This is a genomic window from Nocardia crassostreae (genome assembly GCF_001613405.1).
Taxonomy (GTDB): Bacteria; Actinomycetota; Actinomycetes; order Mycobacteriales; family Mycobacteriaceae; genus Nocardia; species Nocardia crassostreae.
The window spans coordinates 57,672-108,485 of record NZ_BDCH01000044.1; the positions used below are offsets into that span (position 1 = coordinate 57,672).

35 protein-coding genes and 2 pseudogenes (1 of these 37 cut by a window edge) are annotated in these 50,814 nt (G+C 68.5%); 15 read left to right on the plus strand and 22 right to left on the minus strand.

Features of this window, described 5'->3' with window-relative positions; all coding sequences use genetic code 11:
- On the plus strand, positions 1-650 hold the 3' portion of the coding sequence (locus NC4_RS37025) for a phosphotransferase family protein (RefSeq protein ID WP_281186574.1). The gene continues 175 nt to the left of window position 1, outside the view; 650 of the gene's 825 nt are visible here — the last part of the coding sequence; the start codon falls outside the window, past its left edge; its stop codon occupies positions 648-650.
- A gap of 11 nt (positions 651-661) precedes the next feature.
- Positions 662-1,762, plus strand: coding sequence for an Rv3169 family protein (locus NC4_RS37030; RefSeq protein ID WP_067548701.1), 1,101 nt, complete (start codon positions 662-664; stop codon positions 1,760-1,762).
- A 96-nt stretch (positions 1,763-1,858) separates the two neighbouring features.
- Here the strand turns inward: NC4_RS37030 and NC4_RS37035 are convergent, their stop codons facing one another.
- From NC4_RS37035 to mqo, 7 genes and pseudogenes are all read right to left on the minus strand, one after another.
- Positions 1,859-2,239: a cobalamin biosynthesis protein gene (locus NC4_RS37035; RefSeq protein ID WP_245722192.1), complete on the minus strand. Its 381-nt coding sequence runs from the start codon at positions 2,237-2,239 to the stop codon at positions 1,859-1,861.
- A gap of 175 nt (positions 2,240-2,414) precedes the next feature.
- Positions 2,415-3,884: a cobyrinic acid a,c-diamide synthase CobB gene (locus NC4_RS37040; RefSeq protein ID WP_067548704.1), complete on the minus strand. Its 1,470-nt coding sequence runs from the start codon at positions 3,882-3,884 to the stop codon at positions 2,415-2,417.
- Positions 3,878-4,498 (minus strand): cob(I)yrinic acid a,c-diamide adenosyltransferase, encoded by a 621-nt coding sequence (cobO, locus tag NC4_RS37045; protein WP_067548707.1) that lies wholly within the window; start codon positions 4,496-4,498, stop codon positions 3,878-3,880. Before cobO ends, NC4_RS37040 begins: the two co-directional genes overlap by 7 nt.
- Before the next feature lie 619 nt (positions 4,499-5,117).
- Positions 5,118-5,420 (minus strand): DUF4333 domain-containing protein, encoded by a 303-nt coding sequence (locus NC4_RS37050; RefSeq protein WP_067548711.1) that lies wholly within the window; start codon positions 5,418-5,420, stop codon positions 5,118-5,120.
- Between the two features lie 85 nt (positions 5,421-5,505).
- Positions 5,506-7,644: a magnesium chelatase subunit D family protein gene (locus NC4_RS37055; protein ID WP_157555456.1), complete on the minus strand. Its 2,139-nt coding sequence runs from the start codon at positions 7,642-7,644 to the stop codon at positions 5,506-5,508.
- A gap of 306 nt (positions 7,645-7,950) precedes the next feature.
- Positions 7,951-8,401, minus strand: a pseudogene (locus NC4_RS37060) (GNAT family N-acetyltransferase).
- Positions 8,402-8,419: 18 nt separating this feature from the next.
- The gene (gene mqo, locus NC4_RS37065; protein WP_084530148.1) at positions 8,420-9,943 is read right to left on the minus strand and encodes a malate dehydrogenase (quinone); all 1,524 of its coding nucleotides are present in this window, start codon (positions 9,941-9,943) and stop codon (positions 8,420-8,422) included.
- Between the two features lie 173 nt (positions 9,944-10,116).
- Here mqo and NC4_RS37070 point away from each other — a divergent pair, with 173 nt between their 5' ends.
- A complete protein-coding gene (locus NC4_RS37070; RefSeq protein ID WP_067548717.1) occupies positions 10,117-11,178 on the plus strand; it encodes an alpha/beta hydrolase in 1,062 nt (353 codons plus the stop codon).
- Here the strand turns inward: NC4_RS37070 and NC4_RS37075 are convergent.
- The 4 genes from NC4_RS37075 to NC4_RS37090 form a co-directional block, all read right to left on the minus strand.
- On the minus strand, positions 11,158-11,721 hold the full coding sequence (locus NC4_RS37075; protein WP_067548720.1) for an alpha/beta fold hydrolase: 564 nt from the start codon (positions 11,719-11,721) through the stop codon (positions 11,158-11,160). The two genes, NC4_RS37070 and NC4_RS37075, sit on opposite strands and share 21 nt — an antisense overlap.
- Before the next feature lie 66 nt (positions 11,722-11,787).
- Entirely contained in the window at positions 11,788-13,302 is a 1,515-nt protein-coding gene (locus NC4_RS37080) for a cobyric acid synthase (RefSeq protein WP_084530149.1), read from the minus strand.
- A gap of 122 nt (positions 13,303-13,424) precedes the next feature.
- Positions 13,425-14,288, minus strand: coding sequence for a type I methionyl aminopeptidase (gene map, locus NC4_RS37085; protein WP_067548727.1), 864 nt, complete (start codon positions 14,286-14,288; stop codon positions 13,425-13,427).
- A 9-nt stretch (positions 14,289-14,297) separates the two neighbouring features.
- On the minus strand, positions 14,298-14,957 hold the full coding sequence (locus tag NC4_RS37090; RefSeq protein WP_067548730.1) for a TetR/AcrR family transcriptional regulator: 660 nt from the start codon (positions 14,955-14,957) through the stop codon (positions 14,298-14,300).
- 127 nt (positions 14,958-15,084) lie between these two features.
- On the opposite strand from NC4_RS37090, the gene NC4_RS42000 reads away from it, so the two are divergent.
- The gene (locus NC4_RS42000; RefSeq protein WP_067548733.1) at positions 15,085-17,670 is read left to right on the plus strand and encodes an MFS transporter; all 2,586 of its coding nucleotides are present in this window, start codon (positions 15,085-15,087) and stop codon (positions 17,668-17,670) included.
- 45 nt (positions 17,671-17,715) lie between these two features.
- Positions 17,716-18,718: pseudogene (locus NC4_RS39755) on the plus strand (LLM class flavin-dependent oxidoreductase); the annotation flags it as partial.
- Positions 18,719-18,870: 152 nt separating this feature from the next.
- On the opposite strand, the gene NC4_RS37100 reads toward NC4_RS39755, so the two are convergent.
- The 6 genes from NC4_RS37100 to NC4_RS37125 form a co-directional block, all read right to left on the minus strand.
- A complete protein-coding gene (locus NC4_RS37100) occupies positions 18,871-19,668 on the minus strand; it encodes an ABC transporter permease (RefSeq protein WP_067548736.1) in 798 nt (265 codons plus the stop codon).
- A gap of 2 nt (positions 19,669-19,670) precedes the next feature.
- Positions 19,671-20,567, minus strand: coding sequence for a 2-aminoethylphosphonate ABC transporter permease subunit (locus tag NC4_RS37105; protein WP_067548739.1), 897 nt, complete (start codon positions 20,565-20,567; stop codon positions 19,671-19,673).
- 247 nt (positions 20,568-20,814) lie between these two features.
- Positions 20,815-21,999 carry an ABC transporter ATP-binding protein gene (locus NC4_RS37110; RefSeq protein ID WP_067548742.1) on the minus strand — a complete coding sequence of 395 codons (1,185 nt, stop codon included), beginning with the start codon at positions 21,997-21,999 and terminating at the stop codon, positions 20,815-20,817.
- 22 nt (positions 22,000-22,021) lie between these two features.
- Positions 22,022-23,089 carry a 2-aminoethylphosphonate ABC transporter substrate-binding protein gene (locus NC4_RS37115; protein ID WP_067548745.1) on the minus strand — a complete coding sequence of 356 codons (1,068 nt, stop codon included), beginning with the start codon at positions 23,087-23,089 and terminating at the stop codon, positions 22,022-22,024.
- A gap of 92 nt (positions 23,090-23,181) precedes the next feature.
- Entirely contained in the window at positions 23,182-23,868 is a 687-nt protein-coding gene (locus tag NC4_RS37120) for a phosphonatase-like hydrolase (protein ID WP_084530151.1), read from the minus strand.
- A 10-nt stretch (positions 23,869-23,878) separates the two neighbouring features.
- Positions 23,879-24,994, minus strand: a complete 1,116-nt coding sequence (locus NC4_RS37125) for a TIGR03364 family FAD-dependent oxidoreductase (RefSeq protein ID WP_067548748.1) — start codon at positions 24,992-24,994, stop codon at positions 23,879-23,881.
- A gap of 97 nt (positions 24,995-25,091) precedes the next feature.
- On the opposite strand from NC4_RS37125, the gene NC4_RS37130 reads away from it, so the two are divergent.
- Together NC4_RS37130 and NC4_RS37135 are read left to right on the plus strand one after the other, a co-directional pair.
- Positions 25,092-25,805, plus strand: a complete 714-nt coding sequence (locus tag NC4_RS37130) for a GntR family transcriptional regulator (RefSeq protein ID WP_067548751.1) — start codon at positions 25,092-25,094, stop codon at positions 25,803-25,805.
- Positions 25,806-25,884: 79 nt separating this feature from the next.
- On the plus strand, positions 25,885-26,559 hold the full coding sequence (locus NC4_RS37135; protein WP_067548754.1) for a class I SAM-dependent methyltransferase: 675 nt from the start codon (positions 25,885-25,887) through the stop codon (positions 26,557-26,559).
- Positions 26,560-26,875: 316 nt separating this feature from the next.
- On the opposite strand, the gene NC4_RS37140 is transcribed toward NC4_RS37135, so the two are convergent.
- Together NC4_RS37140 and NC4_RS37145 are read right to left on the minus strand one after the other, a co-directional pair.
- Complete coding sequence (locus NC4_RS37140) at positions 26,876-27,232, minus strand: hypothetical protein (RefSeq protein WP_067548757.1); 357 nt, start codon at positions 27,230-27,232, stop codon at positions 26,876-26,878.
- A 262-nt stretch (positions 27,233-27,494) separates the two neighbouring features.
- Positions 27,495-27,854: a DUF4254 domain-containing protein gene (locus NC4_RS37145; protein WP_067548763.1), complete on the minus strand. Its 360-nt coding sequence runs from the start codon at positions 27,852-27,854 to the stop codon at positions 27,495-27,497.
- A gap of 262 nt (positions 27,855-28,116) precedes the next feature.
- Between NC4_RS37145 and NC4_RS37150 the strand changes: the two genes are divergently transcribed.
- The 8 genes from NC4_RS37150 (at position 28,117) to NC4_RS37185 (ending at position 46,537) form a co-directional block, all read left to right on the plus strand.
- A complete protein-coding gene (locus tag NC4_RS37150) occupies positions 28,117-28,875 on the plus strand; it encodes a helix-turn-helix domain-containing protein (RefSeq protein ID WP_067548766.1) in 759 nt (252 codons plus the stop codon).
- Between the two features lie 167 nt (positions 28,876-29,042).
- Positions 29,043-29,507 (plus strand): AMP-binding protein, encoded by a 465-nt coding sequence (locus NC4_RS37155; RefSeq protein WP_067548769.1) that lies wholly within the window; start codon positions 29,043-29,045, stop codon positions 29,505-29,507.
- A gap of 33 nt (positions 29,508-29,540) precedes the next feature.
- A complete protein-coding gene (locus NC4_RS37160; RefSeq protein WP_067548773.1) occupies positions 29,541-42,818 on the plus strand; it encodes a non-ribosomal peptide synthetase in 13,278 nt (4,425 codons plus the stop codon).
- On the plus strand, positions 42,815-43,807 hold the full coding sequence (locus NC4_RS37165) for an ATP-binding cassette domain-containing protein (RefSeq protein WP_245722193.1): 993 nt from the start codon (positions 42,815-42,817) through the stop codon (positions 43,805-43,807). Before NC4_RS37160 ends, NC4_RS37165 begins: the two co-directional genes overlap by 4 nt.
- The gene (locus NC4_RS37170) at positions 43,804-44,640 is read left to right on the plus strand and encodes an ABC-2 transporter permease (protein WP_067548776.1); all 837 of its coding nucleotides are present in this window, start codon (positions 43,804-43,806) and stop codon (positions 44,638-44,640) included. The genes NC4_RS37165 and NC4_RS37170 overlap by 4 nt, the downstream gene beginning before the upstream one ends.
- 1 nt (position 44,641) lies before the next feature.
- Positions 44,642-45,466 carry an ABC transporter permease gene (locus NC4_RS37175; protein WP_067548779.1) on the plus strand — a complete coding sequence of 275 codons (825 nt, stop codon included), beginning with the start codon at positions 44,642-44,644 and terminating at the stop codon, positions 45,464-45,466.
- A gap of 106 nt (positions 45,467-45,572) precedes the next feature.
- Positions 45,573-46,076: a peroxynitrite isomerase gene (locus NC4_RS37180; protein ID WP_067548782.1), complete on the plus strand. Its 504-nt coding sequence runs from the start codon at positions 45,573-45,575 to the stop codon at positions 46,074-46,076.
- A 248-nt stretch (positions 46,077-46,324) separates the two neighbouring features.
- Positions 46,325-46,537 (plus strand): hypothetical protein, encoded by a 213-nt coding sequence (locus NC4_RS37185; protein ID WP_157555455.1) that lies wholly within the window; start codon positions 46,325-46,327, stop codon positions 46,535-46,537.
- Positions 46,538-46,556: 19 nt separating this feature from the next.
- Here NC4_RS37185 and NC4_RS37190 read toward each other — a convergent pair whose 3' ends face one another.
- From NC4_RS37190 to ispG, 3 genes are all read right to left on the minus strand, one after another.
- Positions 46,557-48,344, minus strand: a complete 1,788-nt coding sequence (locus NC4_RS37190; protein WP_067548788.1) for a penicillin-binding transpeptidase domain-containing protein — start codon at positions 48,342-48,344, stop codon at positions 46,557-46,559.
- 86 nt (positions 48,345-48,430) lie between these two features.
- Entirely contained in the window at positions 48,431-49,309 is an 879-nt protein-coding gene (locus NC4_RS37195; protein ID WP_084530160.1) for a GNAT family N-acetyltransferase, read from the minus strand.
- 90 nt (positions 49,310-49,399) lie between these two features.
- Entirely contained in the window at positions 49,400-50,533 is a 1,134-nt protein-coding gene (gene ispG, locus NC4_RS37200; RefSeq protein ID WP_067548791.1) for a flavodoxin-dependent (E)-4-hydroxy-3-methylbut-2-enyl-diphosphate synthase, read from the minus strand.
- Between the last annotated feature and the right edge of the window lie 281 nt (positions 50,534-50,814).

A 50,814-nucleotide genomic window follows, 5' to 3' on the forward strand; every position in this document is an offset into this window, starting at 1 on the left:
AGCGGTACGAGCTGACCCGCAATACCGTCGAGATTCTCGGCAAGATCCACGCCATAGAGAATCCGCTCGGGAAGTTCCCGATGCTGGACAGCGAAGGATCGGCGCTGCGCCGTCATTTCGAGGCGCAGAAGGCGTGGTACGACTGGGCGCTGGCGCGCGACGGTTTCCGTATTCCATTGCTGGAGCGGGCCTTCGACTATCTGGAAGCCAACTGGCCCGCCGAAACCGAGACGGTGCTGAGCTGGGGTGACGCCCGTCCGGGCAATATCATCTTCGACGGCTACGAACCGGCGGCCGTGCTGGACTGGGAGATGGCCGCCCTGGGCCCGCGCGAACTCGATATCGCCTGGACCATTCTCATCCACCGGTTCTTCCAGGACATCGCCACCCGCTTCGACCAGACCGGACTGCCCGATTACATGCGCCGCAGTCACGTCGAAGCGCTGTACGAGGAATTCACCGGCCACGCGCCCGTGGACCTGGACTGGTATCTGCTCTACGCGGCCCTGCGCCACGGCATCGTCATGGGCCGCGTCAAGCGCCGCATGATCCACTTCGGCGAGGACACCGACACCGCCGACCGCGACGACTACGTCATGCACCGCCCACTGCTGGAAGCCCTGCTCGACGGCACCTACGCCTGGGATTGAGAGAACTGACCATGATCGGTCCACTGGACGAATACCCCATCCACCAGACCCCGCTGCCCATGGCGCGGGTCGGCACCAGCGATCGGAACTTCTACGACCGCAGCTATTTCAACGCCTCCGACCGCGACGGCGGCACCTTCCTGGTCACCGGTTTCGGCGTCTACCCGAACCTCGGCGTGATCGACGCCTTCGCCACCGTCCGCCGCGGCGATCAGCAGCGCGCCGTGCGGTTCTCCGACGCGCTCACCGAACGCAGCCTCGACACCAAGGTCGGCGGCTACCGCATCGAGATCGTCGAGCCGCTGCGGAAGCTGCGCGTGGTCTGCGAGCACGAGGACCTGTCCTTCGACATGACCTGGGAGGGCGCCTTCCCGGTCGTGCAGGAGGAGCCGCACACCATCATCACCGGCCTGAACCGGCCGATCATCGACGCGCAACGCTTCGCCCAGGTCGGTTCCTGGTCGGGCACGCTCGCCGTCGACGGCGCCGACTTCACCGTCGACCCGGCCGTCTGGACCGGCACCCGCGACCGCTCCTGGGGCATCCGCCCGGTCGGCGACGGCGACCCGGCGGGCCGCGTGGCCGACGAGCCCTCCGAAGGCTTCTGGTGGCTCTACGTCCCGCTGCGCTTCGACGATTTCTCCATCATCGTCATCGTCCAGGAGGAGCCCAACGGCTTCCGCACGCTCAATGACGCCACCCGCATCTGGAAAGACGGCCGCATCGAGCAATTGGGCTGGCCCCGCGTCCATCTCACCTACAAGTCCGGCACCCGCATCCCCACCGCGCTGCGCCTGGAACTGACCACCCCGGACGGCAAACCCCTCGAGGTGGAGGTCGAAGCGGGCACCTTCGTGGCCTTGAACGTCGGCTGCGGCTACGGCGGCGATCCGGACTGGCTGCACGGCCAGTGGAAGGGCCGCGGCTGGTCCGAGAGCCGCCTCTACGACCTCACCGACCCGGCGCTGTCCGGCCGCATCCCCTTCGGCGTCATCGACCACGTCGGCAAGGCCCGCTGCAACGGCGCCGAAGGCTGGGGCCTCTTCGAACACGGCAGCCTGGGCCGCCACGACCCCACCGGCTTCGCCGACTGGGGCTCGGTCGCCCCCTGACCCCCCGAAGCGGCGAATCACGTCCCTTGCACCAGTGATTCGCCACCCCGCCGCACCCACCGACCCCAACCAGTCGGCGAGTGCGGCGGCCCGGTTCTAGGAGCCTTCGCCGCGGCCCCGAATCACGGCTGCCGCGACCGTGATCCCGCCGACCGCACGTTTGCGCACCGCCAGCCGATCACTCCGCGCGGCCAGTAGCGCGGCGGCTTCCGCCACACTGGGCGTGCCGATCGCGGCGGCGGTGCGCGCCGAGGGTGTGGGCACCGATACCGCCGCCAGCTCTCCGGGTGAGAACACCACCACGGGCACGCCGAGGTACTCCGCCGCCGCGGCCAACCCGGGCTCGCGGCCCCGCCTGTCCACCGAGGCCAGGCATCGAATCCGCTTGTCCCCTACGACTTCTCGAACAGCCGCCACGATAGCCTCGGGCGTTGCGCCGACCCGCATGCCGACACCGACCGCAAGCTCCGACCCCACCCGCTCCCCTGCCGCTCCTTCTCGCACAGATCGAGTGTGCCGCGACATTCCGCAATCGCGCCGCAACCCCGCCGGGGCAGCTCGGGTTCACACCCGTTGTCGGTGGTTCACACCTGATATAGGTGGGCAATTGGGGGTGTGGACCGAAGGTAATGGGTGTGAACCGGTGGGTGGGTCAGGGGGTTGCGGCGGATTGGGTGTAGGTGGTTGCGGTAGTTACGAATCGGGTTATGGCGGTGGGGTTTCCGGCGGGGTGGGTGTGGAGGTAGGAGGCGTGGACTTGGTGGGGGTTTGCGCCCTCGCGGATTGTTTCGCCGGTGGGGGAGCACCAGGCCCAGGCGGGTGGGGTGGGTGTGGGGGTGGTTAGGCGGGTGCGGTGGAATTCGTGGCCTCGGACTCGTTCGCCTGTTTGCCAGAGGGGGGAGTTGGTGAGGGCTACGGCGTCTCGGTAGCCGAGGGTCAGCCGGGGGCCGAATTCGGCGTCGGCGTCGATGACGGAGGCCATGCGGTGACCATCCAGTGAACGGGTCAGGTAGAGGAGGCCCGCGCATTCGGCGTGGATGGGCATGCCGGTGGCGGCGCGGGTGGCGATCGCTTCCAGGAGGGGGGTGTTGGCCGCGAGGTCGGCGGCGTGTTCTTCGGGGAAGCCGCCGGGGAGGACCAATCCCGCTGTGCCGGAGGGGAGTTCATCGCGTAGCGGATCGAAGGCGACTACGTGTGCGCCCGCGGCTTCGAGGAATTCGCGGTGTTCGGTGTAGCCGAAGGTGAAGGCTGCGCCGCCCGCGATGGCGAGGATCGGGCCGTCGGGTGGCGGCGTGACCGACTGTGCGGGGCGTTCGACCGAACCCGAGGTGGCGCGGTGGTTCGAGGTGGCGGGAGAGCTCGCGGCGGCAGCGTCGCGGAGCGCTTCGGCCGGATCCCACAGGGGGCCGGTGGTATTGGAAGCGGCGAGGGCTACGACGGCGGGGAGGTCGATGTGGGCGGCGACCAGATCGGTCATGGCGTCGGTGGCGGCCTGGGCTGCTGTGCCGTGTTCGATGGCGGGGATCAAGCCGAGATGGCGTGAGGGGACGGATAATTCGGCCATGCGCGGGAGGGCGCCGAGGACGGGGAGGCCGACTCGGGCGCAGGCGGCGCGGAGGACCTGTTCGTGGCGTTCGCCGCCGACTCGGTTGAGAATGACTCCGCCCAGGCGGATTCCGGTGTCGAAGGTGGCGAAACCGTGCAGGAGGGCGGCGAGGCTTTGGCTGTGGCCTCGGGCGTCCACCACCAGAATGACGGGGGCGCCGAGCATGGCGGCGATCTGGGCGGTGGAGCCCTCGGCGACGGGGGCGGTGTTGTGCTCGTCGATGCGGCCGTCGAACAGGCCCATGACGCCTTCGACGACGGCGATATCGCAGCCTTGGCTGCCGTGCCGGTACAGGGGGACCACGCGATCGGGGCCGACCAGGACCGGATCCAGATTCCGGCCGGGGCGACCGGCGGCGAGGCCGTGATAACCGGGGTCGATGTAGTCGGGACCGACCTTGAACGGGGCGACCCGATGCCCGGCCCGGCGCAGTGCGCCGATCAAGCCGGTGGCGAGGGTGGTTTTGCCGCTGCCCGAGGCGGGGGCGGCGATCACCACCGCGGGGACACTCACCATTCGATGCCTCGCTGGCCTTTGCGGCCCGCGTCCATGGGGTGTTTCACCTTGGTCATTTCGGTGACCAGGTCGGCGGCGTCGATGAGTGGCTGGGGGGCGTCGCGACCCGTGATTACGACGTGCTGGTTGCCGGGCCGCTCGCGGAGTGTCGTCACGACGTCGTCCACGTCGACCCAGCCCCACTTCAGCGGATAGGTGAATTCGTCGAGGACGTAGAAGCGGTGTTGCTCGGCGGCGATTCGCCGCTTGATCTCCAGCCAGCCTGCCAGCGCGGCAGCCGCGTGGTCTTCATCGCTGCCCTGCTTGCGAGTCCACGACCAGCCCTCCCCCATCTTGTGCCATTCGACGGGGGCGCCCACGCCCTTCTCGTCGTGCAGCTGGCCGAGGGTTCGGAATGCGGCTTCCTCCCCCACTTTCCACTTGGCGCTCTTGACGAACTGGAACACGGCGATATCGAAGCCCTGGTTCCATGCCCGCAACGCCATGCCGAACGCGGCCGTCGACTTGCCCTTGCCCGGGCCGGTATGCACCGCCAGCACAGGGAGATTGCGGCGCTGGCGAGTCGTGAGCCCGTCGTCGGGAATGGATTCCGGCAGCGGAACACCCTTGGGCATCGAACGAGCTCCTTTCGCGGCGGGGCCGCCTCCGGCCTCCGACCCCCAACGGTGCCATACCGAGCCTGCGGGTCCGCCGCCGGGCGCGCCGCACCGGGCGGCGCGGATCCTCAGTTCAGTGCGTGCACGATCGCTGAGAAGACCCGCCCGATTCCGGCGGCGTCGGCGGGCGGGGGGTCAGGTCAGGGATTGGGCGAGGGCGGAGGAGAGGCGGACCATTGCTGTGGCGGCTGCGTGTAGGAGGGTGGGGGCTCATGGTGGTTTTACGGATGAGGTGGGTGGGGAGTTCCACTCAGGATCGCTCGTGCTGTGTTTAATTTGCCCTCCGCTTCGCTCCGGGCGGGGTTTGGGCCCCTAAGTCTCGATTTTTCCCTCCCTCCGCGCACGCCGGAGCTCCTCCGCTTCGCTCCCCCGCTCCGACGCACGCTCCACTCAGTCCAAAATCGAGACGGCCCAAACCCACACAGAACTGCCCGAAAAGAATTCCCTACACCAAGACGAACTGGCTTCATACGCGACCCGGAATGCACCAACAGTCGTTGACAGTTCGCCTGCGGCGGATATTTCAGGAAGAGGTGGGGGTGTGGAAGTTGTTAGTACAGGATCTGCGTGGGGGGGGTTAATTGCGATCGACCTCGACGTCGTAGGCGATCTTTCCGTCGTTGACGCCGGTGACCTGCACGGTGAGGCCGATCTGCGATCCGCCGGAGGACAGCGTGCAGCGCATGGTGGTGCCGACCGTTCCGGTGAGATCCCCTGGGCAGTCGATCGATTCGGGTCGCTGGCCCACCTGCTCGGTGAGGGTCTGCTGGACGGACCGTTCCAGGTCGGCTTCCTCGACACGGGGATCACCGGCGGATGCCGTGCATCCCGCCGCCACGGTGACGAACAACGACAGTGCAATCACGCGAAGGGATTTCATGAGCCGAAGCTAGGCCCGCCCACTTGCCGCCGAATTGCGTCCCACTTGCGGTGCGGGCCGCCGGGCCTGGAGGGATGGGCGTTGGTCAGGCGGCTCTGCTCGCGCGGACGATTCCCGCGACCGAATCGCCGGTGAGGTCGGTCAATTGCAGGTAGCCGCCGCGGAGGTCGCGGGCCAGGTCGCGGGCGAGGCCGAGGCGGATCATGCCGCGTTCGCAGTCCACGACCATGGCGGTGACGGCGTCGGCGGCGAGGAGGCGGGCGGCGGCTCGGGCTCGGGGAACCGGATCGGGGCCACCGGTGGCGCGGCCGTCGGTGAGCATTACCAGGAGGGTGCGGCGGTGGGGGTCGCGGACACGTTCTCGGCGGAGGACCTCGCGAGCCTTCAGGAGGCCTTGGGCGAGAGGGGTTTTGCCGCCGGTGCGCATATCGGCGAGGCGGCGCACCGCGATATCGACCGAGGAGGTCGGGGGAAGCACGAGTTCCGCGTCCTGGCCTCGCACGGTGATTACGGCGACCTTGTCGCGGCTCTGGTAGGCGTCCCGCAGCAGGGCGACGACCGCACCGGTGACTGCTGAGAGGCGGTCGCGGGAAGCCATGGAACCCGAGGCGTCCACGACGAAGACGACCAGATTGCCTTCGCGGCCTTCGCGATACGCGCCGCGCAGGTCGGTGGGGGCGAATGCCAGGGGGCCGGTGGCGCGGCCGCGGGCGTGCTGGTGCGGGGCGGCAGCGAAGATGGTGCCCAAGAGGTGCAGGCCCGCAGTCGTTTCGGGGATGGCGCGTACTACGCGGCCGTTGCGGGTGCGGGCGCGCGAACGGCGGCCGGGGGCGCCTTCCCCGATGCCGGGCACCTCCCAGCGCGGAGGCTTGGGCATGGACCCGGCCGGTGCGGTGGCTCGTCCCTCCCTGCCGGGGCGACCTCCTTGCCCGTCGCCGGTGGAATTCCGCCCCTGGTCGGACGAGTCCTGGTTCTTGCCGTGCGAATCCCGGTTCGGGTCGGCCAAATCCTGAGGCTGGTCGGCAGGATTCGATGCCGATGGTAATACGTCGCCTGGACTCGGCGGCTGCGAATCGGGTCCGAGGGATTCCCCCTCGGCCGAATCCGCGCCGCCCCCGGGCGAATCCGGCCCGCCGTCCGGATCGTCCTCCGGCCCCGGCGAGTCGTCCTCGGTCAGATCCTGCGGCCCCGCATCGTCCTGCGCGGCCGCTTCACCTTTTCCCAGGTCGTCGGCACCGCCGTCCCGCTGCTCGGCCTGGGCGGCTGCCTCCGCCGCCTGCCGCATGGCGTCGTCGAGCTGTTCTTCGCTGATTCCGGGCTCGTCGAACGGATCTCGGCGGCGGCGGTGCGGTAGTGCCAGCTCGGCGGCGATGCGGACATCGTCCTCGGTCACCTCGCGGCCGCCCCGCCAGGCGGCGTGTGCGGTGGCGGTGCGGGCGACCACCAGGTCGGCGCGCATACCATCGACGTCGAAGGCGGCGCACAGGGCGGCGATACGGCGCAGCTCGACATTGTCGAGCTCGACTTCCTGCAGCCGGTCTCGGGCGGTCAGAATGCGTTCCGCGACATCGCGATCGGCGGCGGCATAGCGAGTGGCGAATCCGGCCGGGTCGGCCTCGTAGTCCAGGCGACGGCGGACAACAGCCATACGCACATCCACGTCGCGGGAGGCGACCACATCGACGGTGAGACCGAAGCGGTCGAGCAGCTGCGGGCGAAGCTCGCCCTCTTCGGGGTTCATCGTGCCGACGAGCACGAATCGTGCTGGGTGCGAATGGGATACACCGTCACGCTCGATGTGCACACGCCCCATGGCGGCGGCGTCGAGCAATACATCGACCAGATGGTCGTGCAGCAGATTGACTTCGTCCACGTACAGCACACCGTGATGGGCGGCGGCCAGCAGCCCAGGCTTGAACGCCTGCTCCCCATCGCGCAACACGCGCTCCAGATCCAGCGACCCCACCACGCGATCCTCGGTAGCGCCCACCGGCAACTCCACCAGCCGCGCAGGCCGCGCCCCGCTCTCGTCCACCACCGGCGGCAGCAACTGTGCCAACGCCCGCACCACGGTCGACTTGGCCGTCCCCTTCTCCCCGCGCACCAGCACCCCGCCGATCCCCGGATGCACCGCACACAAAATCAAAGCCAACTGCAACCGCTCCTGCCCGACCACCGCCGAGAACGGAAACCCGGCCTCACCGGAGGACCCACCCGCACGCACGGATTCGGAATACGGAGTCACAGAGGAAACGGACACGCCCCAACTCTAAGCGCGCCACCCCACACCACCCCGACCAACCCCAGCCATCCCTGCCCCCTCCCCCTGGTTCACACCCTCTATCGCCGGTCCACACCCCTACCGGGCGGCAATATCGGGTGTGAACCAGGCACTGTGGGTGTGAACCACTTCCGACACGGGCTTGCGGCGGCCCGGCTCAGTGGGGGTCGGCGGCGGGGGATCCGGCGGGAGTGGTTGGAAGACGCGCGCCCGCTGCGGGTATCCGCAGCGGGCGCGACACAGTGTGGTTCAGCCTCGGCGCATGGGGACGTGGGGGATGCCGTCGTCCATGAATTCTGGGCCGTCGATCTTGAAGCCGTGTTTGGTGTACATGTCGACCAGGTAGGACTGGGCGTGCAGGCGGACGGTTGCGGAACCGGCTTCGGCCAGGGCCGCTTGGAGGACGCGGTTGGAGTAGCCGTGGCCGCGGGCGGAGGGGGTGGTGCAGACGCGGCCTATGCGGAAGGACTTCACGACGTTCTCGTGTTCCTCGAGCAGGCGGGAGGGTGCAGACTATGTCACCCTCGTCGTCGAGCCAGAAGTGGCGGGTTTCCGGGAGCAGGTCGAAGCCGTCGAGTTCCGGGTAGGCGCATTTCTGCTCGACGACGAAGACCTCGACGCGCAGTTTCAACAGCTTGTACAGCGTCGTGGTGTCGAGATCTTCGGCCCACGACCTTTTGAGAGCAACCGTTGACATCATCGATTGTTGCTATCACAACTAAGCGTGAGAAGGAACCCCGGCGTGCTTCGGCGTGTTGGTGCTGTCCAGGTGCAGCGCCTTGTTGGACCAGTCCCAGACCTCCTGGAACAGGGCCTGGTTCTCCGAGAGCTTCACACCCATCGAAGGCACCATCTGCTTGAGTTTCGGCTCCCAGCCGTCGAATTCGCGCGGGAAGCACTTGCGCATGACGTCCAGCATGGCGCTCACACAGGTGGACGCGCCGGGGGACGCACCGAGCAGACCGGCAATGGTGCCGTCCTCGGCCGCGACGACCGCGGTGCCCAGCTCCAGCACGCCGCCCGCACCCTTGCGGCGGATGACCTGCACGCGCTGACCGGCGATGATCAGATCCCAGTCGGCGCCGTCGGCGCGCGGGATGAATTCCTCCATCACGCCCACGCGACCGGCCTGCGACTTGAGCAGTTCGGACACCAGGTAGTTGACCAGGCCCATCTCGGTGACGCCCACGCCGAGCATGGAGAACAGGTTGTTCGGCTTCACCGACTTGATGAGGTCGGTCAGCTTGCCGTCCTTGAGGAATTTCGGCGTCCATCCGGCGTACGGGCCGAAGAGCAGGCCGCGCTCACCATTGATGACGCGAGTGTCCAAGTGCGGCACCGACATCGGCGGCGCGCCGACCGAAGCCTGGCCGTACACCTTGGCCTCGTGCTGGGCGATGAGATCCGGGTTGGTGCAGCGCAGGAACAGACCCGACACCGGGAAGCCGCCGAAACCGGAGATCTCCTTGATGCCCGACTTCTGCAGCAGCGGCAGCGCGCCGCCGCCCGCGCCGACGAACACGAACTTGGACTTGATGACTCGCACCTTGCCATTGCGCAGGTTGCGGACCTTCACCATCCAGGAGCCGTCGGACTGCTTGGTCAGATCCTTGACCTCGTGCCCGAAGGCGATATCGGCACCGGTCGCGCCCAGGTAGGCCAGCAGTTCCTTGGTGAGCTCGCCGAAGTCGATATCGGTGCCGGATTCGGTCCAGTTCAGCGAGACCGGATCGGAGAAGTCGCGGCCCTTGGCCATGAGCGGTAGTCGCCGCGTGAACTCGTCGGCGTCGTCGATGAACTCCATGCCCTGGAACAGCGGGTGCCGCGACAGCGCCTCGTAGCGCTTGCGCAGGTACTCCACGCCGTCCGTGCCGTGGGTGAAGCTTACGTGCGGAATCGGGTTGATGAAGTTCGACGGGTTGGCCAGCACGCCGTTCTCGACCGCGTAGGACCAGAACTGGCGCGACACCTGGAAGCGCTCGTTGATGTCGACGGCCTTGGTGATCTCGACCTCGCCCTTGGCGTTCTGCGGCGTGTAGTTCAGCTCGCAGAGCGCGGAGTGGCCGGTACCGGCATTGTTCCAGGGGTCGCTGGACTCGGCGGCGGCCGCGTCGAGCCGCTCGAAGAGGGTGATCGACCAATCGGGCTGCACCTGTCGAAGCAGTGCGCCGAGGGTGGCACTCATGATGCCGACACCGATGAGGACTACATCGGTCTTTTCAATCGTGGCAGCGTTCGACACGGCGTTGATCGACTTCCTTGTCTTTGTATGGCAACCCAGCGGCGCTTAGGTTACCCGTCGTTCACCTAAGACCGATTGTGCCCCTGGACACGTGGAAATCCCGCAACGAAAAGGCCGAATGTGAGAGATACCTCCACACGCCATCTCGGGACGGCGGCGTTAGCCTTGGGCTTGTGAGCTCCGTTACGTCCTCCACCGCGACCACCTCCGCCCCCGCCCAGGCCACGGGCTCCTGGCAACCCGATGTGCTCGGCGCGGACTATCAACAGCTGACCATCCCGCTGGGTCCGGCCCCGGACGGCGAAGACGATGCGGTGGGCACGCTGGTCCGCTACGCGCCCGCCGAACGCCCGACAGTGACCCGGGCCGTGCTCTATGTGCACGGGTTCACCGACTACTTCTTCCAGGAGCACCTGGCCCAGCACATGGCGGCGCAGGGCTACGCCTTCTACGCCCTGGATCTGCGCAAGTGCGCGCGGTCCACCCGGGCGGGGCAAACCCCGCACTACGTCACCGATCTGGCGCTCTACGACGCCGAGCTGAACCGCTCGCTGAAGATCATTCGCGAGGAGACCGGGCTGCCGGTGCTGATCATGGGCCATTCGACCGGCGGCCTGGCGACCTCGCTGTGGCTCAACCGGCTCAACAGCGCGGGCGGCAGCCGGGCGCAGGGCATTACCGGGCTGGTGCTCAACAGCCCGTGGTTCGATCTGCAGGGCCCGGCCTACTACCGCTCGGTGGGCACGGCGCTGATCCACGGCATCGGCCGGTTGAGCGCCATGACCAAGCTGCCGCTGGGCTCCATCTCGACCTACGGCGACAGCCTGCATCACACCGCGTCGCGCGAGTGGGATTACAACCTGGACTGGAAGCCGTTGACCGGCTTCCCGGTTCATGCCGGGTGGCTGCGCGCCATCCGCAGCGGGCACGCCCGGGTGCATCAGGGCCTGGATGTGGGGGTGCCGACGCTGGTGCTGCGGTCCAAGATCACCAAGTTCATGAGCAAGTACGGCCCGGCCGCCGATGTGGCCGATGTGGTCCTGGATGTGCGCCAGATCCAGCGCTGGGCGGGTTGCCTCGGCGATCGCACCAATATCGTTCCGATCGAAGGCGCACGTCACGACGTGTTCCTGTCGTCGGAGAAGCCGCGCACCGAGGCGTTCGCCGAACTGGATTCCTGGCTGGAGTGGCTGACCGCTTTCGAGCGGGCCGCCTCACCAGAAGCTGGTGCGTAGCACGATCTCGGTGGCGAGTTCGCTGCCCGCTTCGGCGGGCACATCCGCGACATCCACGGCGACCAGGCGGAATTCGCCGTAGACGTGGCGGCCGGAGGCTTCGGCGACGGCCTTGGGCAGCTGTTTGGTGGCCAGCAGGGTGGTGGGGATCTCCACCGGCGGGCAGCTCGCGTCGGCGATGGAACCGTCCGCGCCGGGGGTGGCGGGATGCCCGATGCCCGCGGCGATGAGGCTCATGAAGCGGCCGAAGCCGCGGGCGGCCAGCTGCCAGGCCAGCGCCGCACCGGTGCCGCAGCCGACCAGATTGGCCCAGGGCACGCGCAGTTCGTCGAGAATGGCGAAGACGGCCGTCGTATCGAGCCCCTCGCCCGTTTCGATGACGATGGTGCGCAAATCCGAGGTCTGCAATCGGGCGCAGACCTCGTCGTACACATCGGCCGGATCGCCCGAAGCGGGGAGCAGGACCACGTGGTGCCGGGATTCGTTGCCGCCGACTCGCACCGTCCACACGCGGTCACCGACCGTGATCCGCCGAGATTCCATATCGAATTACGCTACACGGCCGCCCGAGGTCCCAAACGGGAGTCACTCGGATTGCTGTGAGCGGCGTCACTGATGAACAGTGAGTGTCGGGAGGTCGACGGGAGCGCCACCGGCGAGGAGTTTCTCGAGGGCGGCCAGGTCGAGGTGAGACTCCATGAGGTCGGTCAGCAGGTCCAGCTGCCGATTGCGCACCTCGGCAACCGAAACATCTTCTGCCACAAGGAAATCAGCGCGACCAGCCGCAACGGCGACCTCGCGGAGCCAGGCCCGCCGGAATTCGTCGGATTCCAGGGCGCCGTGCAGGTGTGTGCCCCAGATCGCGCCGTGCACACTGCCTTCGGGTGCGCCGTCGAGTTCGAGCCAGGGCTCGTCGCCGGTGCGACGGACCCGCCCGTGGTGAATCTCATAGCCGCGCACCGGGATTTCCGCGCGGTGACCGGCGGCACGGCGCAGCACCTTGGGATCGGCGAACTCGATTTCGAGGTCCAGCAGCCCGAGGCCGGGCACCGTGCCCGCTGCGGATTCGACCTCGTCGGCAATGACCCGGCCGAGCATCTGATAGCCGCCGCAGATGCCGAGAATGGGCCCGCCCGCCGCCGCGCGCTCGCCGAGCGCACCCGCGATTCCGGTGCGCCGCAACCATTCCAGATCGCTGACGGTGGCCTTGCTGCCCGGCAGCACGACCAGATCGGCGCCCGCCAGCCGGGACGGATCGTCCACCCAGCGCACCGAGACCCCGGGCTCACAGGCGAGGGCTTCGACATCGGTGGAGTTCGAGATGCGCGGCAGCCGGATGGCGGCGACCGTGAGCCAGTCCTTGCCCAGCGGTGGCCGGGGCCGCCCGACCGGGGCGTCGGCGACGGTGCCGAGGGAGTCCTCGGCGTCGATCCAGAGGTCTTCGGCGAACGGGATGACGCCGAGGGTGGGCCGTCCGGTGAGCGCGGTGAGCTGATCGATGCCCGGCCGCAGCAGGTCCACGTCACCCCGGAACTTGTTGACGATGAACCCGGAGATCAGTTGCTGGTCTTCGGGTTCCAGGATCGCCACGGTCCCGAACAGATGCGCCAGCACTCCCCCGCGGTCGATATCCCCCACCAGCACCACCGGCAGCTCGGCCGCCCGCGCCAGCCCCATGTTCGCCAGATCCGTTGCCCGCAGGTTGATCTCGGCGGGTGATCCCGCGCCCTCGCAGATCACCACATCGAATTCGGCGCGCAGCGAAGCCAATTCCTCCGCGACGAGGGCGCGCAGTTCGGTCCGGTGCCGGAAGTAGTCCTTGGCACCGACCGTGTCGATCGCCTTCCCGCGCACCACGAGCTGCGAGCGCCGGTCGCTGCCCGGCTTCAACAGCACCGGATTGAACCGCACGCTCGGCTCCAGCCCACACGCCCGCGCCTGCAGCGCCTGCGCCCGCCCGATCTCACCGCCGTCCAGGGTGACCACGGAGTTGTTGGACATGTTCTGCGCCTTGAACGGTGCGACCCGCACACCCTGCCGCGCCAGCATGCGGCAAAGTCCCGCTACGACAACGCTTTTACCCGCATCGGAGGTAGTGCCCGCGACGAGCAGCGCGCCTTTCACGGACGCCCGCACTGCGTCATCGTCATCCCGGTCACCGCCATCCCGGCGTGTTTCCGGCCGGGATCCATCGCGGGCAGTGGACTCCGGCCAAAGGAATGCCGGAATGACGGGGGGGTGGTGGCTCACGGCAGGGTGAGGATTTCCGCGCCGTCGTCGGTGACCACGAGGGTGTGCTCGAACTGGGCGGTCCACTTGCGGTCCTTGGTGACCACAGTCCAGCCGTCGTCCCAGATGTCGTAGTCGATGCCGCCGAGGTTGATCATGGGCTCGATGGTGAAGGTCATGCCGGGCTCGATGACGGCATCCACGGCGGGCTGGTCGTAGTGCAGGATGACCAGGCCGCTGTGGAAGGTCGGGCCGACGCCGTGGCCGGTGAAGTCGCGCACCACGCCGTAGCCGAAGCGGTTGGCGTAGGACTCGATGACGCGGCCGATCACATTGAGGGCGCGGCCCGGGCGCACCGCCTTGATGGCGCGCATGGTGGCTTCCTGGGTGCGCTCGACCAGCAGCCGCACCTCCTCGTCCACGTCACCGGCGAGGAAGGTCTTGTTGGTGTCGCCGTGCACGCCGTCGATGTAGGCGGTCACATCGATATTCACGATGTCGCCGTCCTCGATGACGGTGGAGTCCGGAATGCCGTGGCAGATGACCTCGTTCAGCGAGGTGCAGCAGGACTTGGGAAAACCCTTGTAGCCCAGCGTCGACGGGTACGCCCCGTGATCGATCATGTACTCGTGCGCGATGCGGTCCAGCTCATCGGTGGTCACACCCGGCGCCACGGCCTTACCGGCTTCTTCCAGGGCCTGCGCCGCGATCTTGCCCGCGATGCGCATCTTCTCGATGGTCTCCGGCGTCTGCACCCAGGGCTCGTGCCCTTCGTTGGCCGTCTTCTTCCAGACGTATTCGGGCCGCTCGATGGATTTCGGCACCTCACGAATGGGCGACTGGATGCCGGGAACGAGGGGTTTGCGGGTGCGCACAGACATGGATCAAGACTATCCGCACTCGCCGGGTGACAGTTCGGTCAGCTCCCGGATCAATGCGCCGAGGGTCCACTCCCGCCAGCGCCGCGCCGACCAGCCGCGCGCGCCGACGAGCAGGGTGTAGTGCTCCGGGCCGAGCAGCGCCAGCATGATGTCCGCCGCCTCGGCCACGGTGAGTCCCTGGCGCAGGGGCGTTTTCGCGGCCAGGGCGGTGGCGAAGGTGCGCTGCACGGTGGCGCGCTGCTCGATATTGGTGGTCCAGATGCCCGCCAGCTCGGTATCGGTGGCCGCCGCCCCGCGCACCACTTCGAGCAGCGGGGCGGCGCGTTCCAGGATCTCGGCCGCGCCGTCTACCTGGGCGCGCAACTGGGCGATGGGGTCCGGATCGGCCAGCGCGCCGGTCGTCCACGCGCGTTCGAGAGTGGGCACCGGTTCGTCGTCACCGGCAACGGCCTGATCGAGCGCGGCCGTCAGGAGGGCCCGCTTGTTGCCGAGGGAGTAGTAGACGGTCTGCTCGCCCACGCCCGCCCGGGTCGCGATGGCGGTAATGCTGGTCGCGGCGTAACCGTCGGCGACGAACAGTTCGGTGGCGGCGCGCACGATGCGCGCCTTGGTCGCGCGCGCCCGCGCCTTGCGACCGTCTTCCTTCACCGCGCCGTCTTCTTTCGCCATGCCAACAGACGGTAGTGCCACTACGAAAACTTTGACAATACCCTTGACTGTAGCGACACTACTAAAATATTCTTGTAGCGTGACTATGAAAACAAGAGCGGCCCTGCTGCTGCTCACCTAGGTCGAATTGCTCGTCTTCCTGGAAGGGTCCGTGGTGAACGTGGCCCTACCCGCCATCACCACCGCGCTCGGGTTGACCGCGGCGGGCGCGGCCTGGGTCGTCACGGCGTATCTGCTCACCTTCGGCGGCCTGCAATTGGACGCCGGGCGCATGGCCGACCTGTACGGGCGGCGGCGCATGTTCCAGATCGGCTCGGCCCTGTTCACCGCCGCATCCCTGGCCGCGGCCTTCGCGCCGGACGCCGTCTGGCTGATCGCGGCGCGCGCGGTCCAGGGCATCGGCGGCGCGATTGTCATTCCCGCCCAACTGGCCCTGCTCTCGGCGATATTCACCGAACCCGCCGCCTACCGAAAGGCTTTCGCGGTGTGGAGCGCCATGGGCGCGGCCGGGGCGGCCATCGGCGTCTCGCTGGGCGGGGTGCTCACCGACCAATTCGGCTGGCCCGCAATCTTTCTGATCAATGTGCCGATCGGTCTGCTCGTCCTCATCGCGAGCGCCCGGATCCTGCCCGCTGATGCGACCGCACAGCGAGGCAGCGGAAACCTCGACCCCATCGGCGCGCTCAGCGGCACCACCGGACTGCTGGCACTGGTCTACCTGGCCTCGGAACTGCCCGGCCGCGGGATCGACGCGGTCACGCTGGCCGCCGCAGCCCTCACCGCCGCCTGCGCCGCCGTCTTCGTGCGCAATCAGCGCCGCAGCCCCGCGCCGGTGGTGCCGAATTCCCTTCTGCGCCTGCGCGAAGTCCGAGCCGGATCCGCCGCGAGCTTCATCCTGGGCGCAGCGCACGTACCCGCCTTCGTGCTGATCACGGTCATGCTCCAGGACCACTTCGGCTACTCCGCCATGGCCGCCGGATTCGCGGTACTACCCATTGCCCTGGTGAATCTCGTCATCGCCCGCACAGTGGTGCCCAAAGCCATGGAACGCTACGGCGCGCGCCTCGTCCTGGCAGCCGGAATGGCCTTGCAGACAGCCGGTTTGACCGGCTACGCCCTGTTCCTCACCCCCGGCGCGAGCTATCTGACCGTCATTCTCCCGATAAGCCTGGTCTTCGCCATCGGCCTGCCCCCGGTCTTCGTCGGCGCGACCGCACCGGTCCTGCGCGCGGCCCCGGAAGCCGACAAGGGCGCAGCCTCGGGCGTGGTGAATACCGTTCAGCGCCTTGGCGCTTCACTCGGCCTCACCGCCGCACTCATCGTCGCCGCCAACGTAGGCGGCACCACCGGCCTGCGCATCGATTTCGCGGTCGCCGCGCTACTGGCGGCACTCGGTGTCGTCGTCGCACTGGCCTGGTACGCCCCCCGACCGCGCTCGCGAGCTCGTGGGAACCCCATCGACGACCGGGAGTCCGCGATCGATCGCCGGAGAGGACGCGGCATGAGAATCGTCATCCTCGGCGGCTACGGCACCGTAGGCCGAGAGGCCGCCGCACTGTTGCTCGCGGGCGGCGCGAATGTGGTGCTGGCAGGCCGCGATCCAGCTAAAGCCGTTCCTATGCCAGGCGCGACGCTGGCACAGGTCGACTGCGCCGATCCCACCCAAGTCGCGGCGATCCTCGACGGCGTACCCGGCACGACGCAGAGCACAGCGACGATGCGCGGCAGCACGAGCACCCCACACGACGACCCGAGCAGGACTCGCGGCAGCAGCGCGCCGCCCCGCGGCGATACGCGTGCAACGCACTCCTACGCGGACGGAGCCCGCGATGGCACGAGCGGGACACACAAAGATGTTGGCGGGCAGCACGAACGCATGACCGAGCAGCACGACCGCGCGGGCGGGCAGCACGAACGTGTGGACGCGGTCCTGATGTGCGCCGAATCGCACAATGGCGCGGTGGCGCGGGCCTGCTTCGAGCGGGGCATTCACTATTTGGACGTCACCGCATCCCGGGCGGTGATCACCGAGGTCGAGGCGTTGCACGAGGTGGCTGTCGCCAACAACGCGGTGGGCGTACTCAGTGTCGGTCTGATTCCCGGGGTGTCGAATCTGCTGGCCCGCATGGTGATCGAACGCTCCCCCGGTGCCGAGATCCGGATCGGCGCGCTGCTCGGATCCGGGGAGGCTCACAGGCGGGCAGCGATTCGCTGGACGCTGGACGGGCTCGGGTCGTTGTCCGGCTCCTGGCGGATGACATTTCCGCAGGGTCGCCGCACCGTGCACCGGTTCCCGTTCTCCGATCAGTACACGCTGCCCGCCACCCTGGGCGGCACCGGCGTGCGCACGGGTCTGGCACTGGATTCCCGGCCGCTGACAGCGCTGCTGGCAGCCGCTCGCCGACCGGCGCTGGGACGGTTGATGCGCGGCCGCGTGGCCGAGGCCGCGCTCGCACGCGTGCATGTGGGTTCAGATCGGTTCGCGGTCAAGGTCGAATCCGACAGCGCCGGTGCCTGGTTCACCGGTCGGCGGCAGAGTCGGGCCACCGGCGTGGTGGCGGCACTACTGGCCGAGCGCGTGCACCGGTTCCCGCCCGGTGTCCGCCATATCGAGCAGTTGGTCGATCCGGTCGAGTTTCTCGCCGACCTGCATCGGCATGGCTTCACCGCCGGTCACGACACCAGGAATAGTTCCGGACCACGGTCCGTTTAGGCTGTTGGTTGATCCGGAAACGAATCAGGAAAGAGGGCGGACGCCGTGGAACTGGGACTGACTACATTCGCCGAAACGCATCCGGTCAGCGGCAACGGACCCGTGCCGACCGCTGGCGAGCGCCTGCGCCAGGTGGTCGAGGAGGCAGTGGCCACCGAACAGGCCGGACTCGACGTGTACGGCGTCGGCGAACATCACCGCAAGGATTTCGCCGCCTCCTCCCCCGCCATGGTGCTCGCGACCATCGCGGGCCGCACCGACAGCATCCAACTCACCAGCGCCGTCACCGTCCTCAGCTCCGCCGACCCGGTCCGCGCCTACCAGGACTTCGCCACCCTCGACGGCTTGTCCAACGGCCGCGCCGAACTCATGGCGGGCCGCGGCTCCTTCATCGAATCCTTCCCCCTGTTCGGCTACGACCTGGCCGACTACGACGAACTCTTCGAGGAGAAGCTGGCCCTCCTCCTGAAGCTCCGCGAAGACGAGCCGGTCACCTGGTCCGGCAAGTTCCGCGCACCCCTGGACAACGTCACCGTCTACCCCCGCACCGAGAACCGCCCCCTCCCGGTCTGGATCGCCGTGGGCGGCAGCCCCGAATCCGTAGTACGCGCAGGACTTCTCGGCCTCCCCCTGGCCATCGCCATCATCGGCGGCCAGCCCGCCCGCTTCAAGCCCCCTGGTGGACCTCTACCACCGCGCCCCCGAGGAAGGCGGCCACGAACCCCAGCCCGTAGCGGTCCACGCCCACGGCTACGTAGCCGAAACCGACGAACAAGCCGTCGCGGACTTCTACGCCCCCTACGCCCGCGCCATGTCCGGCATAGGCCGCGAACGCGGCTGGGGCCCCATGACCCCCGAACAGTTCTCCGCCCTCCGCTCCCAGAGCGGCTCCCTGTTCGTCGGCACCCCCGACTACGTCGCCAGCAAGATCGCCGACATCCGCGACACCCTAGGTCTGGACCGCTTCATGCTGCACACCAGCGTAGGCACCATCGAGCACGAGAAGGTCCTCCGCAACATCGACCTCCTCGGCACCAAGGTCGCCCCCCCCAGGTACGCTAACCCCCCGCCGACCAATCCCCCGCCTGCGCCCCAACAGTCATCGGGGTCAAGGGGCGGAGCCCCTTGTGGGGGTGCGGGGGCTAGCCCCTGCGGGGGGTGTGGGGGCCCGCCCCCACAAATTAAACACAGCCCAACACCTCATTTCAGCGCAGCGCGCCCCTTCAACCGCCCGAGAATCACCAGCGCGACAAGCGTCACCAAAACCAGCAACGTAGTGCTAGCCGCAGCGTCGAAGACCTCGCCACGGTCGGTCGCCGAGAAGATGGTGACAGGCAACGTCTTCCAGCTCGCCGGGTAAACCATGATGGTCGCCCCGAGTTCCCCCATGGACAAGGCGATGGCCAAGCCCGCCGCCGCGCCCAGGGCGGGCAGCAAGAGAGGCAGGGTAATTCGGAAGAGAACTCGGATCGGCCCCGCCCCCAGCGATTCGGCCGCCTGCTGGTAACCGGGGTCCAGCCGATCCAGCGCCGCCGACACACCACTGAACGCGTACGCCAGGACCAGCACCGTGTGCGCCAGAATGACAATCCATTTCGTGCCGCCGAGCAGCAGAGGCCGCTCGTTGAACGCAATCAGCACACCCAAGCCAATAGCCACCGAGGGAACGGCCACGGGAACATGAAAAACCGCATCGGTAATGGCGCGCAGCCATGTCGGAGCTTCGCGCGCGGCGAGCGCGGCCCAGGTACCAAGGATCAAGGCGATACCGCCCGCCAGCAGAGCAGTTTGGAGACTCACCGAGAGGCTGGCGGCCTGTTCGCCGGACAGCGCTTCACCGAAGTTGGCGAAGCCGAGATCCGACGGCAGCGGCCCGGTCCAACTCCCGGCCAACGCTGCCGCCACGACGGTGGCGATCGGCGCCACGAAGACGACCGTGACGACCACGGCGAAGACCGCGAGGACGACGAGGCGACCGCGGCGGGTCCAGACCAGCATGGTCAGCCCTCCTTTCGGTTTCCGGTCAACCGCGTGAAGATCACGCGATAGCCGATGTAGAGCGTCAGCGAGAGCAGCACCTGAATGGACGCCAGCACCGCCGCACCCGGCAGGTCGAAAGTGACGATGCCACGCGTGTAGATAAGCGCGGGCAGGGTGATGACGCCCTTGGCCCCAGTGAACAGCACGATGCCGAACTCGTTGAGCGTCAACAGCAGAACGAGACTGCCACCGGCCGCCAACGCGGGCCACGCCTCCGGCATGACGACCTGCCGCAGCACCCGCCACGGCGAGGCGCCCAGGCTCGAAGCCACGTCGAGCTGCTCGCGCGGCAGCTGCGCGAACGCCGCCAGCAGCGGCCGCACCACGAACGGCGTGAAGAACGTGATCTCGGCGAGAATCACGCCCCACGGCGTGGTGAGAAAGTTCAGCGCCGGTTCCCCACTCCCGGTGATCTCACCGATGAGCGCATTGACCGCCCCGGCCGTCCCGTAGAGAAATGTGAAGGCCAATGTCACCAAGAACGACGGCAGCGTGAGCACCGTATCGATCAGCCGCCCGACCAGCTGCGATCCGGGAAACGGAATGAATGCCAGCACAATCGCCAGGAAGGTGCCCAGCACCAGACAGCCGAGAGTGGACGTCACGGCGATGGAGACGGTGCGCCACAGGGCATTCCGGAACGACTCCTCCGCCAGCACACTCGACCAGGTGCCCGTCCCGCGCCCACCCTCCTTCGTCCGCGTGGACTCCAGCAGAACCCGGGCAATCGGATAGACGGCGATCAGCAACACCACCAGTACCGGCGGCAACGTCCACAGCACCGGACGCCAGCTCCGCCGCCGGGGATGCGCCTCCGGGGCCGATGCCGCAGCAGGAGATTCGAGCAGAGCGGTCACGACCGGTCCCCCTCACGGATCGGCACTACGCTGACATCCGCATCCCGAGCTCGATTCGGCGCCACACACACCCCCGCGCCCCGGATCTCGTCCGGCACGTCACTCGGGTCCGCACCTCCGATCCGATCCGATCCGACACACATACCCGCACCTCGGCCTCGACTCGGCACAACACTCGCGCTCACGCCCCGGGTCCGGGCAGGCTCGACGCAAGGGCTCGGGCGGCAGGTTCGGTTCGGCGCTTCATTCATGCTCGCACCTCGGGATCCGCAGCGGCCGAGTCCGTTCCGATCCCGGGCGGGATCAGGACACCGGCGGGATCGGCAAACTTCACGCCCACCGAGTCCCCGGCATCGAACGGTGCGTGGCCCGGCACGTCGGCGGTGAATTCGACCGGTATCCCGGCAACGTCCAGATGCAGTCGAGTTGTAGCACCCTTCCACACGCTGGTTGTCACGGTGCCGCGCAGCGCATCTCGTTCGGTGAGCGGGACGACCCGCACCGTGTGCGGGCGGACGCACAGGAGGGCGTCGGCATTCGGGACCCAGTCCGGACGGCCCACACCGGCGGGCGGCGCCTCCGCACGCAGGGTGTGCTCGCCTACCGTGACCAGAGCGGCGGTGCCGGAGACGTGCTTCACCTCGCAGGGCAGGAGATTCGCGCCGCCCAGGAACGAGGCCGTGAAGTCGGTGGAAGGCTGCTGCCAGAGGTTGTGTGCGGTATCGATATCGACGAGCCGGGCGTCACGCATGACGGCGATGCGGTCGGCGAGGGCGAGGGCCTCGGACTGGTCGTGAGTCACGTACATCATGGCGTTGTCCGGCAACGCTTTTCGCAGCTGCTGCAGTTCGCCCAGCATGTTCTGGCGCAGCTGCGCGTCCAGCGCTGCGAGGGGTTCGTCGAGCAGCAGCACCTTGGGGCGGATGGCCAGGGCGCGGGCGATGGCGACGCGCTGCTGCTGTCCGCCGGACAGTTCGCGGGGCAGCCGGGACGCGTAGGCGCCCATGCCGACCATATCGAGGGCCTCGGTGACCCGGGCCTCGATCTCGTTGCGCGGCACGCGATGCGCCTTCAGCCCGAAGGCCACATTGTCGTGCACCCGCATGTGCGGGAACAGCGCATAGGACTGCACCACCACCCCGATGCCGCGCTTGGCGGGCGAGAGGTTGGTGACGTCGCGCCCGGCCAGTCGCACCGCGCCCGAGGTGGGCCGGATGAATCCGGCCAGGGCCTTGAGCGCGGTGGACTTGCCGGAACCGCTGGGTCCGAGCAGGGCAACCGTCTCCCCCGCGGCGACGCGCAGGTTGAAATCGGCCAGTGCGACAGTGGTTTTACGGCCGCGGCCGTAGGTGACACCGACCCGGTCGAACACGATGGCCGGTTCGGCGGCGGTCGCGGCCGCCACCGACTGAGTCGTCAACGCGGAGGACATGGTTGCTGCTCCTGGTGTTCGGTTACTGACCGGTGGCCTTCTGGTACGCCGCGAGGTCGGCGTCGAGATCGCTGAGGACCTGGTTCCAATCCGGGTGCAGGACTTCGACGTTCTTGATGAGCGAGGCCGGGGTCGGGCCGGAGCCGGTCGCGGTCACATCACCCAGATCGGTGCGCGCGGACACGGCATTGGCGTCGGGCAGCGTCTTCTGCACCTCGGCCGACAGCAGGAACTCCATGAGTTGCTTGCCCTCCGCGGAATGCGGCGCGCCCTTGGCCAGGCCCATCAGGTAGGGCACGGCGACGGTGGACTGCTTGCCATTGGCGGCGGCCGGGAAGAAGACGGTGAACTTGGAACCCTTCTCCTTGATGGTCGCCAGGTTCATCTGCACATCGCCATTGGCGATGAGGATCTCGCCCTTGTCCACCTTGGCCTGCAGCTTGCCGGTGGAGGAGGACGGGCCGACATTGTTGGCCTGCAGCTTGGCCAGGTAATCCAGCGCGCCCTGCTTGCCGTAGAGCTGCTGCAGCAGGATCAGCACGGCGGTGCCGTCACCGGCCTGGCCGGGGGTGGAGTACTGCAGCTTGCCCTTGTACTCCGGCTTCAGCAGATCGTCCCAGGTGAGCTTGGCGGCATCGACCGATGGGTTGGCGATGAAGCAGAGGTAGTTACCCGCCAGGGTGACCCACTTGCCCGCGGCGTCCTTGTCGGCAGCCGGGTAGGCGGCGGTGTCGACGCCGCTGGACTGCAGCAGCCCGGACTTGTCCGCCTTCTGCATGAACGGCGGCAGCGTGACGATCACATCGGCCTGCGGGTTGGACTGTTCCTTCTCGACTCGGTTGACGACCTCACCGGAACCGGCTTCCACGAGGTCGACCGCAATACCGGTCTGCTCCTTGAACTTCGCGAACTGGGTCTTGTACCACTCGCCGACGCCGTCGGCGGAGTAGACGGTGACCTTCTTGCCATCGCTGGAGTCGGCCCCGGTGCCGCCGCAGGCGGTGAGGCCGAGCGCGAGCGCGGTGACGGAGGTGAGGACCAGGGCGGTGCGGGCGAGGGTGCGTGCGAGGCGGTTGTTCGTATTACGCACGGTGACTGCAACTTTCGGTTCGTGGGGTGTGGAAGTCGAAGGGATGGGGAACATCCCGTCGCCCCGGCGGGCAGCCGGGGCGACGGGAAATCTCAGGCTCGCTCGGCCAGCAGCAACTCGGCGAATTCGGTCACCGAAGCCACCACGTGGGTGGCTCCGGCGGCGCGCAGTTGCGCCTCGTCGTGCGCGCCGGTGAGCGTGCCCGCGACAATGCGCGCGCCCGCGGCCAGACCGGTGCCGATATCGCTGCCGGTGTCGCCCAGCACCGCGACGCGATCCACGGCGTCGATGCCGAGCCGGAGCACGGCGGTGAGCACCATGTCCGGGTAGGGACGGCCGCGACCGGCATCCGAGGGGGCTAGGGTGAGATCGGCGATATCGTTCCAGCCCAGGGCGTTCAGCAGCTTGTCCTGGGTGGCGCGGCTGAATCCCGTGGTCAGCGCCACCTTGATGCCCGCCGCGCGCAGTGCCGAAATGGCCTCTTCGGCACCGGGTATCGGGGTCACCCCGGCGTCGGCGAACTCGGCGTAAGCGGTCTCGAAGGCTTCGTTCGCACGCTGCGCCTTCTCCTCGTCGCCGAGCAGCGCCCGGAAGACGACGATCTTGGACTGGCCCATGGTGTCGATGACGTACTGCCGAGCGGCCTCGCGCTCGGGCCCCTCGGCGGGGATCCCGGCACTGGTGGCGGCCTGCTCGAAGGCGCGAATCACGAGCCCGTCATCGGCGACGGTGGTACCGGCCATATCGAGGACGGCGAGGTCGATCTGCTTGTCGGCCACGGCGATTCCTTTACAGGTTGAGCAGGTCGGCGGTCTCTTCGCCGAGGGCGGGGCCGAGGGTCATACCGCGGCCGCCGGGACCGGTGACGACCCAGACGTTGTCGGCGGCCTGGGCGCGGGTGACGATGACGCCCGGATCGATGGACTGGCTGTACACGCCCGCCCAGCGCCGCACCACCTGCGGCAGCTTGCGGCCCAGCAGTTTCTCGGCCACGGCGGTGAGGTGCTCGTAGGGCGCCTCGTCGACGTCGAAGTTGAAGGGCTCGTCGTATTCGTGGGTGTCGCCAATGGTGAGGCCGCCGTGCAGCCGCTGCACGCACAGCAGCTGCATCTTGTGCTGGGCGGCCGTGAAGGGCTGGGCCTCTTCACGATTGAGGCGGTCGAGCTCGGGGCCCTGGAAGGCCGGGTAGTAGCGGAAGCTGTCGCCGTCGGCGACGGCGGTGGTGAGCGGCTCGCCCAGCGGGGCGGTCTGCATCATCTGCAGCCGTACGCGCCGGACCGGAATATCGCCGACCAGTTCGCGGGTGAGACCGGAGTGCGCCGCACCCGGGCAGACCAGGACGAGGTCGCCCTCGTGACGGCGACCGCGGTCGTCGATCACGGTGGCGCCGGTGACGGTGCGCGCCTCGGTCCCGGCGAAGAAGCTGTAGCGCCCGGTCGCCTCCATGTAGTGCCGCAGCGCGGGCAGCGCCTGCCGGGACTCCACCGCCGCATCGGCCGAGCAGTGCAGTCCGGCAAGGGATTTGCCGCGCAGCGCCGGATTGAGGGCGCGCACCCGGTCGGCGTCCAGGAGCTCGAAACCGCGCTCCTCGGCCGATGCGCCCGCCGCGGCCGCTTCGGCCACGGCGAGTTCGGTTTCGGTGCGCACCAGGGTGATCGAGCCCGCGGGCCGGAAGCCCACGCCCGGCACCTTGCCGCCGATCTCCTCCCACAGCTGCCGGGACTTCAGCGTGATGTCGAGCTCGTTCGCGCTGCGCCCGGAGACCCACACCAGCCCGAAGTTGCGAACGGTGGCGCCGCGCGCCTCGGCTTCCCGCTCCAGGTGAACCACGTTGTGACCGCGGCCGACCGCGGCCAGGGCGTGGGCCGTGCCGAGAATGCCGCCTCCAATGATGACCAATCGCATGCACCCATGGTGGCGAATGGTCTAGACCTAGGAGTGTTTCGTACGCAAACGCTAGGTTAACAATTGGTATAGACCAATTACGGGTACGCTGGGGCCCATGCTTTCCGAATCATCGGCCCGCATGCCCAAGTCCTACCGCGTGCGCGCGGAACTGGAATCGCTGCTCGACGAACTGGCCGAGGGCGATCAGCTGCCCTCCGAGCGCGAGCTCGCGCTGCGCTGCGGGGTGGCGCGCGAGACCGTGCGCCAGGCGGTGCGAGAACTCTTGGTGGAGGGCAGGATTCGCCGCCAGGGCCGGGGCACGGTGGTCTCGCGGCCGAAGATGGTGCAGCCCTTGTCACTGCGCTCCTATACCGAGGGCGCCCTGAAATTCGGCCGCACCCCCGGCCGCCTCCTGGTCGACTGGGCCGATATCCCCGCCGACGCCGACACCGCCCATGTACTGGGCATCGAGGTGGGCGCTCCCGTCATGCACCTGGAGCGCATCCTGCTGGCGGACGGCGAACGCATCGGCCTGGAAAGCACTTTCATGCCCCTGCCCCGGTTCGCGGGCCTGCGCGCGTCCTACGACCCGTCGACCTCGCTCTATGCGGCGGTCCGCGCGGGCGGCGTTGTCTACGCCAAGGCCACCGAACGCATCGAGACCGTGCTCGCCTCGCCCCGCGAGGCCGCCCTGCTCGAATGCACCACCGCTCTCCCGATGCTGCTGCTGCACCGGCGCAGCGTGGACATCGACGGCGTCCCGGTGGAGCGGGTCCGTTCGCTCTACCGCGGCGATCGCATCGCATTCCAAGCGACCCTGCAGGATTGATCCGCGCGGGTGGCCCGGAACCGGACTATCCTGCGACATATGGGCGTGCGGTGCGGCGCCCGGAGCAGAGGGACACGCGATGGCCGACACACGGGACACCTGGCGCAACAACACCTTTGGCGTCATCGGCGCGGGCCTCTACGACGCCGTCGTCGAACGCGAGCAACTGGCCCGCCCGGCCGGTCGCGTCCTCTGGGGCACCGATGTCGACCTGTTCTACGACAGCATGAATTTCCTGGCCGAACTCCCCGACGACACCTCCGTTCTCGATGTCCCGTGCGGCGGCGGCGTGGCGCTGCGCGCCCTGCGCCCGGACCAGAAGGTGCACTACATCGCCGCCGATATCGCCCCGGCCATGCTCGACCGGACCCGCGCCCGCGCGGCGCATCTCGGTCTCACCACCTTCACCTGCACCGAAGCCGATATCGAGGCACTCCCGTTCCCGGACAACAGCTTCGACATCTGCATCAGCTACAACGGCCTGCACTGCCTGCCCGATCCGGCCGCCGCCCTGCGCGATATCGCCCGCTGCCTGAAACCGGGCGGGCGGCTCGTCGGCACCGCCATCATCCGCGGCACCGGGCGGCGCTCCGAACTGTTCCAGCTGACCATGCGCACCTCGGGCGTCTTCGGTCCCAGCGGCACCCGCGACGACTACGACACCTGGATGGCCACGGCGGGCCTGCACCCCGAGCGCCTCGAAACCTCGGGGGCGCTGCTGCACATCGCGGCCGTCAAACCGGCCCTGACCTGATCACCGGCCGCGCGCAAAGACCGGTCCGGGACGTCCGCCCCGGACCGGAAGTCACAGCGCACCTACGGAATCAGAAGCATTCCAAGGAAGCTGTTGACCATACCGACGATCGTGCCGACAAAGCTCGGAATCATCACGCCCTCCTACAGCTAGTTGAAAAACCGACAGGTCCGTACTGATTTACGCATCCAGAAATGGATTGGCAGTTATTCGTGGCCGCCGAGCATTTGGATGGCGCCTTCTCCGCACACGGCAGTTGGGCTGGTACCTGGTGGTACCAGCCCAACTGTTCTCCGGGAGGGATCGGTGCCGGAGTCTAGAGGCCCGCGGTCGCTGCCAGCAGCGGGCGGGCGTGGTCGGTATCGGCAATGAGCCCGGCGGCCAGCAGATGCGCGGCCGCCATGCGCAGCGCCGAGTCCTGTAGCGCCGTCAGGGTTTCGGTCAATCGGGCGCCCTTGGCCTCGAAGCCGTACCGGAGCTGACCGGCGGAGTCGAAGCCGCCGAAACCGGCGAGGGTGTGTAGGCGACGGGAATCGTCGATGTGCGGGTCCAGGGCATCGGCGAAGCGCAGGAAGTTCGCGGCGCACTTGCGGGCCGCAGGGATATCCATGCGGAAGACGCCGGTGCGGGCCTGTTGGTAGAGCAGGTCGGCGGTGGTCTCACCCGCTGTCACGACAGACTCCGTCCTCGAATGTGAAAAGCCGATTTGCGACCGCAATTTCGCAAAGGGGAATACGTGAGATCAGGGGCGGGCGTGCCGCGCCAGTCGACCACGCGGCACGCCGGGCGGGGCGCCCCGTTGCGCCCGCCGTCTTGGGGCGGGCGACGTCTCACGGCGAGAGCGAGCTACTGGTCCGATAGCGCCACTCGGTTGACGTCACCGCTGACGACAATGATTCCGTGGCAATGCATCAATTGTGTCAATGCATTTGGAATCATTGTTCTGGTAAACGGCGGCGGCCACCGGCCACGTCGATTACGAAAACAGTGTAGCCGTCAACCAGTTCGGCCAGATGGTACCAGTGTTTATGGGTTTTATCACTGGCTTCGCCTTCATGATCTATCACCTGATTGGCTTCCACCCAGCTCCTGGCCATACGGTCCACCACCGCCCCAAGGCTTTCCGTGTGCAGCGCGGCGCCATTGCGATGTTGCGGCAGTTCCTGACCCACCCAATCGTTGATATCGTCAACGAGTTCGTCTCGACGACAATCGATCTCGGTGATCAACATGGGATCCCGGACCTGTGCTCGCCGCTCGTGCAGCTCGGCGAGGGCATGTGCCGATCGGAGCATGACTCGATCTTGAAATCGACGGCCCTGGAAGGCGCAGAGCAATTGCGGGGCAGTCGGCAGGCTGCCGGCTATCGACATGGTCATCGCGACTCCCCAAACACACCCGACAACATCACTAATCGCACCAACATGATTGGTCTCCGGATTCAGCTATACCGCTCATCGGATCGGTTGTTCACGAATAGGCTAGCTGGATCATGCTCTTACAAATGCAAGAACGCAAGAATGCGTTCTTGCCAGTGCGCTAAGCGAAAGGGTTGTCATGGCAGGCAAGCGCACCGTGCTTACCGTCCGTTTGCGCCGCCTCGCGGCGATGCTCCACGAGATGCGTGAGGACGCCCATCTCAGCAAAGAGGTGGTCAGCGCCAAAACCGGAATCAACGTCACCACGCTGTATCGCATCGAGACCGCGCAGGCCAGGTCTTTCGAGGACGCCGTCTCCGAGGTCTACGGCGCGTACATCAACTTCGAGGCCGAGGCGCTCTCGGCGCGCTTCTTCCAGTCCACCTACGTCCCGGGCTTGCTACAGACCGAGGCGTACGCCAACGCCGTCTACGAGACCACCATGCCCAAGATCTCCGAACAGGTTCGGGAACAACGGGTTCGGGCCCGCCAGGAACGCGGCCGGGTGCTCACCAAGGACAAGTCCGATCCCCTGGAGCTGTGGGTGGTCCTGGACGAGGCCGTCATCCGACGGCTCGTCGGCGGCCCGGAGGTCATGCGGGAACAGTTCGAACAGTTGCTGTTCCACACCGAGAAGCGGAATGTGATTCTCCAGATCCTGCCCTTCGACGCGGGCGCGCACCCGGGCATGCTGGGCTCGTTCATCTTGCTGGACTTCCCCGACCCGGCCGATCCGGAACTGGTCTACGTGGAGGGCATCGCCAGCGACGAACTCATCGAGGGCCATCCGGAGGTGCGCCGCTACGGCGTCATGTTCGATCAGTTGCGCGCCATGGCGCTGAGCCCCCGCGATTCCATGGCCATGATCTCCCAGGCCATCGTCGACCTAGGAAGTTGATCTTCCCGATCACGATTTGATCTTCCACCCACCCTAGGTGGACAATCCCTCACCCTCGGGGCGGTAATCGGCAACACTCGGGTTGCTGTCGCCTGAGCTCGGCGGTTGCGACAGTGGATACATCCCGAACAGCACCACACAGTCGCACTTCCGAGAGGATGATATCGATGTGCACGACGGCCGAATCGCCCGCCATCACACTCGTTCCGATGCGGGCGAGCGGGGAGCCCGTTGCCCTCCACTCGGATCCCACCGCCGTGGCGGTCACCGCCGCCGGTTGCGATCTGACCTACGCCGAGCTGGATCGGTGGTCGAATCGCCTGGCCCGCATGCTGCTCACCCTCGGGGCCCGCCCCGGCACCCGCGTGGTGATCGCCGACGTGCCCAAGCTCGAGGCGATCGTGTCCCGGCAGGCCATCACCAAGACCGGCGCGACCCCGGTCCCCTTCAGCACCGAGAACACCGCCGCGCGTGTCGATTTCGGTATCACCACGAAGGAGGGCCGCGATCGGATCACCGACCCGAGCCGCTGGCTGGTGCTGGACGACCGCTCCACCCTGGTGCAGTACCTGACCGGCTCCGATGAACCGATCACCGACGCGGAACTGTATATGGCGAGGAAGACTTCCTAACCCGCCGAATTTCACCAACACGCAGGATGTTTCATGGATTTCAGCTCTGCCCTGTCCGGTTCTGCCCCCGCTCTGCCCGCCGCGGCCTTCGCGCTGTCGGCGGCTCAGCGCGGTATCTGGTTCGCCCAACAGCTAGCTGGTGACACCCCCTTCTCCATTGCCCAGTACGTGGAGCTGACGGGAGCCGTGGACGTCGAACTGCTCGCCGGGGCGGCGCGGCAGGCGGGCCGGGAGTTCGGGACCGGCTATCTGCGGCTGCTCGAAATCGACGAGCTGCCATGGCAAATCGTCGACACCGCGCTTGAGGACGTCATCGAGACCATCGACCTGAGCGGCGAACCGGATCCGGAGGCCGCCGCCCGGGCGTGGATGCGCGCGGAATACACCGCCCCGCTGGATATGACGCGCGACCGGCTGTGCACGGTGGGCATGCTGAAACTGGCCGAGGGCCGATGGTACTGGTACTCGCGCTTCCACCACATCCTGCTCGACGGCGTGGGCGCGCTGACCATGCTGCAGCGCACCTCCGAGATCTACAATGCGGCGGTCGCGGGCCGGGAGATACCGGCGGGCAAGGCCGAACCGCTCGAGAAGATCGTGGAAGCCGATGCGGCCTACCGTGATTCGGACAAGCTGCAGGCCGACCGGGAGTACTGGAAAGAGCACCTGGCCGGAATGGCCGAACCGGTCACCCTGGGGCGGCGCGCGGGTGCGGTCGACGCCCACCCGCGGCTGCTGAGCGGCGAACTGCCGGAGTCCACCGCGACCCTGCTGGACGCGCTCGCCGCCGAACAGTCGAGCAGCCCGGCGCCGATCATCGTGGCCGCCTTCGCCGCCTTCGTCGGCGCCATGACCGGCAGCGGCGAGATCGTGCTCAGCCTGCCGGTGTCCGGTCGCACCACCGCGGTCCTGCGCCGCTCCGGCGGCATGGTCGCCAATGTCGTGCCGCTGCGGCTGCACCCCACCCCGGCCGCCACCGTCGGCGATCTGATTCGCGCCACCCAGGGTGAGCTCACCGCCGCCCTGCGCCGCCAGCGCTACCGCCAGGAGGACATCGTCCGCGATCTCGGCTGGGCCATGGACGAGGTGGGCGGTTTCGGGCCGACGGTCAATCTCATGCTGGCCGATACCCGCATTCGCCTGGGCGGGGTGACCGGCCGGTTGCACGTGCTGACCTCGGGTCTCATCGACGATCTGTTCGTCAATGTCTATCCGGGCGTCGGCGGCGAACGCACCCATATCGACTTCCAGGCCAATCCGAACCGCTACGGCGAGCACGAACTCGCCACCCTGCACACGCGGTTCCTGGACTTCCTGCACCGTTTCCTGGCGGGCGGAGCGCAGGGGCCGCTGTCCGCGGTGGCGGCACTGTCGGAGTCCGAGCGCTCCGAACTCGTTCCCACCCGCGGACGCCGCGGCGCCACGCCGCGCACGCTGCCCGAGATCCTCGCGGCCGGTGCGGAAGTCGATCCGTCGGCCATTGCCATGCGCGCCGACGGCACCGCGTTCACCTACCGGGAGGTCAGCGAGTACAGCGCCCGGCTGGCGCGGGTGCTCATCGCGTCCGGGGCCGGACCCGAACGGGCCGTGGCGATTTCGATCCCGCGCTCGGCGGAGTCGGTGCTGGCCATGATCGCGGTGGCGCGCACGGGCGCGGCCTTCGTGCCCATCGATCCCGGCTATCCGACCGATCGCATCGAGCACATGATCACCGACAGCGGCGTGGTGGCCGGGGTGACGGTCGCCGCCGCGCGGGCGGCGCTGCCGGATCGGGTGCGATGGCTGACGCTGGACGATCCGGAGACCGAGAATGCCCTCGCCGCAGCGGATTCCGCGCCGATCACCGATCACGATCGGCGCGCTCCGGTCCGGCTCGATCAGCTGGCCTATCTGATCTACACCTCCGGTTCCACCGGCCTGCCCAAGGGCGTCGGCGTCACCCACCGCGGCCTGGCGAATCTGGTGACCGGCTCGGGCGCGGCCTTCGGCGTCGCCTCGGACGCGGTCATGGCGCACGCGGTGTCGCCGAGTTTCGACATCTCGGTGGAGGAACTGCTGGTGGCGCTCGCGGTGGGCGCCACGGTGGCGGTGGTGCCCCCGGCCGCGTACGCGGGCGAGGAGCTGGCGCGGGTGCTGCGCAAGCTGGAGGTCACCCATCTGAATGTGACTCCGGTGGTGGCCGGTTCATTGGAGCCGGAGACCCTGCCGCGGCTGCGCACCCTGGTCGTCGGCGGCGAGGCGGTGCCGCCGGAGCTGACGGTGCGCTGGGCCGGGCGCTGCGTGCTCAACGGTTACGGGCCCACCGAGACCACGGTGACCGCGACGCTGAGCACGCCGCTGGCGCCGGACGATCCCATCACCATCGGCGGCCCGTCCCGCGGCACCAGCGCGGTCGTCCTCGATCCCTGGCTGCGGCCGGTGCCGCCCGGGGTGACCGGTGAGCTGTACCTGGGCGGGTCCGGGCTGGCGCGCGGGTATCACCAGCGCATCGGGTTCACCGCGGAACGCTTCGTGGCCAGCCCTTTCGCCGCGGGCGAGCGCATGTACCGCACCGGCGATCTGGTCCGCTGGCGGCGGCGCAACGGGCGACCCGAACTGGAATACGTGGGGCGCGGCGATACGCAGGTGAAGGTGCGCGGCTTCCGGATCGAACTCGGCGAGGTGGACGCCGCCGTCGCGCGGCATCCGGGCGTCGAGGTGGCGATCACGGTCGGCGCCACCACACCGGGCGGGGCGACGGCCCTGGTGTCCTACGTGCTGGCCGCCGCGAATACCGTGATCGATCCCGAGGCCGTGAAAATCACGGTGGGACAGCAGCTTCCGACGCACATGGTGCCGTCGGCGGTCATGGTTCTCGATACCCTGCCGCTCACCCCGGCGGGCAAGGTGGATCGGCGCGCCCTGCCGCAGCCGGACTTCGGCACGCGCGCCACGGCCGGGCGGGTGCCCGAGACCGAACGCGAACAGGTGCTCGCCGCCGTCTTCGCCGAGGTGCTGGGCCTCGACGCGGTGGGCGCGGACGACAATTTCTTCGCCCTCGGCGGTGACAGCATCGTGGCCATCCAGCTGGTGGCCCGCCTCAAGAAGGCCGGGCTGTCGGTGCGCGCCCGGGATGTGTTCGAGCACAAGACGGTTGCCGCCCTGGCCGCCGTGGCGGGTGACGCCACCGCGCAGGTGTTGCAGGAACTGCCCGGCGGCGGTGCCGGCGCGGTGCCGCTCACGCCCATCGTGCACGCCATGCTCGCACAGGGCGACACCTGGCCGCGCTTCGCGCAGGCGGTGCTCATCGGCCTGCCCCGCGATGTCGATCGAGGCCGCCTCGCGCCCGCGGTGCAGGCGCTGCTGGACCGGCACGATCTCTTTCGCAGCACCCTCGCCCATCACGGCGAGGCCCGCGGCAATGGCTCGGTGGGCTGGCAGTGGGCGGTCGGCGAGCCCTGGACGGTGCGGGCGGAATCGCTCATCCACACCGTGCATGCGGCCGCGGGCAGCGACGGTTCGGCGGAATTGCAGGCCGCGGCCGATCTGCTGGATCCGGCCAATGGGGTGGTGGCGCGCTTCGTGCTCATCGAGCGCGCGGACGCGGATCCGCTGCTGTGGGTGGTGCTGCACCACCTCGTGACCGATGGCGTCTCGTGGCGCGTTCTGCTCCCGGATCTCGCGACCGCCTGGGCCGGTGGCGAACTGCTCCCGGTCGGCACCTCCTTCCGCCGCTGGGCGCACGCGCAGCGCGAACAGGCCGCCGAGCGCACGACGGAACTGCCGCTGTGGCAACGGATTCTGGAGACCCCCGATCCGGTCTTCGGATCGCGCACCCTGGATCCGCGGCGCGACACCGTCGCCACCATGCGGCAGGTGCGCACCGTCATCGACGCCGAAACCACCTCCGCGGCTTTGGAACTGGTCCCCGAGCGTTTCCACTGCGGTGTCGACGACGCTCTGCTCACCGCGCTCGCGCTGGCGGCGAGCCGGTTCCGCAAGACCCGGCGAACGCTGCTCACCCTCGAAGGCCACGGCCGGGAGGAGGCGATCGCGCCGGGCGCGGACATCTCCCGGACCATCGGCTGGTTCACCAGCGTCTACCCGGTCGCGCTCGATCTCGGCGATATCGATCTCGACGAGGCCTTCCGCGGCGGGCCCGCGGCGGGCGCCGCCCTCAAGGCGGTCAAGGAGCAACTGCGCGCCATTCCAGACAAGGGCGTGGGCTACGGGATGCTGCGGTATCTGCATCCCGAGACCCGGCAGGCGCTGGCCGGTACCGCCGTCCCGCAGCTGAGCTTCAACTATCTGGGCCGTACCGGCGCGGGCGTCGAAACCGCCGACGGCGGCGACACCCCGTGGCTGCCACGCCGTTTCGCGGCCACCCAGGATGATCGCGCACCGCTCGAGGCGGCCGTGGACATCAATGCCTTCCACACCGATGCCGGGCTGGAGATCACCTGGGCCTATGCGTCGCGGCTGTTCACCGAGCCGCAGGTGCGCGAGTTCGCCGAACTGTGGGCGCAGGCGCTCGCCGGGCTCACCGCCCATGCGCGCCACACCGGCGCGGGCGGGCGCACTCCCTCCGATTTCGGGCTCGTCACCGTCGGACAGCAGCACATCGACGAGTGGGAGCGCGAATACGCGGGCCTCGCCGATGTCTGGCCGCTCTCGCCGTTGCAGTACGGGCTGCTGTTCCACGCCCGCTACGACACCGACACCGCCGACGGCTACACCGTGCAGACGCGGCTCTCGCTGGCCGGTCGCGTGGACTCCGCCCGGCTGCGCACCTCCGCCCAGGCCCTGCTCGACCGGCACGACGTGCTGCGCGCGGCCTTCGCCGAGACCCCCGACGGGCCGTGTCAACTGGTCCTCGCCGCCGCCGAAATCCCGTGGCAGGAAATCGATCTCACGGGGATCCCGGACGCGGCGGCGCGGCAGCGGGAACTCGAGCGCCTGGTGCACGTGGACGCGGGCTCTCGCTTCGATCTCGCCCGGCCGCCGCTGCTGCGCTTCAGCCTCGTGCGCACCGACGCCGAGGCGTACACGCTGCTCATGACCAATCACCATCTGGTGCTGGACGGCTGGTCCACGCCGCTGGTGGTGCGGGAACTGCTGGCCGGGTATCTGGCCTCCATTACCGGGCAGACCATTCCCGCCGCGCCCGCGCATTCCTATCGCGAATTCCTGGCCTGGCTCAACGACCAGGACGACGCCGCCTCCCTCGCCGCGTGGACCGAAGCCCTGGCCGGAGTGGATTCGCCCACCCGGGCCATACCCACCCTGGCCGATATCACCTCCACCAAATCCGGCATGGTGACAGTCGATTTCAGCGCCGACCAGCTGTCCCGGCTGGAAACCACCGTGCGCGCGACGGGCGCCACGGTGAACACGGCGGTGCAGGCCGCCTGGGCTCTGCTGCTGGCCATGCTCACCGGCCGCACCGATGTCATCTTCGGCGGCACCGTCTCCGGCCGCCCGCCGCAACTGGCGGGCGTCGAGGAGATGGTGGGGCTGTTCATCAATACCCTGCCGGTGCGGGTGCGGTTGAATCCCAGTGAGCGCGTGGCCGATCTGCTGGCGCGGGTGCAATCCGAACAGGCGCGGCTGCTCGATCATCAGCATGTCGGCCTGGCCGCCATCCATCAGGCCGTGGGCCTGTCCGAGCTCTTCGACACCCTCACCGTGTTCGAGTCCTATCCCATCGACCGCGAAACCCTCTCGCAGGCCATGGATATAGCGGGCATGCGCATTCTCGATGTGGAGGGCACCGACGCCACGCCGTATCCGCTGAACCTCATGGTGATCCCGCAGCGCGCCCCGGACGGCGCCGAAAGCCTGTGCATCAGCGTGAAATTCATGTCCGACCACCTGCCCGAGACCGCGGCGCGGCGGCTGCTCGACCGGTTCGTGCACCTGCTCGACCAGATCGCCGACCGGCCCGAGCGCCGGGTCGCGCAACTCCAGCACTGTGATCCGGCCGAGCGGCGCGCGCTGCTGCCGGTGCGCGGCGGCGATCCGGTGCCCATGCGCACCCTGGCCGATATCCTCTCCGCCGGAGCGCGGGTGAATCCGGACGGAATCGCCATCAGCTCCGGCAATCTCACCATGACCTACCGCGATCTCGACGCCTGGTCGAACCGGTTCGCGCGGGTCCTGCTGCGCCGGGGCGTGGGCCGCGAGGTGTTCGTGGTGCTGGCCCTGACCCGCTCGGTGGAATCGGTGGTCGCCGTCTGGGCCCTCGCCAAGACCGGTGCGGCGTTCCTGCCGCTGGATCCCAACTATCCGGTGGAACGCATCGAGCACATTCTCACCGATTCGCGCGCGCCCATCGGCGTGACGGTGTGCTCGGTGGGCGATACGCTGCCGGGCAGCATCGACTGGCTGCTGCTCGACGATCTGAACACCATCCGGCGCGTCATGACCGTCTCGGACGCGCCGATCACCAATGCCGAACGCGGCGGCCCGATCAAGCTCGAACAGGTCGCCTATCTGATCTACACCTCCGGCTCCACCGGTAAGCCCAAGGCCGTGCTGGTGAGCCATCGCGGCCTGGCCAATCTGGTCGCCACCCAGGAAAAGGGCCTGGATCTCAACGAGATGTCGCGCACGCTGCAGGTGGCCTCCCCCAGCTTCGACGCCTCGGTGCACGAAATGCTAAAGGCGCACGGCATGGGCGGGCGGCTGGTGGTGTCCCCGCCGGATGTGTACGGGGGAAGCGAACTCGAGGAGCTGCTGCGCGAACAGGGCGTGACCCATGCGGTCATCACCCCGTCGGTGCTGGCGACCATGAATCCGATGGGGCTCACCCAGCTGCGCAGTCTGTCGGTGGCCGGTGAGGCCGCCGGACCCGAACTGGTGGCCGCCTGGGCGCCCGGGCGGCGGATGCTGAACCTGTACGGGCCCACGGAATTCAGCATCTGGGCCACCGGTCCCGGGGAACTGCTGCCCGGGGAACCGATCACCATTGGCGGACCGATCAGCGGTGCGCAGGCCATGGTGCTCGATTCCTGGCTGCGCCCGGTGCCCCTCGGCGTGACCGGTGAGCTGTATCTGGCCGGACCCGCCTTGGCGCGCGGCTATTTCAATCGCTTCGGGCTGACGGCGGCGCGATTCGTCGCCAATCCGTACGGGGCCTCCGGCACCCGCATGTACCGCACCGGCGACATGGTGCGCTGGGTGGAGGTACAGCACGAGGACGGCGAACGGCTTGAGCTGGAATACCAGGGCCGCAGCGACTTCCAGGTCAAGATTCGCGGCCTGCGCATCGAACTGGGCGAGATCGACGCGGTGCTCAATGCCGACGACGAGGTCGAGTACGCGGCCACCATCGGCGCGCCCGGACCCGGCGGGCAGACCGTCCTCGTGTCCTATGTGGTCGGCGTGCGCGGCGCGCCCCTGGATACCGAATTGCTGCGGACCCGGGTGGCGGCGGCGCTGCCGGGCTACATGGTGCCCAGCTATATCCTCGAACTCGACGACGTGCCGCTGACCCCGGTCGGCAAACTGGACCGGAATGCCCTGCCCGCACCGGATTTCGCGAGCCTGCAGGAGCCGTACCTGGCGCCTCGGACCGCGGTGGAGACCGCGGTCGGCAAGGTCTTCGCGGAGGTCCTCGGCGTCGATCAGGTCAGTATCGACCGCTCGTTCTTCGAACTCGGCGGCAACTCGCTCAGCGCCACCAAGGTGGTGGCCCGGGTGAATACGGTGCTCGGCGCGACCATCGCACTGCGCGATCTGTTCGACGCGCCGACGGTCGCGCAATTGTCCTCTCGCGTCGTGCCTTCCGGCGATCTGTCCGGTCGCCCGGCGCTGGCGCCGCGCATCCGGCCCGATCGGGTCCCGCTCTCCCCCGCGCAGCAGCGCATGTGGGTGCTCAACCGCACGGATTCCAGCCTGGCGGCCTACAACATCACCGCCGCGCTGCGGCTCACCGGCGCACTGGATACCGACGCCCTGCGCGCCGCGGTCACCGATCTGGTGACGCGGCACGAGACGCTGCGGACCATCTACCCCGGCGATGCCGACGGCCCCCGGCAGGTCGTGGTCGGCGTGGACGCGGCCGCGCCGGAGATGCGGGTCGAGGAGACCGAAGACGGTGCGGCACTGCGGGATCAGATCGAGGAGCTGACCGGTACAGGGTTCGACGTGACCCGGGAACCGCCGCTGCGGGTCGGACTGTTCCGGATCACCGATGCGCCCGATACCCATGTCGTCGTGCTGGTCGTGCATCACATCAGCGCCGACGGCGCGTCCATGGAGCCCCTCGCCACCGACCTGCTCACCGCCTACCTGGCCCGCAGCGCGGGCGCGGAGCCGGTGCGCGAGCCGCTGCGGGTGCAGTACGCGGACTATTCGCTGTGGCAGCGCGAACTGCTCGGCGACGAACGCGATCCGGAATCCCGTGCGGCCCAGCAGGTCCGGTACTGGAGCGACAAGCTGGCTGGCACCCCAGACGTGCTGGAGCTACCCACCGACCGGCCGCGCCCGGCCGTGCAGAGCATGCGCAGCACCGATCTGCCGTTCGCGCTCGACGCCCGGCTGCACGCCGAGCTGGCGGCCCTGGCCGCCGGGACCGACACCAGCCTGTTCATGGTCATGCACGCCGCGCTGGCGGTCCTGCTCTCGCGGCTGGCGGGCACGCCCGACGTGGTGGTCGGCACCGCCGTCGCGGGCCGCGGTGACGCGGCGCTGGACGATCTGGTCGGCATGTTCGTCAATACCCTCGCCCTGCGCACGCCCGTCGATCTCAGCAGCGGGTTCCGCGATTTCCTCACCGCGGTGCGCTCCGCCGATCTGGACGCCTTCGCCCATGCCGAGGTGCCTTTCGAACGCCTCGTCCAGGTGCTCGATCCGGCCCGCTCCACGGCACATCACCCGCTGTTCCAGGTGACGCTGTCCCTGCAGAACTTCGCCCCGCCGAGCCTGGAATTTCCGGGACTGCGGGTCGAGGTGGAACCGTTCGACCGCGATACCTCGCAGTTCGATCTCGCCTTCGATCTGCGCGATCCGCGGCCCGGCGGAGAACCGTCGGGGCTCGAGGGCACGCTCAGCTACGCGACCGATCTGTTCGACGCCGCGACCGCCGCGCGCGTGGTGACCCGGTGGCAGCGGATCCTGCGCGCCGTCATCGCCGATCCGAATGTCCGGCTCTCGGATATCGACCTGCTCGACAATGCCGAGCGGCGGGCCCTCGTCCCGCTTCGCGGACCGCGCGGCGGCGACGATATCACCACCCTGGCCGAGATTCTCACCACGGCGGCCGCCTATCACCCCGATCGGCCCGCCATCGTCGCCGACGGGCGGACCACCACCTATCAGGAGCTCGACACCGCGTCGGACTTCCTGGCCGCGCAGCTGACGGCGGCCGGAGCGGGCGTGGAAACCGTTGTCGCCCTCGCGATTTCCCGCAGCACGGCACTGCTCACCGCCATGTGGGCCACCGCCAAGACCGGGGCCGCCTTCCTGCCCATCGACCCGCGCAATCCGCTCGACCGCATCGATCACATGCTGACCGATTCGGGGGCGGTGCTGGGACTCACCACCGGCGCGCATCGGCCGCTGCTGCCCGGCACCATCCAGTGGCTGGTGCTCGACGGCCCGCAGGAAGACGCGCGCACCAAGGTCATTCACGTCGACCGGTGGTCGCGCGAAGCCTGGGAGCGGGACTACGACTACGCGGTGAATCCCGATCATCCCGCGTGGCTGATCTACACCTCCGGGTCGACCGGCACGCCGAAGGGCGTCTCGGTATCGCATCGCGGTCTCGCCGATCTCGTTCGGGCACAGCACCATACGCTCGGGCTCAACGATCGGTCGCGGGTGCTGCAGGTCGCCTCGCCGAGCTTCGACGCCTCGGCCTTCGAGGCGCTCATGGCCTTCGGGGCGGGCGGCACCGCCGTGGTCGCGCCGCCCGATGTGTTCGGCGGGGACGCCCTGCAGGATCTCATTGCCACCCAGAGGGTCACGCACCTGGTGATCACCCCCTCCGCGCTGGCGACCATGGATCCGGCGGCGGTCGCGAGCGTGCACGTGCTGGCGGTGGCCGGTGAGGCCATCGGCCCGGAACTGGTCGAGCGCTGGTCGGCCGGTCGCATGCTGGTGAACCTGTACGGCCCCACCGAATTCACCATCTGGGCGACGACCTCGGATGCGCTCAAGGCGGATCAGCCGGTGACCATCGGGCGGCCCATCCGGGGCGCGGCCGCTCTCGTCCTCGACGACCGGCTGCGGCCGGTGCCCATGGGCGTGGCGGGTGAGCTGTACCTGGCGGGACACGCGCTGGCGCGCGGGTATCACGAGCGGTCCGGACTGTCGTCGGCCCGGTTCGTCGCCGACCCCTACGGCGCACCGGGTGAGCGCATGTACCGCACCGGCGATCTGGTGCGCTGGACCGGCGCGCTCAACGCGCCCCGGCTGGAATATCTGGGCCGCACCGACTTCCAGGTGAAGGTGCGCGGCCAGCGCATCGAACTCAGCGAGATCGATGCGGTGCTGGCCCGCGCCGAGGGTGTCGAATTCGCCGTCACGCTCGGTGTTTCGGGCCCCGGCGGTGCGACCGCACTGGCCGCGTACGTGCTGCCCTCCCCCGGCGTCGTGCTGGACATCTCCGCGATTCGCGCCCATGCCGCCGATACGCTGCCCGGCTATATGGTGCCGACGGCCTTCGTCGTGCTCGATGCCATCCCGCTCAATGCGGTCGGCAAGCTCGACCGGAAGGCCTTGCCGGAACCGGTGTTCGAGGCCGAGACCGAATACCGCGCGCCCACCAATGCCATCGAGACCGCGCTGGCCGAGATCGTGGCCGAACTGCTCGGCCGCGAGCGGGTCGGCGTACACGATTCGTTCTTCGCCCTCGGCGGGGACAGCATTCTCGCCATCCAGCTGGTGTCGCGGGCACGGCTGCGCGGGATCGAACTGTCACCGCTGCAGGTGTTCGAGCATCGCACCGTCGCCGCGCTGGCCGTACTGGCCGAGGCCGCCGGGGCCGCGGTGGTGCTGGAGGAGCTGCCCGGCGGCGGGGTCGGCGAGCTGCCGCTCACGCCCATCGTGCGCTGGATGACCGAGCGCGGCGGGGACTTCGGGCGCTTCGCGCAGTCGGCGGTGCTGGAGATGCCGCACGGCATCACCCGCGACCAGCTCGTCGCCACCGTCACCGCCGTGGTGGATCACCACGATATGTTGCGCGCGCAGCTCACCGGCGCCGACGGCGAATGGCGGCTGCACACCCGCGAACCCGGCACGGTCGATGTGGACAAGCTGGTGCACCGCATCGAGTTCCAGGCCGCCAGCACGGTCGAACTGCGCGAATACGCCGTCACCGAGGTGGATTCGGCGCTCAACCGGCTCGATCCGGCCAATGGCGTGGTCATGCAGCTGATCTGGTTCGACCCGGCCGGGTCGGGGCCCGAGAAGCGCACCGGGCGACTGATTCTGGTGGCGCACCACCTCGTCACCGACGGCGTGACCTGGCGCATTCTCATTCCCGACCTGATCGCCGCCTGGGCGCAGCTCTCCGGCGGCGCGCCGCCCATCCTGCCCGAGACCGGCACCTCCATGCGCCGGTGGGCGCACGCGCTGCACGACGAAGCCCACAGTGCCGGTCGCACAGGTGAACTCGACTACTGGCGCGAGATCGCCGAGACGCCCGATCCGCTGATCGGCTCGCGGGAACTGGATCCGGCCATCGACCGCGCCGTCACCGTGCGCGCCGTCGACGTCTCCGCGCCCGCCTCGGTGACCAATGCCCTGCTGACCACCCTGCCGGGACTGTTCGACGGCACCGTCGAGGACGCCCTGCTGGCCACCCTCGCCCTCGCCGTCATGCGCTGGCGGGCCGAGCGTTCCGGGCACACCGGCAGGACCGAACCAAACCCCGCATCGGTGCTCATCCGTATGGAAGGGCATGGGCGTCAACAGGAGATCGTTCCGGGCGCGGACCTCTCCCGCACCATCGGCTGGTTCACCAGCCTGTACCCGATGCGGATGGAGCTGCCCGGTATCGATGTCGACGACGCGCTCGACGGCGGCCCGGCCATGGGCGAGGCGATCCGGGCGTCCAAACATCAACTGCTCGACATTCCCGACCGGGGCATCGGCTACAGCCTGCTGCGCTATCTCAACCAGGACACCGCACGCGCACTGCCGCAGCGGGTTCCGGGCCGCATCGGGTTCAACTATCTGGGCCGCTACGCCGCCGCCGATATTCCGGCCGGGCTGGAAGGGCTGGGCTGGCTGCCCACCGAGGAGTTCGGCGACCTGCACACCGAGGAGAGCCCCGAGGTGCCGGTGACCGCCGAGATCGAGATCAATGCGGTGGTGGTGGGCGACCGGTTGCAGGCCAGTTTCACCTTTCCCGTCACGCTGACCGCGCGCCACGAGATCGCCGAACTGGCCATGCTGTGGATGGAATCCCTCACGGCGGCAGCCGATTTCGCCGACTCTCCGGTGGCGCAAGAGGCCGCCGAGGCGGAGCGGGCGTACATGGCCGAGCGCGAGCAGGCGCAGGCGGCCTCCGAACTGGCTGCCGCGCAACCGGCTTCGGGCCCCGGCCTCGGCTTGGAAGTGGTGCTGCCCATCCGGCCCGACGGTGACGAACCGGCGCTGTTCTGTATCCACCCGTCCTCGGGCATTGCCTGGACCTATCTGGGGCTGGCCGAACTGCTGCGTCCCGGCCGTCCCATCTACGGTCTGCAGGCCTCCGACCTGTCGGGCGAACCGGCCGCCCGCAGCATCGACGATTTCGCCGAACGCTATGTGCGCGAGATCCGCCGCCTGCAACCCGAGGGCCCGTACCACGTGCTCGGCTGGTCCTTCGGCGGTCTCATCGCGCACGCCGTGGCCACCCGCCTGCACGCGGAGGGCGCGCAGATCGGCACCCTCACCCTGCTCGACGCCGACAGCACCGATATCGACGGCGACAGCGTGGACAAGCTCACCGCCGGATCCTTCGTGGCCACCTTCGGTCAGGTCTTCGGCATTGCCGACGTCTCACCCGAGGCCACCGCCGAGGAGGCGGCGGAACTGATTCGCGAGCACATGGGCGGGGTCGCGCTCGTGGACGCGCTCACCCTCGAGCGGATGGCCGCGTCCTACAACGCCTCCGCCCGCACCCGCACCGGCTATCAGCGGCCGGTATTCCACGGTGACGCACTGTATTTCAGCGGCACCGTGAACACCTCGGACATCTTCGGGCCGGAAGGCTGGCGGCCCTGGATCACCGGGGAGATCACCAATTACGACATCGAGGCGACTCACGACGAGCTCACCTCGCCGGACTCGCTGGCGGCCATCGCCGGCATCCTCGACGAACATCTCGGAGGGACACAGTGAAACCCGGCAGTGGCGTGGACGGCGTGATCGTCGAAGGCATCGAGAAATCATTCGGAACCGTTCAAGCCCTGCGCGGCATCACCTTCAAGGCTGCGCCGGGCGAGGTGCTCGGCATTCTCGGGCCCAATGGCGCGGGCAAGACGACCACCGTCAATATCCTGTCCACCCTCATCGCCCCCGATGCCGGGCGCGCCGAGGTCGCGGGCCACGACTGCGTCAACGAGGCGGCGGCCGTGCGGCGCAGCATCATGCTGACCGGGCAGTTCGCCGCACTCGACGACGCCCTGAGCGGGTACGAGAACCTCGTCATGTTCGGGCGGCTCATGGGGCTGCGCAAGGGCGCGGCCCGCAAACGCGCCGACGAGCTGATCGAGGAATTCGATCTCGGCGCGGCCAAGGGCCGCCGGGTCGGCACCTACTCCGGCGGTATGCGGCGGCGCATCGATATCGCCTGCGGGCTGGTGGTGCGGCCGGAGGTGGTGTTCCTCGACGAGCCCACCACGGGCCTGGATCCGCGCAGCCGCCAAGGCGTCTGGGATCTGGTCAGCGGCTTCCGCAAGCACGGCATCACCACCCTGCTCACCACGCAGTACCTGGAAGAGGCCGACGCCCTGTGCGATCGGATCATCGTCATCGACCACGGCGTGGTGATTGCCGACGGCACCGCGGACGAACTCAAGGCGCGCACCGGCGGCAGCTACTGCGAGATCGTGCCGCTGCGCATCGAGGAACTACCGCGCATCGCGACGGCCCTGGGCGATCTGCTGCCCGACGCCAGCCGGGAAGCGCTGAGCCGGAATACGGATCGGCTGGCCATTCCGGCTCCCGAGGGCGCGAAAACACTCGCCGAAGCGCTGCGCCGACTCGACGGGGCCGGACTGGAACTGGTGGACATCGCCCTGCGCCGCCCCTCCCTCGACGACGTATTCCTTTCTCTCACCGGGCATATGACCGAGGAGCAGGAACTCAACGGGAAGGCCCGGTCGTGACCGCCGCGACCACGACCGCCTCCGGCGCGTGGCTCACCAGCACCCGCGCCACACCGGGCACGCTGCAACAGTGGTGGGTGCTGACGGTGCGGCTCATCGTGCCGTCGGTGAAGACCGGCGAAATCCTCACCGCCGTCCTGGCCCCGGTCACCTTCGCCGCCAGCTTCTACATTCCGCTCAATCGGGTGATGAGCTTCGCCGGGCACGGATTCAGCAGCTACGCACAGTTCTTCGCGCCCATCGTGATCCTGCAGGCCGCCGCCTTCACCGCCATTGCCGCCGCCTTCCGCGCCGCCACCGATATGGTCTCCGGCCTGGACCGCCGCTTCGACGCCATGCCCATGCACCCGCTGGTCCCGACGGCGGCGCGCATGTCCGCCAATGTCTTCCGCATGGTCATCGCGCTCATCTCCGCGCTGATCTCGGTGCACGTCATCGGCTTCCGGTTCGAGGGCCCGTTCTCGCACACCCTCGGATTCCTGGGCCTGGCCATGCTCATCGGCATCGCCTTCTGCCTGGGCGCGGATGTCATCGGCACCGTCACCAAATCTCCGGAGGCCACCACCCAGATGCTGGTCCTGCCGCCCCTCATTCTCGGTATGCTCTCCACCGGTCTCGCCCCGGCCGCCCAATTCCCGGACTGGGTCGAACCTTTCGTCCGCAATCAGCCCGTGTCCCAATTCGCCTTCGGCCTGCGCGCCCTCGGCGGCGATTCGCTGGGCAAGGCGGGCGAGGTGAGCTGGGCCGTCATGACCCCGCCGCTGCTGTGGGGCATCGGCATCATTCTCTTCTCGCTGTATTTCACCGTCCGGCTGAACACGAAGAGGTCGTGACATGATCACCCTTGCCCCGCGGACCGGCTCCGCCGACACCATCACCACCGCCGAAGCCTCGGTCCCGGCGCTGGTGCGCCACACCTGGATTCAGACGATGCGGCTGCTGCTGCGGTGGGTCCGGGATCCGGTCACCTTGCTCGAGACGCTGATCGTGCCCTGTCTGCTGTTGCTCATGCTGGATATCGTGGTGGGCTCGCAGATCGAGAAGTTCTCCGGCAGCAGCGCCCTCTACGGATCGGTGCCCATGGTGTGCCTGGTCGGTGCGCTGTCGGGCACCGTCGCCAGCGGCGTCATGCTGGGGCGCGAACGCGATGCCGGACTGCTCGCGCGGTTCTGGGTGCTGCCGGTGCACCGGGCCTCCGGACTGGCCGCGCGGATTCTGGCCGAAGGCTGCCGCATCTTCGGCGGCACACTGGTGATCATCGGCTTCGCCATGCTGCTGGGCTTCCGCTTCCAGCAGGGACCGCTCGCCGCCTTCGGCTTCCTGTGGGTGCCGGTGCTGTTCGGGCTGGCCTTCGCCACCATGGTCACCGCCATCGCCGTCTTCACCGCCAAATCCACCCTGGTCGAGGCGATCGCCATCCTGTCCTCGCTGCTCATGTTCTTCAGCACCGGATTCGTCCCGCTGGGCGCCTATCCGGAGTGGATTCAGCCGGTGGTCCGCAATCAGCCCATGTCGGTCGCGGTGAACACCATGCGCGCCCTCGCCGAGGGCGGACCGCTGGCCGGTCCGCTGCTGCACACCATCGTCTGGTCGGTGGGCGCGATCATCGTCTTCGCCCTGCCCGCCGCCTACGGCTACCGCCGCGCCAGCCGCCGCTGATCGAGCCACCCTTGATCGAGCCGCCCGGATCGATCAAGGGCCCTTCCCGGAAATAATTACGCCCGGGCGCGTCGACCGGCCGAATAATCACAGGCGGCGGATTAAGCTGTCCGCCGTGCTCGAACCCGAAACCCCCGTCGCGCCCCACCCTGACATCGCACATCTGGCCCCGCTGCTGGGCACGTGGCGCGGCCGCGGGCAGGGTGAATACCCGACCATCAACTCCTTCGAATACCTCGAGGAAGTGCACTTCGGTCATGTCGGCCGGCCGTTCCTGACCTACCGGCAACGCACCCGCGCCGCCGACGACGGCCGCCCGATGCATAGCGAAACCGGATATCTCCGGGCGCTCGGCGGCGATCGGATCGAACTCATCCTTGCTCATCCGACCGGGATCACCGAGATCTGCGAGGGCACCCTGGTGCGCGACGGCGAGGGCATGCGCATGGACTCCACCTCCATCGGCCGCAGCAGCAGCGCGAAATCGGTGACGGCCCTGGGCCGCAGCATCACCCTGGCCGGGGACACCCTCAGCTACCGGCTGCGCATGGCCGCTGTCGAGCAGCCGCTCCAGCGCCATCTCGCGGCCACCATGCACCGCGCCAACTGAGCGCCGCGCACGCGCTCGGTGACCGCCGGATGAATTGAAATCCAACTCCCAGATCGAACGTCCGGGTGACCTGGGACACCTTCGCGTCAGAAGTGTGCGGGATCACACTTGAGGGTTGCCAGGCCCATCACACTCGGATTACCGTTCCTTACGGTGGCAAACAGTCAGCCAACCCTAATGAGCATCGGCTATCCGAAACTCACCGTTCGGATCGGCTAACTCAATCCCCCTAAACAAGGGAGTTGGATATGAAGCGCTCGGCCCTCTTGCTACTCACCACCGCGGGCATGGTGCTCGCCGGAGCCGGTGTCGTCGAAATCGTCGGCGATGCGTCCACCGGCGGCCCGCCCGCGAAATCACTGGCCCAGCAGCGCTATGTGTCCGAAGCCCTCACCGGGGAAATCCAGCCCGCCGCGTGCGTGAGCCTCGGCGGGCGCTATCAGACCTCCTCCCCGCGCTGATCGCGCGACCCCTCCCGGCTCAGTACCCGGGCGGTAGCGCCGTGAGCATGTCCCGGGTCGCCGCCACCGCATTGTCGGAGCTGCCGCCGCGCACCAGCAGGGTCGCCCAGGCCATATCGCCGCGGTAGCCGACGAACCAGGAGTGCGAGCCGCCGTCCACTTCTGCCTCACCGGTTTTCCCGTACACCTCGCCCTGATCGCGCACGCGTTCGGCGGTGCCGCCGAGCACCACCTTCCGCATCATCATGCGCAGCCCGTCGAGCACGTCCGCGGGAAGTTGCGGGCGTTCGCCGGTGACCTCGGTAGGGTGGCCGGAAATGAGATACGGCACCGGCGTACTGCCGTGCGCGATGGTCGCGGCCATGAGCGCCAGGCCGAACGGGCTGGTGAGCACCTTGCCCTGACCGATGCCGTCCTCGGCGCGCTGCACCAGATCATCGTCGCGCGGCACCGAACCCGAGACCGTCGGCAGTCCGGCCACGGTGTAGTCCGGGCCGATGCCCAATGCCGCGGCGGCCGTGCGCAGGTCCTCGCCGCCGAGTTCGGAGGCGATCTTGGCGAAGGCGGTATTGCAGGACCGCTCGTAGGCGGTCGACATAGGCACATCGCCGACGGTGAAGAGGTTGTAGTTGGGAATCGTGCGCTCCCCCACCACGATCCGGCTCGGGCACGGGACAATGGTGTCGGGGGTGGCGTCGCCGGTGGTCATGGCCGCGGCGGCGGTCACCGTCTTGAAGGTGGAGCCGGGCGGATAGAGGCCCGCGGCGGCGACCGGGCCGTCGGCGTCGGCGGCCTCGTTCTGGGCAATGGCGAGAATGGCGCCCGTGGACGGCTGCAGCACCACCATCATGGCCTGTTCGGCGCGGCCGTCGACGGCGGTCTGGGCGGCGTTCTGGATATAGCGGTCGATGCTCAGCTGGAAGGACGGGGAGACCTGTGGCGCAACCTCTTTCAGGACGTCGGTGTCGACGCCGTTGGCGTTCACCGTGACCACGGTCCAGCCCGCCTTGCCGTCCACCTCGTCGATGACGGTCTTGCGGACCTGGGTCATGAGATCGGGGGCGAAGCGGCGGTCGGTGGGTACCAGGTCCCACTGCTTGCCGAAGGTCACGCCCGGCAGGCCGAGCAGATCGGCGCTCACCTGGCCGAACTCCCATTCCGAGAGGACCGCGACGGTGTAAGGGCCGTCGGCCTTGCGGGCGGCGTCGATGACGGCGGCGGGGGTGAGGCGCTCGTCGAACTGCCGCAGCACCGTCGCCAAAGCCGTTGCCACCGCGGTCGGATCGGTATTGGCGGCGCGGGTGAAGGTGATGCGGTAGACCGGGCCGGGCACCAGCACATCGGTGCCGGAGCGCTCGTTCACCCGCGCGCGGGGCGCGGGGATGGCGCGCAGTTGCAGGCTCTGGGTGTCGCCGAGTTGCGGGTGGATGTTCGAGGACATCCAGCGGACCACCCAGCCGCCCCCGCTGCGGCCCATGTAGAGCTGGCCGCGATAGGTCCAGACGCGGTCCTTGGGCAGTTTCCACTCGTAGGTGTAGTCCACGGTGGCGGTGTCGCCGGTGACGCGGGTGGCGCCGGAGGTGGCGCGCAGTTCTTCGGCTTGGAGCTGATCCCAGGCCGAAGTCAGTGCGGGACCGGCTTTTTCGGGCAGGCTGGTGAGATTCGCCGCGGCCTGCACATCGTGCGCGGCGAAGGCGTCGAGGAAGGCGTCGGCGGTTTGCGCCGGACCCTGCGGACCCGACGAGCACCCGGCGGCGGCAATCGTGATCGCGACGGCGATCAGCGTGGTGAGGACCCGTGTTGACATCGGCACAGATGCTAGAGCCAACTACTGGCAAACCCCGGCGACACACTGCACCGGAAAGGATTTCACGCCGATATCACATAATTCGGTCAGTCCAGCAGAACCGTGGCGAATGTGGCGATTTGCCGGAATCCGACCTTGGCGTAGGCGCGGCGGGCGGCCTCGTTGTAGCAGTTCACGTACAGGCTCGCGGTGCGGCCCGACGCCACCACCACATTGGCGACGGCCGCGGTGCCCATGGTGCCGACGCCCCGGCCGCGGCGCTCGGGATGCACCCAGACGCCCTGGATCTGGCCCGTGCGCCGGGACAGCGCGCCGACCTCGGCCTTGTAGACGACCTCGCCGTCCTCGAATCGCGCCCAGGCGCGGCCGGATTCGATGAGGCTCGCGACGCGGCGGCGATAGCTGCGCCCGCCGTCCCCGGCGCGGGGATCGACGCCGATCTCCTCGGTGAACATGGCGACCGCGGCCACCAGATAGCGGTCGATCTCCTCGGGGCGCACGCGGCGCACCTGTAGATCGGGCTGCACACCGGCGGGCTTGTCCAGGGCCAGCAGCGGTTGATCGGCGCGCAGATCGCGGGGCGGGCCCCAGTGCTCGCAGAGCAGTTCCCACAGCGGCAGCGCGAGTTCGCGGCGGCCGACCACCGAGGAGCAGATGCGCGGGCCGCGCACGGCGCGATCGGCGAAGGCGCGCAGATCGGTCCGATCGCCGCGCAGCGGGACCAGATTCGCGCCGGAGAAGCACAGGGATTCGCCGGGACCGCCGCGGCTCCACAGCTCACCGTAGGCGCCGCGGGAGTCCAGGCCGTACTCCTGCAAGCGCGCGGCGACCATGCAGGTCGCCACCGGATCGGTGTCGAGCACCCGCAGCACCTGTGTCAGATCGCGGTTCGCGAGCTGACGGGCGCCGGAGGCTGCTCCGATACGAGACGCGGCCCGACGCGTCGGCTCCAGCACACTCCGCACGTTCACAGCGTGCCAGAACTTCTGAAAACGTGCCGCACTATTGGCTGTGACCGCGCGTCGGGCGGCCACAGCCTCGCTCCCATGCGGGAGCTAACCCGCGGTGACAACCGGCGAGCCGCTTTCCACGGTGTCGCCCATCTCCTCGGCAAGGCGCATGGCCTCCTCGATGAGGGTTTCCACGATGAGGTGTTCGGGCACGGTCTTGATGACCTCGCCCTTGACGAAGATCTGGCCCTTGCCATTGCCGGAGGCGACGCCCAGATCGGCCTCGCGGGCCTCGCCGGGACCGTTCACGACGCAGCCCATGACGGCCACGCGCAGCGGCACTTCCATGCCTTCCAGCCCGGCGGTGACCTCGTTGGCCAAGGTGTAGACATCGACCTGGGCGCGGCCGCAGGACGGGCAGGAGACGATCTCGAGCTTGCGCGGGCGCAGGTTCAGCGACTGCAGGATCTGGCCGCCGACCTTGACCTCCTCGGCGGGCGGAGCGGACAGCGAGACGCGAATGGTGTCGCCGATGCCCTGCGATAGCAGCGCGCCGAAGGCGGTCGCGGACTTGATGGTGCCCTGGAAGGCCGGGCCCGCCTCGGTCACGCCGAGGTGCAGCGGGTAGTCGCACTGGGCGGCGAGCTGGCGGTAGGCCTCGACCATGATCACCGGGTCGTTGTGCTTGACCGAGATCTTGATATCGCCGAAGCCGTGCTCCTCGAACAGGCTCGCCTCCCACAGCGCCGATTCCACGAGGGCCTCGGGGGTGGCCTTGCCGTACTTCTCCATCATCCGCTTGTCGAGGGAGCCCGCGTTGACGCCGATGCGGATGGGGATCCCAGCGGCACCGGCCGCCTTGGCGACCTCCTTGACGCGGCCGTCGAATTCCTTGATGTTGCCCGGATTCACGCGCACCGCAGCACATCCCGCGTCGATGGCGGCGAAGATGTAGCGGGGCTGGAAGTGGATGTCGGCGATCACCGGGATGCCGGACTTCTTGGCGATGATGGGCAGCGCGTCCGCGTCCTCCTGACGCGGGCAGGCCACGCGCACGATGTCGCAGCCGGAGGCGGTGAGTTCCGCGATCTGCTGCAGGGTGGCGTTCACATCGTGAGTCTTGGTGGTCGTCATGGACTGCACGGACACGGGGAACTCGCTCCCCACTCCAACATTGCCCACCATCAGCTGGCGGGTCTTGCGCCTAGGCGCGAGGACCGCCGCCGGTGCAGCGGGCATCCCCAATCCGATGGCTGTGCTCACGAGAGTGTGCCTACTTTCGTCATGATCCTCACCCTTCCGGTCCCGAGTCTAACGACGCCCGATTACCGCTCGCCCTGTGACAGCGGCGACAACGGTACATCTCCCGAGCAATCAGCCCGGAATCGGCCGACCCCTACGATGGGTATTCGTTGCAGTCCATGCGAGGGCGTTTGGAGCGAATTGTGAAGGTAGCGAACATCGATCACTGGCCGACCACCCCCGAACAGGCCATCGCCCTGCAAGAAAGCCTGCGCTCC

What these genes read in the sequence shown, in the direction of transcription:
- NC4_RS37030 (WP_067548701.1), top strand. Translation starts at nt 662, where the DNA reads ATGATCGGTCCACTGGACGAATACCCCATCCACCAGACCCCGCTGCCC.
- NC4_RS37040 (WP_067548704.1), bottom strand. Translation starts at nt 3,884, where the DNA reads ATGGTGAGTGTCCCCGCGGTGGTGATCGCCGCCCCCGCCTCGGGCAGC.
- cobO (WP_067548707.1), bottom strand. Translation starts at nt 4,498, where the DNA reads ATGCCCAAGGGTGTTCCGCTGCCGGAATCCATTCCCGACGACGGGCTC.
- NC4_RS37050 (WP_067548711.1), bottom strand. Translation starts at nt 5,420, where the DNA reads ATGAAATCCCTTCGCGTGATTGCACTGTCGTTGTTCGTCACCGTGGCG.
- NC4_RS37075 (WP_067548720.1), bottom strand. Translation starts at nt 11,721, where the DNA reads ATGGAATCTCGGCGGATCACGGTCGGTGACCGCGTGTGGACGGTGCGA.
- map (WP_067548727.1), bottom strand. Translation starts at nt 14,288, where the DNA reads ATGTCTGTGCGCACCCGCAAACCCCTCGTTCCCGGCATCCAGTCGCCC.
- NC4_RS37090 (WP_067548730.1), bottom strand. Translation starts at nt 14,957, where the DNA reads ATGGCGAAAGAAGACGGCGCGGTGAAGGAAGACGGTCGCAAGGCGCGG.
- NC4_RS37100 (WP_067548736.1), bottom strand. Translation starts at nt 19,668, where the DNA reads ATGCTGGTCTGGACCCGCCGCGGTCGCCTCGTCGTCCTCGCGGTCTTC.
- NC4_RS37110 (WP_067548742.1), bottom strand. Translation starts at nt 21,999, where the DNA reads ATGTCCTCCGCGTTGACGACTCAGTCGGTGGCGGCCGCGACCGCCGCC.
- NC4_RS37125 (WP_067548748.1), bottom strand. Translation starts at nt 24,994, where the DNA reads ATGCGATTGGTCATCATTGGAGGCGGCATTCTCGGCACGGCCCACGCC.
- NC4_RS37130 (WP_067548751.1), top strand. Translation starts at nt 25,092, where the DNA reads ATGCTTTCCGAATCATCGGCCCGCATGCCCAAGTCCTACCGCGTGCGC.
- NC4_RS37135 (WP_067548754.1), top strand. Translation starts at nt 25,885, where the DNA reads ATGGCCGACACACGGGACACCTGGCGCAACAACACCTTTGGCGTCATC.
- NC4_RS37145 (WP_067548763.1), bottom strand. Translation starts at nt 27,854, where the DNA reads ATGCTCCGATCGGCACATGCCCTCGCCGAGCTGCACGAGCGGCGAGCA.
- NC4_RS37150 (WP_067548766.1), top strand. Translation starts at nt 28,117, where the DNA reads ATGGCAGGCAAGCGCACCGTGCTTACCGTCCGTTTGCGCCGCCTCGCG.
- NC4_RS37155 (WP_067548769.1), top strand. Translation starts at nt 29,043, where the DNA reads ATGTGCACGACGGCCGAATCGCCCGCCATCACACTCGTTCCGATGCGG.
- NC4_RS37160 (WP_067548773.1), top strand. Translation starts at nt 29,541, where the DNA reads ATGGATTTCAGCTCTGCCCTGTCCGGTTCTGCCCCCGCTCTGCCCGCC.
- NC4_RS37175 (WP_067548779.1), top strand. Translation starts at nt 44,642, where the DNA reads ATGATCACCCTTGCCCCGCGGACCGGCTCCGCCGACACCATCACCACC.
- NC4_RS37185 (WP_157555455.1), top strand. Translation starts at nt 46,325, where the DNA reads ATGAAGCGCTCGGCCCTCTTGCTACTCACCACCGCGGGCATGGTGCTC.
- NC4_RS37190 (WP_067548788.1), bottom strand. Translation starts at nt 48,344, where the DNA reads ATGTCAACACGGGTCCTCACCACGCTGATCGCCGTCGCGATCACGATT.
- ispG (WP_067548791.1), bottom strand. Translation starts at nt 50,533, where the DNA reads ATGCCCGCTGCACCGGCGGCGGTCCTCGCGCCTAGGCGCAAGACCCGC.